Origin of the sequence: Streptomyces sp. NPDC008137, from assembly GCF_042957035.1 — a bacterium.
GTDB lineage: Bacteria > Actinomycetota > Actinomycetes > Streptomycetales > Streptomycetaceae > Streptomyces.
On record NZ_JBIBHN010000004.1, the window covers coordinates 114,361 to 169,909 of the forward strand.

The window sequence follows — 55,549 nt, forward strand, 5'->3', positions numbered from 1 at the left end:
CCGTCCTGTCCGCCGAGGTCACTCCCGACCTGGCCCCCGCCGACTGGACGTTCCGCGTCGACGGCCTGGTGGCCGAGCCCCGCACCTGGGGCTGGGAGGAGGCGCACCGGATGCCGTCGTCGGCGTACGAGGGTGCCATCCACTGCGTGACGAGCTGGTCGAAGTTCGGGGTGCGGTTCTCGGGCGCGTCCCTGGACGCCTTCCTCGATGTGGTCCGGCCCCATGGGTCGGCGACCCATGCCGTCGCCTATGCGCACACCGGCTACACCACGAACCTCCCGCTCGCCGACCTCACCGGCGGGCGCGCCTGGATCGCCTGGGAGTACGACGGCAGGCCGCTCGCCCCCGAGCACGGCGGTCCGGCGCGGCTGCTGGTGCCGCACCTGTACTTCTGGAAGAGCGCCAAGTGGATCGCGGGCCTGCGGATCCTCGACCACGAGGAGCCGGGTTTCTGGGAGGGGAACGGCTATCACGAGCGGGGCAACCCGTGGGAGGAGCAGAGGTACTCCGGTGACTGAGACCTTCGTGCCTCCCACGCGCTTCGCCGTGCCCGGGCGCATCGCCGTGAGCGGGCAGGCCGCCGCCGTGTGGCAGACCGCCACGCTCACGGAGATCCGCCGTGAGACCGCGCGTGCCGCCACCTTCCGGTTCGCCGTACCCGGCTGGCCGGGGCACCTGCCCGGCCAGCACCTGATGGTGCGGCTGACCGCCGAGGACGGCTACACGGCCCAGCGCCACTACTCGATCGCCTCCGCCCCGGACGACTCCGGCCATGTCGAGCTGACCCTGGATCACGTCGACGGGGGCGAGGTCTCGGGCTGGTTCCACACCGTCGCCCGGCCCGGCGACCAGGTCGAGGTACGGGGCCCGGTGAGCGGCTTCTTCGCCTGGCCCGGCGACCGGCCCGCGCTGCTGATCGGCGCCGGCTCCGGTGTCGTACCGCTGATGTCCATGGTCCGGCACCACCGGGCACGGAACCTGACCGTGCCGCTGCGGCTGTTGGTGTCCGCGCGCAGCCCCGAGGAGCTCATCTACGCCCGGGAGTTCGGCGCGGAGACGACACCCGTCTTCACCCGCGCGGCGCCGGAGGGCGTACCGGTGGGACGTATGGCCGCGGCACATGTGGCGCCACTCCTGGCCGAGCATCCGTCCGGTGGGTGGGAGGCCTATGTGTGCGGCTCCAACTCCTTCGCCGAGCATGCTTCGCGGCTGCTCGTGACGGCCGGTCAGCCGGTGGACCGCGTTCGCATCGAGCGTTTCGGCTGATCCCGGGAGCGGAGTGACGGCCCGGCGCCGCCGCCGTGTGCTCCGTACCGGAGCCACGACGAGCGATCGATGCGCGTCGGAGGGGGTACCCGGTCCGTACGCGCAGGCGTGGCATGACGCGGAGGGAGCGGCACCGCCACTGTACGGCCGGCCCGGCCCTCCGGTCGCGGTGACGGTGAGGAGGTCGACATGCGAATCCGGGTGCGCGGCTGGCGCTGGCGGCGCAGTCCGCTGCGGCGCCGGTCCGATGTCGTCGAGGCGTGGACGGTGCTGGTGGTCGCCGTCCTGCTGCTCGTGGGCGCGCCTCTGGCGGGAGTGGCGGCGGCCTCGTGGGCCCATGACGAGGCGACGTCGCTATCGGCGGAGCAGCGCGCCGAGCGGCACCGTGTCCGTGCCGAGGTGGTCGGCGGGAAGGGCGAACCGCTGCCGACGGCGGAGGCCGGCGGACAGCACGCGTTCCGCGCGACCGTGCGCTGGACGGAGCCGGGCGAGGGGACGCGCACGGCGACGGCACGGGTCCCGGCGGGCACCCGGCAGGGCGAGGTCGCGGACGTCTGGTTCGACTCCCGGGGGCGGAACGTTCCCCCGCCGGTGCACGGCACCGCGGTCTGGCAGCACACCGTCACCATCGGCGCATGTGCCGCGGGCGGTGCGGTGCTCGTGGTGCTTCTCGGCCATTTCGCCGTCCGCCGGGTGGCGCTGCGCCGCAGGCTCGCCGAGTGGGACCGGGCGTGGGCCCGTACGGAACCGCAGTGGACGCACCGCCGCGCGTGACGGACCCCGGTGTGCGGCAGCAGGACAAAATGCCTGGCGAGTCCGCCGACCGCCCCCTTAGTGTGATCATCCGCTCTGTCTCCGCAGCTGTTCCTCACCCAAGGCGGTCCTGCATGGCCCTGTTCGACCTTCCTCTCGATGAACTCCGCGAGTACCGCAGCGCCTCCCCCGAGCCCGAGGACTTCGACGCGTTCTGGTCCAAGACGCTCCAGGAGGCCCGTCAGCACGAGCTGGACGCCCGCTTCGAACCGGTCGACACGGGCCTTTCCACCGTGCAGGTGTTCGACGTGACGTTCGCCGGTTTCGGTGGTCACCCGGTCAAGGGCTGGCTGACGCTGCCGGCCGGGGCGGACGGACCGCTGCCGCTGGTCGTGGAGTTCATCGGCTACGGCGGAGGACGCGGACTGCCGCACGAGCACCTGCTGTGGGCGTCCTCGGGCCGGGCGCACTTCGTGATGGACACCCGCGGGCAGGGCAGCGCCTGGGGCGCGGGCGGCGGCACGGCGGATCCGGTGGGCGGCGCGCCGGCCTTCCCGGGCTTCATGACGCGCGGTATCGACGCGCCGGAGAACTACTACTACCGCCGGGTGTTCACGGACGCCGTGCGGGCCGTGGAGGCGGCCCGTTCGCACCCCCTCACCGACGCCACGCGCACGGTGGCCGTCGGCGCCAGCCAGGGCGGCGGCATCACGATCGCGGTGGGGGGCCTGGTCCCCGACCTGGCGGCCATCGCGCCGGACGTGCCGTTCCTGTGCGACTATCCGCGCGCGGCGACACTCACGGACCGGCACCCGTACCGGGAGATCGGCCTGTACCTCAAGACGCACCGCGGTCGCGCCGCGGACGCCCTGCGCACGCTCTCCTACTTCGACGCCGTCCACTTCGCCGCCCGCGGCCGGGCGCCCGCGCTCTTCTCGGCGGCTCTGGAGGACCAGACCTGCCCGCCCTCGACGGTCTTCGCGGCCTTCAACGCCTGGAGCCACCAGGACAAGGAGATCGAGGTGTACGACTTCAACGACCACGAGGGCGGCGGCCCCTTCCAGGAGGCGGCCAAGCTGCGCTGGATGCGCTCCTACATCTGATCCGGCCGTTCACCGCCGACGGGCTTCCACACGGTCCCGACCAGTCGGTACGTTCTTCGCGCCCGGGCCGCTCCACGGCGGCCCGGCCCCGAGACGGTCGGCGGAGGGGCTCATGTCCGAGAACGAGACACAGGTGCGCGGGCGCTGCGACGCGCGGTTCACGGCGGTACGCAGGGCGTTCGAGGAGAACTTCCGGGAGCGGGACGAGCTGGGCGCCGCGGTGGCCGTCACCGTCGGCGGCGCGACGGTGGTGGAGCTGTGGGGCGGCTGGGCCGACGCGGAGCGCTCCCGGCCGTGGGAGCGGGACACGCTCGTCAATGTGTGGTCCACGACCAAGGGCCCGGTGGCGCTGTGCGCGCACATCCTCGCCGACCGGGGGCTGCTGGACCTCGACGCGCCGGTCGCCGAGTACTGGCCCGAGTTCGCGGCGGCGGGCAAGGAGAAGGTCCTCGTACGGCACCTGCTGTCCCACCGGGCCGGTCTGGCCGGGCTGCGCGAACCGCACTCGCTGGAGCAGCTCTGCGACTGGGAGCTGACCACGCAACGGCTCGCGGCGGCACAGCCCTGGTGGGAACCGGGAACCCGGTCCGGCTATCACGCGCTCACCTACGGCCATCTGGTCGGCGAGGTCGTACGGCGGGTCTCGGGGCTGCGCCCCGGGGCTTTCCTGGAGCGCGAGGTGACCGCGCCGCTGGGGATCGACTTCCGTATCGGCCTGCTGACGCAGGACTCCGGCCGGGTGGCCGAGCTGGTCCAGCCGCCGGCGGCGGCGAGCAGTGAACAGGCCGCTGTCTTCGCCCAGTTGGCACCGGCGGCGATCGCGGCGCTGACGAACCCACCGGTGTCCGCCGCCGGGGCCGGGACCCCCGAATGGCGGGCCGCCGAGATTCCCGCGGCGAACGGGCACGGCACCGCGCTCGCGGTCGCCGAGCTCTACGGCGTCTTCGCGGGGCGCGGGTCGTACGGAGACCACCGCGTCCTGTCCCCCGAGGCGGCCGAGCGGGTGCGCGAGGGGCAGGGCAGCTGCCGGGACCTGGTGCTCGGCGCCGGGTTCGAGAACGAGACGGAGGTGGGGCTCGGGCTGTGGCTCAGCGGCTCCAACGGCTCCTACGGGCCCAACCCGCGCGCTTTCGGTCACGACGGCTTCGGCGGCTCCTGCGGGCTGGCCGACCCTGAGGCGGAGGTGTCCCTCGGGTACGTGATGAACCGTATGGGGCCCCATATCGCGGACGACCCGCGGAAGACAGCACTGGTCGACGCCCTGTACAGCGCGCTGTGACGGCGGGCTCGGGCGGTCCGGTTTCGGCCGAACCGCCCGGCCGCCCTTCCGGTCTGGTTTAGACCAATGCTAGATCTGATGGCGCACCGAGCCCGTACCACTACCGCACGTCACCACCAGGAGGCGCGGCACATGGCCCGCACCACCCCGCACGACCACCCTCCGGCCGAGGAAGAACCTCTGTACCGGCGGATCGCCACGCAGGTACTCGGCGAACTGCGCGACGGCACCGTCCCGCCCGGTGAACGACTACCGGGCGAACGGCGGCTGGCCGAGCACTTCGGGGTCAGCCGGGAGACCGTACGACAGGCACTGGAACTGCTGCGCCGGGACGGTCTGGTCACCACCGACCGGCGCGGCAGCCACGCCACGCTGCCCGGTCTGCCGGTGGAGACCCCGGCCTCGCTCGCCTTCCCCGTCGGCGCGGCGGCCGCCACCCCTGGCACGGTCGCCCGCGCCACCGTCACCTGGGAGCCGCCCCCGCCGGACCACGCCGAAGCGCTGGGGCTGGCCCCGGGCCGGCCCACCCTCGTCCACACCTACCGGTCCGCGACCGCCGACGGACGCGGACTGCGGACCGCCGTGACGTCCTTCTCGGCCGTGGCACTCGCGGAAGTGGAAGAGCTGGCCCGCTACCGGAACCGGGCCGACGGCACGGCGACCGCCCATCTGCTCCGGGCCTACGACTGGATGCGCCGGGCCGGTCTGACCCTGCATCACCGCGACGCCATCACCCGCCTCGCGAGCACGCCGTCGGTGCGGGTCACCCGGCAGGTACACGACCAGTACGCGCGCCCGCTGGAGATCACCGACCTGCTCGTGGACGCCCAGAAGGACGCGCTGGTCTACGAGTTCACGCTGCCGGGCCGGGAAGGCTAGACCGGCAGCCGGGCCACGACGAGCCGCACCCGCGGACTGCCGTCCCGTCGCGCTCCGAACTCCGGCAGGGCGTGGAGGTCCACCCGGAAGCCGGCGCGTGCCAGCTCGCGCCGTACGTCCCCGAAGCGGAACGCGCGGTAGTACATGACGAACGGCGGCCGCCACAGCGCGTTGCGCACCCGCATCACGGCGTCGAAGCCGAGCAGCGTCCAGTAGCCGAGCGAGCCCGGGCGGGGCGGGGCGACCAGCGGGAACGCGAAGCAGCCGCCCGGCCGCAGCACCGAGCGGACCTGCGCGAACAGTCCTGGCAGCTCACGCGGCAGAAAGTGCCCGAAGGCCCCGAAGCTGACCACCAGGTCGAAGGCGGGAGCGAAGGGCAGGGCGCGGGCGTCCGCCCTGACCCAGGAGACCGGCGCCCCCTCGGGCCGGACCCGCTCCCGTGCGACGTCGAGCATGCCGGCGCTGAAGTCGACGCCGGTGACCCGCTCCCGGCACACCCCCGCCAGCACGCCGACGCCCGCGCCGGTGCCGCAGCACAGGTCGAGGCCGGTGCCGAAGGGACCCAGGCGCCGCAGTGCCGAACCGACGGCGTCGAGGACCGCTTCGGGTGTCCGGAAGGGGGTGTGGTCGAACTTCGGAGCGAGGAGGTCGTAGCCGCGCTCGACGGAGGACAGCGCCTGGACGGCGAGTTCGCGCAGCGTGGGACCTTCGGGGCTGAACATCGCCTCAGCCTAGGGGAGCTCGCCGCTCGATGACCCTGAGTACGCGTTCACACCAGCGGAGGTTCTCCTCCTCGAAGCCGATGCCGCCCATCAGGGTGAGGTACGGGCCGACGCGGTCGGCCTCCCGCAGGTACTCCTCCTCACTGCGGCCGGCCAGGAGGCGTTCGCGGACGCGCCGGTAGCGGACGAGCCTGCCGCGGGACCAGGCCTCGCGCTCCTCGACGAGCGCGCGGGTGGCCTCGGGGTCCGGCGATCACGGCGGCGATCCCGCGCGCCGTCGCCGGCGTCTTCCAGGACTTCCGCTACGTGCGCGAGATCAACGACACGGACGGCCGTGACCACGCCCTCGTCTTCAGCGCGCGGGTCGGCGACCGGGAGATCAGCGGCTGCCACTTCATCCATGTCGACGAGAACGGGCTGATCGACGAATTCACCGTGATGGTGCGTCCGTTGTCGGGGGCGCAGGCGCTCGCGGCGGCCATGGGCGCACAGTTCGAGCGGATCACCGAGGAGGCGCGAGCACGCTCGGTGTGAGCGACTCGTCTGGTTGGATGGCCTCATGACGTCCGCCGAGCACGACGCGCTGATGCGGGCCAACCAGGCCAACTGGGACGCTCGCACGCCCGTCCATCTCGCCAGCCGCTTCTACGGCCTCGACCAGGACCTCGACCCCGAGCGCTGGTTCGCCCCCTTCGAGTGGGAGGACCTCGGCGAGCTGGCCGGGCGTGACCTGCTGCACCTGCAGTGCCATCTCGGCACGGAGACGATCGCCTTCGCCCGGCGCGGAGCCCGTGTTGTCGGCCTCGACTTCTCCGAGGCGTCGGTGGCGGCGGCGAACGGCATCGCCGCGAAGGCCGGGGCGGACGTGACGTACGTACAGGCGAACGTGTACGACGCCGTCGAAGCCCTGGACGGGCGGCGGTTCGACGTCGTCTACACCGGCAAGGGCGCCCTGTGCTACCTGCCCGACCTGGACCGATGGGCGGAAGTCATCGGCCGGCTGCTGCGGCCCGGCGGCCGGTTGTACATCGTCGAGTTCCATCCCCTGCTCAACTCCCTCGGCCCGAAGCCCGCTCCGGGCGAGGGCCCCGAGCTGCTCCTGCGCCATGACTACCTGAGCGGCGGCGGTCCGGTGCGCCGGGACGCGACCCGCACCTACACGGACGGCCCGGCCGTCGAGGGCGCCACGGACAGTTACGAGTGGATGCACGGAATGGGCGAGGTCGTCAACGCGTTGACCGGAGCGGGACTCACCGTGCGGCGGCTGCGGGAGGGCGACGAACTTCCCTGGCCGCGCTGGCCGCAGATGGTCCGTACGGAGTCCGGCTGGTGGCGGTTGCCCGAGCCGCGGATCCCGCTGCTGTACGGGCTGCTGGCCGGCCGCTGAGGCGGACAAGACGTATTCCACTCCCCCGGCATCGCGTCCGGTGGTAGAGTGCGAACAGCACTCGTGCACGCCCCTTCTCGGGCGCCGGTGCCAGTTCATTTTTTTCTCTTTCTCATTTCACCTTCCAGCACCACCTCGCTGAGCGGGACGTTCTTCGTCGTAGCCACGGTGCTGTGCGGTTCTCACCGCCCGGAGGCGTGCCCAGGGCCCCCTCCCTTCGCGGTTCTCTCCCCTTCCCTTCGCACGTCCCATGCCTTCCGTCCGTGAAAGGACACACCACCATGACCACCACGCTCGACAACCCACCCGTCCAGCTGCAGGCCCAGACCCAGACCGCGACCGGCGTCCTCGACATCGACGCGGCCGGGAAGGGGCGTCTGCGCGACGAGGGCCTCCTGCCCACACCCGCCGACCCCGCGGTCTCCCCCGCGCTGATCCGGCGGTACGGCCTGCGCAAGGGCGACCTCGTCGAGGGCCTGCGCGGCGACCGTCGCGGCCTGACCGACGTCGTACGGGTCGACGGCCGCGAGCCGGGCGAAGTGCGCGGCCGGCGTCACTTCCGGGACCTGACACCGCTGCATCCGCACGAGCGGCTGCGTCTGGAGCACCCGGCCGCCGGACTGACCGGACGGGTCGTCGACCTGATCGCGCCGGTCGGCAAGGGCCAGCGCGGGCTCCTCGTGGCCCCGCCCAAGACCGGCAAGACCGTCATCCTGCAGCAGCTCGCGGCCGCCGTGGCAGGCAACCATCCAGGGAGCCGGCTGATGGTGCTGCTGCTCGACGAGCGACCCGAGGAGGTCACGGACATGCGGCGCGGTGTGCGGGGCGAGGTGTATGCCTCGACCTTCGACCGCAGCGCCAAGCAGCACATCGCGCTCGCCGAACTCGTGATCGAACGGGCCAAGCGGCTCGTCGAGGCCGGTGAGGACGTCGTCGTCCTCCTCGACTCGCTGACCCGGCTGTGCCGGGCCCACAACAACGCGGCCGCGTCCGGTGGCCGCATCCTCACCGGGGGCGTCGACGCGTCCGCACTGACCGGCCCCAAGCGGTTCTTCGGCGCCGCCCGGGCCGCCGAGGAGGGCGGCTCCCTCACGATCCTCGCCACCGCCCTGGTGGAGACCGGCTCGCGGGCCGACGACTTCTACTTCGAAGAGCTGAAGAGCACCGGCAACATGGAGCTGCGCCTGAGCCGCGACCCGGCGTCCCGCCGTGTGTTCCCGGCCGTCGACATCACCCCCTCCGGCACCCGCCGCGAGGAACTTCTGCTGGCCCCGGCCGAGTTGCAGGCCACGCACGGCCTGCGGCAGGTACTGCGGGGCCGGGACGGCCAGGGCGGCCTGGAGACCCTCCTGGAGCGGATGCGCGAGACACCGGACAACGCGACGTTCCTGCGGCGCGTCCAGCCGACCCTGCCCTCGGGCTGACGGACCTTACCCCGGCCACCCCGTTCGGGGACGCCAGCGGTGTGGCATCCGGGTGCTCGCGGACGCTGTTCGGCCCGGTCGTCACCGTGCAGAGCACATCCGTTTCTACGTTAATCATATGATCCTCGGACTCTCTTTCCGGATGGCCGTGTCGGCCGGTGTGCTCTGTGCCGTGGGGCTCCTGGCGGTGGTGCCCGCCGCGGCGGATGTCTCCGGCAGGGCGGAGCCCAGTGCGCCGGCCGGGCCGAGGGCGGCGGCCCCGCACCCCTCGCTGCTGCACCGCCCCGGCACCCATGTCCGCCCTCGTGCCGGGGTGCCCCGTCTCCCGGAGGTCTCCGCCCTGTCGTGGGTGGTGGCCGACGCCCGCAGCGGCGAGGTGCTCGCCGCCCACAACGCGCACCGCAGGCTGCCCCCGGCCAGCACCCTGAAGACCCTGTTCGCCCTCACGGTGCTGCCCGCGCTGCCGGGGCGCGTCCGGCACACGGTCCGTGCGGAGGAACTCCGGGGCATCGGTGCCGGCAGCAGCCTCGTCGGGGTCGCGGAGGGCCGTACCTACCGGGTCGCCGACCTCTGGCGCGGTGTCTTCCTCAACTCCGGCAACGACGCCGTGCACGTCCTGGCCGAGATGAACGGCGGCTGGCGGGCCACGGCCCGGCGGATGCAGGCCGAGGCCCGCTCCCTGGGCGCCCACGACACGCGCGTGCTGTCGCCGGACGGCTACGACACACCGGGCCAGGTGTCGTCGGCGTTCGACCTGGCGATCTTCGGCCGGGTGGGGCTGCGCAACCCGGACTTCGCCCGGTACTGCGCCACGGTCGAGGCCAGATTCCCGGGCGGCGGCGGGTGGTCGTACGCCATCCGCAACACCAACCGGCTGCTGAGCGGCACCCGTGGGGTGAGGCCGTACCGGGGGCTGATCGGCATCAAGAACGGCTACACCAGCAAGGCGGGCAGCACGCTCGTCGCGGCGGCGCGCCGGGGCGGGCGCACCCTCGTCGTGACGGTGATGAACCCTCAGCAGGGCGGCGGGGCCGCCGTCTACGAGGAGGCACGCTCGCTGCTCGACTGGGGGTTCCGGTCAGCCGCGAGGGTCGAACCGGTGGGCTCGCTCGAGACCTCGCGGCGGTCCTCCGCCCGGCCGGGAGCGACGACGCTGCCCGCTGCCGCCGCGGCAGTGCCGGAGGAATCCGCCTCCGCCTGGACCGAGGCGAGCCTGATCGTGGGTGCCGTCGGGCTGGGCGCGGCGGTCGTGGTGCTGGTGCTGCGGCTCCCGGTCCGCCGGTCGGAAGGGAGTTGACCGACCGGCAGCCACAGCAGCAGGCCCAGGGTGATCCAGGCGTAGGTGTTGCTGCCCAGGAACCCGTCGACGCCGGAGGCGTCGTCGAACCACAGCCACACCACGCTGGTGCACAGCACCGCGTACAGGGCGCCCGCGATCCGCGGGTGCCCGGAGCGGACCAGCACGGCGAACGACGGCAGCAGCCACACCAGATGGTGCACCCAGGTGATCGGGCTGACGAGACAGGCGGCGAGGCCGGTCAGGGCGAACGCGGCCGTCCAGTCCTCCGCGGCGACCGCCCGCCGCGCCCGCAGCGACCACACGCCGAGGATCAGCAGCACCGCCACCGCCCACACCGCCCGGTCCGGTTCACCGAGCCGGGCCAGGATGCCCTGCACCGACTGGTTCGAGACATAGCCGAGACGTCCGATGCGGCTGGTGTCCCACAGCGCGTCGGTCCAGTAGAAGCGCGAGGCGTCGGCGTCGCCCCAGGCCGCGAGGGCCGTGGCCCCGAGGGCGACGGCAGTGGCGAGAGCCGCCGCGCGCCACCGCCGGGCCACCAGCAGCAGTCCGATGAACAGTGCGGGCGTGAGCTTGATCGCGGCCGCGAGCCCGATGCCGACGCCCGCCCAGCGTCCGCATCCGCGTCCGCCGGCGAGCAGCGCCGCGTCGGTGAGCACGAGGGCCAGCAGGAGCAGATTGACCTGCCCGAAGCTGAAGGTGTCGCGCAGCGGTTCGAACAGTGCGAGCAGGCAGGCGATCAGGGCCCAGCCGTACCAGCCGTGGCGCCGCCATCCGGGTCCGCTGAGCAGGCGCAGGATCACGGCCAGGGCCGCCAGGTTGAGCAGCAGGGCGGCGGCGATCGCGGTGCGCAGATCCAGGAGGGCCATCGGCAGCATGGCGACCGCGGCGAACGGCGGGTAGGTGAAGCCGTACGCCGTACCGGGCACCCGGTAGTCGTAGATCCGGCCGCCGTGATGAACCCAGGTGTCGATGCTGCCGTAGTAGACGCGCAGGTCGAACCAGTCGCGCAGCAGGGGCACGGTGGCGGTGAAGACGGTGACCACCGTGGCGAGGGCGAGCAGGAGCAGCAGTCGTCCGCGGTCGGTGCGCGGCAGGCCCGGGGTCATGCCGCGCGCCCCGGCGCCGGGGCGAGTTCGGCCTGGTGGGCCTGCCACAGCACGACCACCGCGAGCGCGCCGCCGCAGGCGGCGAGGACGAGTTGCCCCGTGTCCGCCGCGCCGCCGCTGGGCAGGACGCAGAGCGCGAGCACACCGGTCACGGCCACCATGCGGTGGCGTACGGAGGTGCTGGGCGTGGCGGCGGCGACGAGGAACAGGCCCCACAGGGCGTACCAGGGGCGGATCGCCGGGCCGAGGGCGGCCACCGCGGCGAGGCTCAGGCCCAGCGCGTAGACCGGTCGTGGGCGCAGCCGGAGCCATATCAGCACGATCGCGACCACCGCCGCCACGATGCCGAGCGCGTGCCAGGCGGGGATCGCCAGGGGCGCGAGATCGCTGCCCAGGTGTTCCAGCAGGGCACCGGTGGCTCGGCCGAGGAGGGTGGTCAGGGCCCAGTTCTGGGGTGAGACGGGGGTGTTCAGGGCGCCGATCCAGCCGTATCCGGTGCCGGCCGCGGCCGTGGCGGCGACGGTCGTCCCCGCGGCGGCGACGACGGTGGTCAGGACCGCCTTCGCCGGACTGCGGCCCGCGCGGACCTGGAGGACGACTACCGCGGCCAGGCCGAGTAGGGCGGGCGCCTTGACCAGAGCGGCGAGCGTGACGAGGACGGCGCCGAGGACCGGCCACCGGCCGAGGGCCGCCACCAGGCCGACGCCGAGCAGGCCGAGCATGACGGCGTCGTTGTGGGCGCCCGCGACCAGATGCAGCAGGACGAGCGGGTTGAGGGCGCCCAGCCAGAGCGCGGCGGACGGGTCGGTGCCGCTGTGGCGGGCGAGCCGGGGCAGCGCGGCCACCATGAGGGCCACGCCGGCGAGCGCGACGAGCCGCATCCCGAACAGCCCGGCGGGCAGCTCACCTCTCGTCAGTCCGGACAGGGCAGCCGCGACGGCGAGGAACACCGGCCCGTACGGGGCTCCGGTGTGCTGCCAGAGCGGGGCGACCTCGTCGGCGAGCGGGCCGCCGAACCGGGACGGCCCGTGCGCGTAGACGTCCATGTGCGCGTCGACCATCGCCCCCTGGGCGAGGTAGCTGTAGACGTCCCGGCTGAACAGCGGCGGGGCGAGCAGCAACGGTGCCGCCCAGACGGCGAGGACGAGCAGCAGGGCACGGGGAGTGGGCGGCCGCGGCCCGCGCACCAGCCGGCCCAGCAGCGCCCAGGCCGCGATCAGCAGGACGACGCCGAAGTAGACACCGACCAGACCGAGGGCCGCGCCGGCGGAGGCCGGGTGGAGGAGGTCCCGTACGGGCAGGGCGCCGGCCGTCTCACCGCCCGCCGCGAGGAAGGCGGTACCGGCCAGACCGAGTATCTGGCAGCGGCGGAGATCGACGGGGAAAGCCATGGCCAACACTCAGTCAGGGTGTCGACGTCGGGTGGCCGGAAGTTGACGCGGTCTGCTCCGGGAGGAAGCGGCGGCGTGACCGGCCGGTGCCCCTGAGGGGCGCGGGACACCGCCTTCAGAAGACGGAGAGGCCGGTCAGTGTCGTGAATCGGTCGAGTGCCGCCACGCCCGCCACGGAATTGCCCCGTTCGTCCAGGCCCGGGCTCCACACGCACAGCGTGCAGCGGCCCGGGACGACGGCGATGATGCCGCCGCCCACGCCGCTCTTGCCGGGCAGCCCGACGCGGTAGGCGAAGTCGCCCGCCGCGTCGTACGTGCCGCAGGTCAGCATGATCGCGTTGATCTGCTTGGCCTGGCTGCGGGTGAGCAGCCGGGTGCCGTCGGCGCGGACGCCGTGGCGGGCCAGGAAGGTCGTGGCGAGTGCCAGGTCGGCGCAGGACGCGGTGACCGAGCACTGCCGGAAGTACTCGTCGAGCAGGACCGGCACCGGGTTGTCGATGTTGCCGTATGCGGCCATGAAGTGGCCGAGGGCGGCGTTCCGGTCGCCGTGCGCCGTCTCGGAGGCGGCGACCTCCTCGTCGAAGGCCAGGCCGGGGTTGCCGCTCTCCGCCCGGAGGAACGCCAGCAGTTCGCCCGAGGCGTCGCCGGTACGGGTATGCAGCCGGTCGGTGACGACGAGGGCGCCCGCGTTGATGAACGGGTTGCGCGGGATGCCGTTCTCGTACTCCAGCTGGACCAGGGAGTTGAAGGGGTTGCCGGAGGGCTCGCGGCCCACGTGCTCCCACAGGGCGTCGCCCTCGCGGGCCAGGTCGAGGGCGAGGGTGAAGACCTTGGTGAGGGACTGCGCGGAGAACGGCTCCCGCCAGTCCCCCACGCCGTACACCGTGCCGTCGGGTTCGGCGACGGCCATGCCGAACCGGCGCGGGTCGCGGGCCGCGAGCGCCGGGATGTAGTCGGCGGGCCGGCCGCGGCCGGGGGTCCGCTCGATCTCCTCGGCGATGCGCTCCAGGACCGGCTGGAAGGTCGTCGGCGGTGTCATGATCACCATTCTCCCTCGGTGCCGGTCCCGGTGCGCTCGGCAGGCCCTGGGTCAGGCCGTCGGAGCCGGGCCGCTGCCCGCCAGGATTTCCGGACGCAGCAGCCCGGCGAGGGTCTCGGCGGGCAGGAGGCCCTTCTCCAGGACGAGTTCGGCCACGCCCCGGCCGGAGACGAGGGCCTCCTTGGCGATGTCGGTGGCGGCGGTGTAGCCGATGTGCGGGTTGAGGGCGGTGACCAGGCCGATGGAGTTCTCGACGGTGGCGCGCAGCGCCTCGGTGTTGGCGGTGATGCCGGCCACGCAGCGTTCGGCGAGGGTGAGGCAGGCCGCGCGCAGATGGGTGATGGACTCCGACAGGGAGTGCAGGATGATCGGCTCGAAGGCGTTGAGCTGGAGCTGCCCGGCCTCGGCGGCCATGGTGATGGTGACGTCGTTGCCGATCACCTCGAAGGCGACCTGGTTGACGACCTCGGGGATCACCGGGTTGACCTTGCCGGGCATGATCGACGAGCCGGCCTGCACCGGCGGCAGGTTGATCTCGTTGAGACCGGCGCGCGGACCGGAGGACAGCAGCCGCAGGTCGTTGCAGCTCTTGGAGAGCTTGACCGCGATGCGCTTGAGCACGCCCGACATCTGGACGAAGGCGCCGCAGTCCTGGGTCGCCTCGACCAGGTTGGCGGCGGTCACCAGCGGCAGGCCTGTGATGGCGGCGAGGTGGCGCCGGGCCGACTCCGCGTATCCGGCGGGGGCGTTGAGGCCGGTGCCGATCGCCGTGGCGCCGAGGTTGATCTCATGGATCAACTCGACGGCCTCGGCAAGACGGGACCGGTCCTCGTCAATCATGACGGCGTATGCGGAGAACTCCTGGCCGAGCGTCATCGGCACCGCGTCCTGCAACTGTGTACGGCCCATCTTGAGCACGTCGTGGAACTCGACGGCCTTGCCGGCGAACGTGTCCTGAAGGACGGCCATCGCCGAGAGCAGCCCGCGCACCGCGAACACCGTCGCGATCTTGACGGCGGTCGGGTAGACGTCGTTGGTGGACTGGCCGAGGTTGACGTCCTCGTTCGGGTGCAGGTACTGGTACTCGCCCTTGGCGTGGCCCAGCAGTTCCAGCGCCCGGTTCGCCACGACCTCGTTGGCGTTCATGTTGGTGGACGTGCCGGCGCCGCCCTGGACGACGTCGACCACGAACTGGTCGTGCAGCTCTCCGTCGCGTATCTCGCGGCAGGCGGCGACGATGGCGGCGGCCTTCTTCGACTCCAGCAGACCGAGTTCCTCGTTGGCGAGGGCGGCGGCTTCCTTGACGGCGGCCAAGGCCTCGATCAGGTGGGGGTAGGAGGAGATGGGCATACCCGTGATGGGGAAGTTCTCCGTGGCGCGCAGGGTGTGGACACCCCAGTAGGCGTCGGCGGGAACATCACGGTCGCCGAGCAGATCGTGTTCGGAGCGGGTGGCGGCGGCGGTCATGAGAGTTCTTTCTGAGGTGAGGGATGTGCGACTACAGGGGCGCGGGGAACTGCGCGATCAACCACAACCAGCCCGCGGACCGGCTACCACCCGCAGTCCCCCATCGGTTCGGCGCGGTTACACGCACGCCGTGGACGGAACCGGATCCAGTGCACGCACCGGCCGCACACACCCCACCGGTTCACCGCCGCCGAGCAGCGGCTCACCCGCGAACTCTGTGAGCAGCTCCGGGTCGACACCCGCCCGGGCCAACGCGGCGGCGGCCACGGGGATCCGCGCCCGATTCGCACCGTCGGCGATCTTCACCGCCACGGCCCGCCCGTCCGCCAGCGCAGCGACCTGCACGCCCTCGAAGCCGTCCTTCGTGAGCAGCCCGGGCACGGCCCGCATCAGCGCGGCGACGTCCCGGCCGGAGCCGGAGGCCATCTCGGCGTGTTCGCGCATCGCGTCGGCCACCCGGGCCTCGGGCGTGCCGGGAGCCGCGGTGGTGATACGGGCGGTGGCGCGGGCGAGGCCGTGCAGGGAGACGGAGAACAGGGGCGCGCCGCAGCCGTCGACGGTCACCCGGGCGATGCGCTGCCCGGTGAGGTCCTCGACGATCTCGGCGATGGCCTGCTGGAGCGGATGGCCCGGGTCGAGGTAGTCCTCCAGGGACCAGCCGTTGAGCATGCAGGTGTAGAGCATGGCCGCGTGCTTGCCGGAGCAGTTCTGCGCGAGCCGTGAGGGCATCCGGCCCTCACGCACCCACGCGTCCCGCACGACCGGGTCGAACGGCAGGTCCGGGACGTTGCGCAGCTGGCCCTCGGTGAGCCCGGCGAGTTCGAGGATGCGCCGGGAGCCGGCAAGGTGGCGTTCCTCGCCGGAATGGCTGGCCGCGGTCAGCGACAGCAGCTCGCCATCGAGCGGGAGCCCGGCCCGCGCCATGGCCACGGCCTGGAGGGGCTTGAGCGCGGAGCGCGGGTAGAAGGCCGCCTCGATGTCGCCGAGCTGGAGCTGTACCTGTCCGTCGGCGCCGAGGACGACGACGGAGCCGTAGTGGATGCCTTCGACGATGCCACCGCGGATGAGGTGGGCGACGGGGGCGTGGACGGGTTCGCGGACAAGGGGTGCGTCCGCTGGGGAACTGCTGTACATCACTGCCTGTTTCTCGGGGAGCGGCGCGTCGGTCACGCGTCGGTTCCGGTGGTGGACTTGGCGGCGACACGGCCGCGGATACCGAACCATCCGACGACCAGTGCCCCGACGATCAGCGGCAGGCACAGCACGGTAGTGCGTCCCGCGCCGCCGTCGGCGTACATGAGGACCAGGACGGAGGCGAGGAACGCCAGCGTCACGATCTCGGTCCAGGGGGAGCCCGGGAGCCGGTAGTCCGGGCGGGCCAGCTCGCCCTTCTGGGTCTTCTGCCAGAAGAGGAGGTGACAGATCATGATCAGGCCCCAGGTGGCGAGGATGCCGATCGCGGCGAAGTTCAGCACGATCTCGAACGCCTCGGCGGGCACGACGAAGTTGAGGCCGACACCCAGTACACAGATGCCGCTGGTGAGCAGGATGCCGCCGTAGGGGACCTGGCTGCGGCTCATCACGGCGGTGAACCTGGGCGCGGATCCGGCCATGGCCATGGAGCGCAGGATGCGGCCGGTGGAGTAGAGGCCGGAGTTGAGGGAGGACATCGCGGCGGTGAGGACGACGAGGTTCATCACGTCGCCGGCGGCCGGGATGCCGATGTTGCCCAGCACGGTCACGAAGGGGCTCTCGCCGGCGGTGTACTTGTTCCACGGCAGCAGCATCGACAGCAGGACGACCGAGCCGACGTAGAACAGGCCGACGCGCCACATGATCGAGTTGATCGCCTTGGGCATGATCTTCTCGGGGTTCTCGGTCTCACCGGCGGCGACGCCGACCAGCTCGACGGAGGCGTAGGCGAAGACGACGCCCTGGATGATCAGCAGCATGGGCAGCAGGCCGTTGGGGAAGACGCCGCCGCTGTCGCCGATGAGGGACGGGCCGGGGCTGTGGCCGTCGACGGGGTGCTGGGTGACCAGCAGGAAGATGCCGATGCACATGAAGAGGACGAGCGCGCCGACCTTGATGATCGCGAACCAGAACTCCAGCTCACCGAAGATCTTCACCGAGATCAGGTTCACGGTGAGGACGACGGCCAGCGCTATGAGTGCGATCACCCACTGCGGTATGTCGGAGAACATGCCCCAGTAGTGGGTGTAGGTGGCGACGGCGGTGATGTCGGCGATGCCGGTGGTCGCCCAGTTGAGGAAGTACATCCAGCCCGCGGTGTAGGCACCCTTCTCCCCCATGAACTCACGGGCGTACGACACGAAGGCGCCGGAGGAGGGCCGGTACAGCACGAGTTCGCCGAGGGCGCGCACGACGAGGAAGGCGAAGAGGCCGCAGACCGCGTAGGCGATGAAGAGGGAGGGCCCGGCGTCGGCGAGGCGGCCGCCGGCGCCGAGGAAGAGGCCGGTGCCGATGGCTCCGCCGATGGCGATCATGTTGACGTGCCGGGACTTCAGCGACTTGCTGTAGCCCTCGTCTCCGGCGTCGACATGGCCGGAACGTTTCTGCACGCCTTCGTGCAGGGATTGCTCGCTCACGCCTCGGTTCCGCCTTCCATGGGGGTGTCCGTGCGCGGGGGACGCACGATGTCGGTGAGGGTGGTCTCGACGCGGTCGAGGTGGTGGGCCATGGCCTCCACCGCGTCGTTCTCGGAACCGTCGATCAGCGCCTCGACGATGGCCCGGTGCTCACGGTTGGACTGCTCGCGGCGCCCGCCCAACTGGTTGAGGAAGGCGGACTGGCGGGCCAGCGCGTCCCGGATCTCCTCGATGACCCGGCGGAAGACCGGGTTCTGGGCGGCCTCGGCCACGGCGAGATGGAACAGCGTGTCCATGGCGACCCACGCGGTGGTGTCCGTCTCCTTTTCCATCCGGTCCAGGATGTGGGCCAGGTGGTCGAGGTTCTCCGGGGTACGGCGCCGGGCCGCATACCCTGCGACCGGGATCTCGACGTGGCGGCGCACCTCCAGCAGGTCGCTCGCCGAGTAGTCGCCGAAGGTGGGGTCCTCGACGGTACTGGCGACGACGAAGGTGCCCTTTCCGGTCCTGGAAACGGTCAGGCCCATGGTCTGCAGGGCCCGCAGGGCCTCGCGCAGCACGGGCCGGGAGACCTCCAGGGTGCGGCACAGCTCCGCCTCGGAGGGGAGCTTGTCGCCGATGGCGTACTCGCCCCGCTCGATGGCGCCCCGCAGGTGCGCCAGCACCGCTTCCATGGCACTGACGCGACGCAGGGGCTGTCCGGCTGTCCGGCTGTCTGACAGGTTCACGGGAGTGATACTCCGGGCGACGGCAGGCGCTGTCAAGAGGGCGCCCCCAAAGGGGCGCGGGGGAACTGCGCGACGAGCCACGATGGCGCCGCAGACAGACGCCGGCGCCTCTCGGCAGAACTCTCAACTGTGCAGGACACCCGTTCCGAGCAGCCCGAACAGCAGTACTCCCACCACGATCCGGTAGACCACGAACGCGTTGAAGGAGTGCTTCGCGACGAATTTCAGCAGCCAGGCGATGGAGGCGTACGCCACGACGAAGGACACCAGCGTGCCGGCCGCGAGCGGGGCGGCGCCCACCCCCGTGCCCAAGGCGTCCTTGAGCTCGTAGAGGCCGGCACCGGTCAGGGCGGGGATACCCAGGAAGAAGGAGAGCCTGGTGGCGGCGACCCGGTCCAGGTCGAGGATCAGCGCGGTGGACATGGTGGCGCCGGAGCGGGAGAAACCGGGGAAGAGCAGGGCGAGGATCTGGGAGCTGCCGACGAGCATGGCGTCCTTGAAGGAGGTGTCGTCCTCGCCGCGCTTGTGGCGGCCCAGCTGGTCCGCGGCCCACATCACCCCGCTGCCGGCGATCAGCGAGCCGGCCACCACCCACAGTGAGGCGAGCGGGCCCTGGATGAGCGGCTTGGCGGCGAGTCCGACGAGGACGATCGGGATGGTCGCGTAGATGACCCACCAGGCGAATTTGTAGTCGTGGTGGTAGCGCTCCTCGCGGTCGCGCAGGCCCCGCCACCAGGCGGAGAGGATCCGCACGATGTCCTTGAAGAAGTACACGAGCACCGCGGCGATCGCGCCGACCTGGATGACGGCCGAGAACCCGACCACGGCGTGGTCGTCGACGGGGATGCCCATGAGCCCCTCGACGATCTTCAGATGGCCGGTGGAGGAGACGGGCAGGAACTCGGTCACCCCCTCGACGGCTCCGAGGACGACGGCCTGACCGACGCTGATGACGCTCATGGGATCCAGTTCTGCTCGGGGGAAGCGGGAGCGGAGAGGACCGTCTTACTACACGCGGGCGAGAACGGATCTCATCCACGCGGGTCGTCCGCGCGCGGTTCACACACGCGTGAGCGCGGCCCCCGCGACCGCCGCCCCGAGACCGGCCGCCACACTCGCCCCCACATTGACGGCGGCCTGCAGGCGGGCCCCCGTCTCCGCCAGCCGCAGCGTCTCGTAGGAGAACGTCGAGTACGTCGTCAGGGCCCCGCACAGACCGGTGCCGAGCAGCAGCTGGAGGTGCGAGGCGGCACCGGTGAGCAGGCCGAGGACCAGGCAGCCGGAGACGTTCACCATGAGGGTGCCCCAGGGGAAGACGGAGTCGTGCCGGGACTGCACCGCGCGGTCGGTGAGATAGCGCAGCGGAGCGCCGACCATCGCGCCCCCGACGACCAGCAGCCAGTTCACAACGACTTCTTACCCTTCGATTCGGTTTCGCCCGGGAGGTCGTCGCGGCCCAGGTAGCGGATGACCTGGCAGTCGTCGAGGGTGACCAGTCCCTCGGTGACCAGCTCGTCGAGCTGGGGCAGGAAGGTCCGCACGCGCGGCTCGGTGTCGACGATCACGACGGCTACCGGCAGGTCCTCGCTCAGGGACAGCAGCCGCGAGGTGTGGATCAGGGAGGATGCGCCGAAGCCCTCCACGCCGCGGAAGACGCTGGCGCCCGCGAGGCCCGCCGCATGGGCCCGGTGGACGATCTCCGAGTACAGGGGCCGGTGATGCCAGGTGTCGTTCTCGCCGACGAAGACGGTCAGGCGCAGCGCCCTTCCGGTAAGTCTCGTCATGACTGCCTCCGGTTCAGGACACGGCGGGCCCCCCAGGCCGCGAGCCACACCACTGTCAGCGCCGCGAGCGGTGTCGCGGCAAGGTAGACCAGGCCGGTGCCTGCACGGCCGCCGTCGACCAGCTTCTGGATGTCGACGGCGTACGTCGAGAAGGTAGTGAACCCGCCGAGAACGCCGGTGCCGAAGAAGGGGCGCACGAGGCGGTGAGCGGTCCGGATCTCGGTGACGGCCACCATGAACACGCCGATCACGGCGCAGCCGGCGACGTTGACCCAGAAGGTCGTCCAGGGGAAGCCGCCCGGGTGCGCGGGCCACCACAGGGACGCCGCGTACCTGGCGGCCGCCCCCGCTCCCCCGCCGAGCGCCACCACCATGACGACGGGGGCCTGGGCGCGCCAGGCGGGCGGACGCGGGGCGGCGGGCAGGCTGCCGAGGCTTTCCGCATCGGGGGTGATCATGGGCGTACATCTCCTACTCGCCGGGGCCCGGGGTCGTGCGGGCGCGTGCCGTCGCAAGTAGGGACCGTTGGCGGCGTCCTCGCCGCGGTTCTGGTACGGCGGGCCCCACCGCCGCGCCGCGAGCGGTGCCGCGGCCGGGGATCAGACTAACCCCGGATTCGGGACGGGGTCATTTCGAGGCGGGCGGCTCGCAGATCGCCACGCCCGGTTCCCAGAGGCTGCCCAGCACCAGGTGCCCGTCCGCTTCGCACACGCTGGTGACCATGCGGTAGCCGGAGCGGCGGCGGGTGAGGTGGTGGAGGACGCGGCCCTGGTCGTCGAAGGCCAGCACGGCGATCGTGCCGGTGGGGTGGAACGGGGCGTGTACGGCCACGCGGGCGGCGGCGCGGCGCACCGCGGGCGCGCCGCGGTGGAGCAGGTCGAGGGGCGGGACACGGGGTCCGGCCAGCGCGACCCAGACCGGTCCGTCGGGGGCGCCGCGCCAGAGGTTGTCGGGCATGCCCGGGAGGTTCTCGGCGAAGGGCGCGCTGCGTCCGGCCCCGGGACCGGTGAGCCAGTGCCGGACGAGCCGGCGGGCACCGGTCTCGGCGACGACGAGGAAGGACTCGTCGGCGCCGACGGCGATCCCGTTGGCGAACTGCAGGCCGTCCAGCACCACCTCGGGGGTGTCGTCGCCCGGAGCCAGGCGCAGCAGCCGTCCCGTCCCGATGTGCTCGACGATGTCGCCGATCCAGTGCTCCAGGGGGTGGCGGCGGCTGGAGACGGTGAAGTAGACGGTGCCGTCGGAGAGGGACACGGCGTTGCTGCAGAACCGCAGCGGCTCCCCCGCCACCGAGTCGGCGAGGATGCGGACCGTGCCGTCGCCGGTGTCGACGCGCAGCAGGCCCCGTTCGGCGTCGCACACCAGCAGGTCGCCGTCCGGGAGGAGTTCGAGCCCCAGCGGTCTGCCGCCGGTCTCGGCGATCACCTCGGTACGGGCCGTGACCGGGTCGGCCAGACCGTCCAGGCGCAGGATGCGGCCGTCCGCCACGCCGGTCAGTACCCGGCCGCGCGGGTCGGCGACCACGTCCTCGGGGCCGTGGCCCATCGCGATGTAGTGGCGTGGGACGAGTGCCGTGGGACGGTTCATGGTGCGCGCGTCCTTCGCAGTCGGGTGGATGCCGCCGTACCGGGTCGCCTACCAGCCCTTCTCAAACATGCGGGCGACCTCGGCGATCCGTACCTCGTCGCGGTGGTAGTGCACACGGCCCCCGGGCCGGCTGGTGCGCAGCATGCCGGTGGCTTCGAGCAGCCGGAGGTGGGTGACGGCGACCGGGCGGGGCAGCGAGAACTCCTCGGCGACGGCGTCCGCGGTGACCCCGCCCGCGGCGGGTCCGGGTTCCTTCAGCCAGGCCAGGATGCGCAGCCGTGTCTCGTCCGTGGGAGTCCTCAGCATGTCGTGCCCCTGCCTCGCGGCTCTCGCCCTCTCACCGCGTTTCTTCCCACTGTCTCGCAGCCCAAGCCGCCGCGTACGGCAGTCGGCATCGTTGACCGATACCGAACTGCCGTACGTCCTGGCCAAGTTCGGGCTGGTTTCCCAGGCGTCGCCGTCGGCCCCGTGAGGTCAGCGGTGGCGGAACCAGGACATCGACGAGAGTGCCCGGTCGTCGTAGCCGAACAGCGCCTGGTTCTCCCAGCCGTTGCCGGAAGAGGCGTCGGTCGGGTCCCAGCCGTTGCCTCCCACCGCGGTCCAGGTGGCCTCCCAGTAGAAGATGCCGAGGCCCCGGCCGTTCGGGACGGCCTCCACGATGCTCGCCATGTCGTTCATCCACCGGGTCTGGCCGGACACGCTCGCGGGATAGCCGGGGACCAGCTCGCCGGTGAGGTCGATGATGTTCTCGTGCGCGTCCTCGCTGTCCAGGCGGAACGGGTAGGCGGTCTCGGCGACGTACACCGGCTTGCCGTAGCGGGAGGCCGCGTCGTCGAGGGTCGTCTGGAAGTCGGCCAGGGTGCCGTGCCAGTAGCCGTAGTACGACAGGCCGATCGCGTCGAACCTCACGCCGTTGGAGCGCGCGCTGTCGAACCACCAGCGGGTGCCCTCCAGATCACCGCCCTCGGCGAGGTGCAGGGCGACCGTGGTGGACGAGTTGACCGCCTTGACGGCGTCGTAGCCGGAGTTGAGCAGACCGGACAGCTGCGTCCAGTTGGAGGTGGAGCCCTCGGTCCACAGCATGCCGCCGTTGATCTCATTGCCCACCTGGACCATGTCGGCGGTGGTGCCCTGCGCCTTCAAGGCGTTCAACACGTCGTACGTGTGGTTGTACACGTCCGTCCTGAGTTGACCGTACGAGTGGCCGGCCCAGGCGGCGGGCTTGTCCTGGCGGCCGGGGTCGGCCCAGAAGTCCGAGTAGTGGAAGTCGACCAGCAGCTTCATGCCCTGCGCCTTGACGCGCTTGGCCATGGCCAGGACTCGTGCCTTGTTGTTGTAGCCGTCGGCCGGGTTCACCCACACCTTGAGGCGCGCGTAGTTCATGCCGGCCGACTTGAGGACGGCAAGGGCGTCGCCGGCCGTTCCGGAGCCGGTGCGGTAGACGCCGCCCTTGGCCTCGCTCTTAGCCAGGGACGAGATGTCGGCGCCTTTGATCGAGGTACCGGACGTGCCCGAGGTGAAGGTCAGGTCGTCAACATTGATCCAGTTGCCGGCGTTCGCGTCACTGTTGATGCTGATGGTGCATTGGTTGCCGGTCACCTTGACCGGCACGACGATCCGGATCCATCCACTGGCCGAGACCGGCAGATCGGTGCGCTGTTCGGCGCCGCCGCAGTTCTTCAGCGCTATGTACGCGGACTTCTGTCCGCCGCCGGAGCGGACCCAGGCCGTGAGCTTGTAGCTGCCGTTGGTGAGTCCGGACAGGTACTGATAGGTCTCCGCCTTGTAGGCGGTGGAGGCCCAGTGGCTCAGGCGGTGGCTGCCGCCGTGGCCGCCGGACTCGACGAACGAGGCGCCGGTGTCGCCGTACTCGGACCAGCCGCTCGGCGTGGCGGCGCCCGAACCGTCGCTCTCGAAGCCTCCGTTGGTGAGGGTGCTCGCGGCGTGGGCGGTCTGCGCGGGCAGGGCGCTGAGGGCGAGTCCTGCGGCGAGCGGCAGCAGCAGGGCTCTGAGCGTGCGTCTGGGATGGAACATCGTCGTCCGTCGTCCCTTCGACGTCGGGGATGGGCGTGCCCCTCACCAGGAGGGCCGGTGAGGAACCCCTCCGCCCGCGGCTCGTGCGGCTCGCACGGGCGGAGGGAGTCGGTTCAGCCGTCGAGCCGGACGACCCGGACGGATCCGGCCGGGACGGCCAGGCGGCCCGCGGCGCGTTCTCCGGTCAGCAGCTCGGTGCCCGGGGTCTCCAGGGGCACCTTGGTGTCCGAGCCGGTGTGGTTGACGGCGAACAGGTAGGTGCCCGACTCGCCGGTGCGGCGCACCACTTCGACGTCCCGGGGCAGGTCGGCGCGCGGGGCGAGGCGCGCGTCCTCGATCGCCATGCCGAGCAGCGTGTCGAGGCCGTCGGTGCCGAGCCGGGTGGAGACGTACCAGGCGGTGCCCTCGCCGAGGCTGTGCCGGGTGACGGCCGGGTGGCCCGCGGTGAGGCCGTCGGCGTAGGTGCAGACGGTCTCGGCTCCGCGCGGCACCACGAACTCGGTCCATACGTCGGCGCCCAGTTCGGATCCGTCGGGGCCGGTGACGCGGACCCGTTCGCCGGGCAGCAGCGGCGAGAACTCCTCGACCGTGAGGCCGAGGACGTCCCGGAGCGGGCCCGGGTAGGCGCCCTCGTGGACGGCGTCGTGCTCGTCGACGATGCCGGAGAAGTACGAGACGACCAGCGTGCCGCCGTTCTCGACGTAGGCCTTGAGGTTGTTCCCGGCCGTCTCCGTCATGAGGTACAGGGCCGGTACGACGACAAGGGGATACCTCGACAAGTCGGCTTCCGGGTGGGCGAAGTCGACGGTGAGGTGGCGGTCGTAGAGGGTCTCGTAGAAGGCGTCGGCGCGCTCGCGGGCGTCGTGGTCCTCGCTGGGGCGCCAGTCGAGGTTCTGGGCCCACCAGGAGTGCCAGTCCCACAGCACGGCCACGTCGGCGACGGTGCGGGTGCCGCGCACGGCGGCCAGCGCGTCGACCGCGGATCCCAGTTCGGTGACCTCACGCCAGACGCGGGTGTCGGTGCCGCCGTGCGGGAGCATCGCCGAGTGGAACTTCTCGGCGCCGCGCCGGGACTGCCGCCACTGGAAGAACATGGCTCCGTCGGAGCCGCGCGCCACATGGGCGAGGGAGTTACGGGCCATCTGGCCCGGGGCCTTGGCGGGGTTGCGGGGCTGCCAGTTGACGCCCGAGGTGGAGTGCTCCAGGAGCAGCCAGGGGGCACCGCCCGCGACGGAGCGGGTGAGGTCGGCGGCCATCGCGAGATTGACGTGGGTGCGTCGGCCGTCGGTGATCAGGTAGTGGTCGTTGGTGACGATGTCGACCTCGCGGCCCCAGGCCCAGTAGTCGACGGAGTCGCACTGGCTCAGGGCCGTCATGAAGTTGGTGGTGACCGGGACGCCCGGTGAGAGGCGGTGCAGGATGTCCCGCTCCGCCACGAAGTTCTCGCGCATGGTGGCGTCGGCGAACCGCTTGTAGTCCAACGCCTGGCCCGGATTGACGGACGTCGGGGTGAGCCGGGGCGGGTTGATCTGCTCGAGGTCCGTGTAGCGCTGGCCCCAGAAGGCCGTGCCCCAGGCCTCGTTGACGGCGTCGACCGTGCCGTACGTCGTCGCGAGCCAGCGGCGGAAGTGCGCGGCGCAGGCGTCGCAGTAGCAGGCCGAGACGGGGACGCCGTACTCGTTGTGCACGTGCCACATGGCCAGGGCCGGGTGGTCGCGGTAGCGCTCGGCGAGCTCGGTGGTGATGGCCGCGGCGGCCGAGCGGTAGTCGGCGTTGCTGTGGCAGATCGCGGCGCGGGAGCCGAACTCGTGGCGCACGCCCTCCGGTGTCACCGGCAGGGCCTCGGGGTGGGCGCGGTAGAACCAGACCGGCGGGCAGACGGTGGGCGTGCCGAGGTCGACGCGGATGCCGTTCTCGTGCAGCAGGTCGAGCACGCGGTCGAGCCAGCCGAAGTCGTACACGCCGGGCGACGGCTCCAGCAACGCCCAGGAGAAGATCCCGACGCTCACCATCGTGACGCCGGCCTCCCGCATCAGCCGGACGTCCTCCCGCCAGACGCTCTCCGGCCACTGCTCGGGGTTGTAGTCCCCGCCGAAGGCGAGCCTGGTGAGGCCCCTGGGGGTGGTCTCCGGCATGGACTCCGGCATGGATGGTCTCCCGGTCGATCGATCAATTGGGAACGTGCACACATGATGACGCCGTGCGGAGCCCCAACATAACCGCACAGCAACAACCATTGACAAGTGTCCGGGATGTTTCTCTACTGTGAACGCTCACAGAAGCATGGCAGGTCCTCGCAGCAGGCGAGGACCCCAGGTCAGGGGAGAGATCCATGCCGTACACGAAGCGCCGCCGCCTCGTGAGAACCGCCGTCGCCGTCGCGCTCGGCGCCACCACACTCGCCGCCTGCGGCACGGAAGACGCGGACAGCGGGACCGAGTCGGGCCCGGCGTCGCTGACGTACTGGACGTGGACGCCCGGCATGGACAAGGTCGTGGACCTGTGGAACAAGGGCCCGGGCAAGAAGGACCGGATCACCGTCACGGTGAAGAAGCAGGCGTCCGGCGACACGCTGGTCACCAAGATCCTCACCGCGCACAAGGCGGGCAAGGCGCCCGACCTGGTGCAGGCGGAGTATCAGGCGCTGCCCACCCTGGTCAGCAATGACGCGCTCGCGGACATAGCGAAGGACGTGGACGACGCGAAGGGCAGCTTCGCCGACGGCGTCTGGCAGCAGACGACGCTGGGCACGGACGCGGTCTACGCGGTCCCGCAGGACATCGGGCCGATGATGTTCTACTACCGCGAGGACCTGTTCAAGCAGTACGGCCTGACGGTACCGACGACCTGGGACGAGTTCGCCGAGACCGCCCGCAAGCTCAAGGAGGCGGCTCCCGACAAGGACCTGACCACCTTCTCCGCCAACGACTCCGGCCTCTTCGCGGGCCTCGCGCAGCAGGCGGGCGCCAAGTGGTGGACGACCTCCGGCGACCGGTGGAAGGTCTCCATCGACGACGCGGCGACGCAGAAGGTCGCGAAGTTCTGGGGCGGCCTGGTCGAGGAGGGCGCCGTCGACAACCAGCCGATGTACACGCCGGCCTGGAACAAGGCGCTCAATACCGGCAAGCAGATCGCCTGGGTCAGCGCCGTGTGGGCTCCGGGCACTCTCACCACCGCGGCCCCCGACACCAAGGGCAAGTGGGCCATGGCCCCGCTCCCCCAGTGGTCCGCGAGCGAGACCCGCACCGGCAGCTGGGGCGGCTCCTCCACTGCCGTGACCACGGACTCCAAGCACCAGGCGGCCGCCGCGAAGTTCGCCACCTGGCTGAACACCGACAGAGACGCCCTCAACGCGCTGGCGAAGGAGAGCGGCATCTACCCGGCCGCCACGAACGCCCAGACCAGCGGCGCCTTCCTCAAGCCGCCGGCCTACTTCTCCAACCAGGCCGACTTCTACAGCAAGGCCGCCGACATCGCGGAGACCACGGCGCCGTCCGCCTGGGGCCCCAACGTGAACGTCGCCTACACCACCTTCAAGGACGCCTTCGGCGCCGCCGCGAAGAACAAGTCCGACTTCGGCGCGGCCCTGAAGAAGATGCAGGACGACACCGTCGCCGACATGAAGAAGCAGGGCTTCGGGGTCGCTCGGTGAAAAGCACGGCACGCCCGCAGTCGTACGGGGTCAAGGGCGCCCCGTACGCCTTCCTCCTCCCCGCGGTACTCCTCTTCACCCTGTTCTTCGCGCTCCCCATCGGCTACGCGATCTGGCTCAGCCTCCACAAGGTGAAGGTCTCCGGCCTGGGCCTCGGCTCAGGGGCCCGTAAGGAGGTCTGGGCCGGTCTGGAGAACTACACCGACGCCCTCACCGACAGCGAGCTGCTGCACGGGACGCTGCGGGTCCTCGGGTACGGCTGCATCGTCGTACCGGTGATGCTCGGCCTCGCCCTGCTGTTCGCGCTGATGCTCGACTCCGAGAAGGTGCGGCTGGCACCCTTCACCCGGCTCGCGATCTTCCTGCCGTACGCCATCCCCGGTGTGGTGGCGGCGCTGCTGTGGGGCTTCCTGTACCTGCCGGACGTGAGCCCGTTCTACTTCGTGCTCGACAGACTGGGCATGCCGCAGCCGGATCTGCTGGACGGCGGGCCGCTGTATCTCGCCCTCTCCAACATCGCGGTGTGGGGCGGCACCGGCTTCAACATGATCGTCATCTACACCTCGCTCCGGGCGATCCCGGCGGAGGTGTACGAGGCGGCGAAGCTGGACGGCGCCACGCCCGCGCAGATCGCGCTACGGATCAAGATCCCGATGGTGGCGCCCTCGCTGGTGCTGACCTTCTTCTTCTCGATCATCGCCACGCTCCAGGTCTTCAACGAGCCGACCACTCTCAAACCGCTCACCAACTCCGTGTCCACGACGTGGAGTCCGCTGATGAAGGTGTACCGGGACGCGTTCGGCGAGGGCGACATCCACAGCGCCGCCGCGCAGGCCGTGATCATCGCCTTCGCCACGCTCCTGCTGTCCTTCGGCTTCCTGCGAGCCGCGAACCGTCGCCAGAAGCAGGAGGCCACTCGATGAGTTCCCTTGCCGTCCCGAAGGCCGAGCCGATGTCCGGCAGCACGCCCGGCACCGTCCACGGCCGCCCGCCGCTGCGCCGCCGGATCGCCCTGATCCCGACGGTCACCCTGCTCCTGGGCGCGGTCTACTGTCTGCTGCCGGTGGCCTGGGTGGTCATCGCGGCCACCAAGTCCGGCGGTGAGCTGTTCTCCACGTTCACGTTCCTGCCGGGCTCGGGGTTCGCCGAGAATCTCCGGGACCTGAGCGCCTACCGCGACGGCGTGTACTGGGCGTGGGTGGGCAACTCCGCCCTGTACGCCGGCCTGGGCGCCCTGCTGTCGGCATGTGTCTCGGCGTTCAGCGGCTACGCGCTGGCGACCTACCGCTTCCGGGGCCGCGAGGCGATCTTCAGCGTGCTGCTCGCGGGTGTCCTGATGCCGCCGGTGATCCTGGCCATCCCGCAGTACCTGCTGCTGGCGAAGGCCGACCTCACGGACTCGTTCCTGGGCGTCCTGCTGCCGCAGGTCCTCTCGCCGTACGGGGTCTATCTCGCGCGGATCTACGCCGCCGCCGCGGTGCCCGCCGACGTGGTCGAGGCCGGGCGGATGGACGGGGCGAGCGAGTGGCGGATCTTCACTCGGATCGCGCTGCCGATGATGGTCCCCGGCATGGTGACGGTGTTCCTGTTCCAGTTCGTGGCGATCTGGAACAACTTCCTGCTGCCGTACATCATGCTCAGCGACGACGAGAAGTTCCCGATCACGCTCGGTCTGTACACGTTGCTGGAGCAGGGGGCCAACACCCCTGCGCTGTACACGCTGGTGATCACAGGCGCGTTCCTGGCGGTGCTCCCGCTGATCGCCCTCTTCCTGGTCATCCAGCGCTTCTGGAGTCTGGATCTGCTGTCCGGAGCCGTAAAGTCATGACCATGAACGCTGCGGGAGGCAGGCGCAGGCCGCCCACGATCCACGATGTGGCGCGCGAGGCGGGGGTCTCGCGCGGCACCGTCTCGCGGGTGCTCAACGGAGGCCACTACGTCAGCCCTGCCGCCCAGGAGGCAGTCAACGCGGCCATCCGCAGGACGGGTTACGTCGTCAACCGGCACGCCCGCTCCCTGATCACCGGGCGGTCCGACTCGATCGGCTTCCTGCTCACGGAGCCGCAGGAGCGGTTCTTCGAGGACCCCAACTTCAATGTCCTGCTGCGCGGCTGCACCCAGGCGCTCGCCGCGCACGACATCCCGCTGCTGCTGATGCTGGCCGGCACCGAGGACGAGCGGCGGCGCATCACCCGGTACATCACCGCCGGGCATGTCGACGGGGTGCTGCTGGTCTCCAGCCACTCCGGCGATCCCGTCGCCGAGCAGCTGCGCGGGGCCGGGGTGCCGCTGGTGGCGTGCGGGAAGCCGATCGGGCTGGCCTCCAAGGTGAGCTACGTGGCCGCCGACGACCGCGACGGCGCCCGTGACATGGTGCGTCACCTTCTCTCGCTCGGGCGGCAGCGGGTGGGCATGGTGACCGGTCCGCTGGACACGCCGGGCGGTGTCGAGCGCCTCGCCGGCTACCGGGAGGTGCTCGCGGACGCGGGCCTGGCGTACGACGAGCGGCTCGTCGTCTCCGGCGACTACAGCCGGGCCAGCGGCGAGGCGGGGGCCGAACGGCTGCTGGGGCAGGCCCCGGACGTGGACGCGGTGTTCGTCGCCTCGGACCTCATGGCACAGGGCGTGCTGGCGGCACTCCAGCGGGCGGGGCGCCGCGTGCCGCAGGACGTCGCGGTCGGCGGCTTCGACGACTCACCGGCGGCGCTGGGCGCCGTCCCCGAGCTGACGACGATCCGGCAGCCGTGGGACCGCATCAGCGCCGAGATGGTGCGGGTGCTGCTCGCGCAGATCGGGGGCGAGGATCCGGCGGCGGTGATCCTGCCGACGGAGTTGGTGAAGCGGGAGTCGACATAGGCGCCGGCCTCAGACAGCCGTGCCAACGAGGCCGCTCCATGCACAGTCATTGAACCTCGGACCGGTGTACCGTTCGGTCATGGCAGCGAAAACGGCTGGTACGCGGCTCGAGGAACGGTGGCGGGACATCCTGTCGGCGCACGCGCGCACGATGTGCGAGATCGACCGCGCGCTCCATCCGCACGGCCTCGGCGCCTCCGATTTCGAGGTCCTGGACATGCTCGTGACCGCCGCGCCCGAGGAGGGCGAGCAGTGCAGGGTGCAGAACCTGGTCGGGCGGGTCCATCTGAGCCAGAGCGCGCTGTCGCGGCTGATCGCCCGGCTGGAGAAGGACGGTCTGGTGACACGCACCGTGTGCGTGGAGGACCGGCGCGGCGTGTGGGTCTCCCTGACCGCCAGGGGCCGTGACCTGCACGCCGAGGTGCTGCCGCTGCAGCGGGCGGCGCTGGCCCGGACGCTGGGCGCGTAAGCCGCTGCCCAGGCCCGGACCGGACCGGTCGCCCTACGGACGTGCCAGCAGGGTGCGGACTCCCTCCGAGGTGAGCGTCAGGCGGTGCTCCGAGCTGCCGTCGATGGTGAGCGACAGGTCGTCGGCCGGCCACTGCGCGGCGAGGGCGCCCAGCGGCACCATGCGGTAGCGGGAGACGAACGGCAGCAGCCCGGCCATCTCCACCTCGGAGGTGAACACGGGCACGACCGGTTCGCCGCCCGGCTGCTCCAGCACCGGCAGCGCCACCGCCGAGGGGTTGGCGGCGTCGGCGTCGTTCGCGTCGTCGGGCACGGGGATGAGCACGTCGCTGTCGGCGAGCGCGTTCAGAGCCGCCGCGTCCTCGGTGTTCTCGGCGAGGACGTCCAGAGCCCGCTGGGCGGGCGTGGGCGTGGGGTTGTTTGCGGGTGTCTCCATGGCAGATTCCCTGATAGCGGCGGTCTTGCGGCCCACCCGGGACATGATCCGCCCCGGGCGCGGTCCTGCTCGCGTACCCGATCGTGGACGGGGCAATCCTGGTGGATCACCGAGGTTCAGGGGATCAACGGTGCCGATCACTGCTCGGGGCGTCGAAGGAGGCCGGAAGGCGTGAGGGGCCGGCAGGGCAGCTCCTGCTCGCGCACCCCGCCGGTTCCGTCCGGTTCCACGCGGTACACCCCTGTTCCCGGCGCCCGGGTGACGGCTTCCGTGAGCACACCGTCCGTGAAGAGCGCTCCGGCCCCGTCCTCCACCGCCCAGCCCGCCGGCAGGTTCCCCGCCGCCACGGCCGCACGGTACAAGAGGCGCCGGCCCGGTTCGCTGTCGTAGTGCGGACAGACGGAGCCGGGCAGCAGCCCCAGGCCGTCGGGGAGGTACGTCAGCGGCCCGAAGGAGTCGGTGTGCGAGCCCTCGGCCCAACAGTTGGCACCGGCGCTGATGCCGCACAGCAGCGTGCCCTGCTCGTACGCCTCCCGCAGCAGCCGGTCCACTCCGTGGGTGCGCCAGACCGCGAGCAGGTTGGCGGTGTTGCCGCCGCCCACGTACACGACGTCCTGGGCGAGCAGGAAGGAGCGCAGAGCGTCGTCGTCCAGCTCCCGGCGGAACAGGTGCAGGACGGAGGGGTCGCAGTCAGGGCGGGACCGGAACGCCGTACTGAACTGTTCGACGTATGCCTGCGCGTCTCCGCTGGCGGTGGGCACGAAACACACCTTGGGGCGGGACACGCGCGCCTGAGCCAGCACCCAGTCGTCGAGCAGACCGTCGCTATCGGTGGAGAAGCCGCCCCCGAGGAGGGCGAGACGGTGTGGGGATTGGACGCCCACTACGGTGCCTTTCTGGATGAAGTCGGGCGCGCGGGTCAGGCCGTGGGACCGCTGTGCAGAACGGCCAGCGTCCCCCGGGTGCGGGTGCCGTCCGGCAGTTGCCAGGAGCCGGTGAGGCGGCCGGTCGCTCCCCGCGCGGGAGTCGACGGCGTGTCCGGGGCGGGCTGCGGGACCCGGTTCAGACGGAGGGTCGCGCCCTGGGAGGTGGTCAGCAGGGTGCCGTCCCGGTCGTCGCTGACAGTGAAGTCCGTGGGGAGGGGCCCATCGCCGGTGTAGGAGGCGGTGACCTCACGGTCTGGGGCGTCGCTGATGTTCTGGTCCTGAGCCTGCACCCGTCCCTCGATCAAGGCCGCCAACTGGCCGACCATCACGGGGTCGTGGCAGCCGTCGTAGGCCCAGCGCCGCCCGAGCACCCCGTGCTCCATGGTGCCGACGAGGGCGTGCTCCGCACCGTCGAGCGGGGCGCCGCGATAGGTGAGCGGCACCAGGTAGCCGGCCGGGCGAGGGCCGGAGGCGTCGGTGACGACGAGGAACTCGATCCCGACCTCGCCTCGCGGATCGTCCAGCCGGAACCCACCGGCCTTGACCAGCTTCGGCCCGGCCGTGCCGGCGCGGTACCAGGGGCGGGTGGGCAGCCAGGAGGTGAGGAGCTCCAGCTTGGTCGGTGTCAGCGTGGTGTGGTGGATGACGGCCATGCCGGTCCCCTCCCCCTCGGGTCGATGCGAGCCGTAGGGCACACACCATAGGTCCGAGCGGATCCGAGGATGTTGACGCCTGTGATGTTACCGGTAACATCACTTCTGCTCCAGCCGTACGCGACTGTGTCCTCCGCCCACCCACCCCGATGGGCCGTCCTCCGGAGTCCGCGTGAACGACCAGCCGACCGCACAGCTCGCTCCCAGCCCCTCTCCCGCCTCGGCCTCTCCGGTCTTCAGCAGAGCCGCCGTCGTGGCGTCCTGCGCCGGCTTCGTTCTCATCGGGGCGTTGCAGGCGCTGTACGGGCCCGCGATCCCGGCGTTCCGTGAGGAGTTCGGGCTGTCGCCGTCCGTCGCGGGGCTGGGGCTGAGCGCGCACTTCGTCGGTGGTGTGGCCGGGGTGCTGCTGTTCGACCGGCTCTACGGGCGGGCCGGGAACCGGCTCATCCTCGGCAGTTCCTATCTGCTGATGGCCGTCGGCGCGGCGGGCTTCGCGCTGGCGCCCGGCTGGACCGTCGCCCTCGCGGCTGCCCTGCTCGCGGGTCTCGGTTTCGGTGGCGTCGACTACGGCCTCAACCAGCTGTTCGCCGTGGGCTTCGGCCACCGTTCGACCGCGATGCTGAACATCCTCAACGCTCACTTCGGCATCGGCGCCGTCCTCGGCCCCGCCCTGATCGGTGTGGTCGGCTCGGAGCACTACCCGGCCGTCTTCCTGTGCTTCGCCCTCGCCAATCTGCCCCTGCTGCTGTGTCTGAGGGGAGTCCGGAACGACGTTCCCCTGCCGGGCGGGGCCGAGGACGGCGGTCGTGGGCAGGTTCTGGGCCGCAGTCTCGGCTCCGTGCTCGCCGTCTTCGTCGCGCTCTACGTCCTGCACGTCGGCGTCGAGGCCGGTGTCGGCGGCTGGGAGCCGACACATCTGGAGACCGTCGGCTACGGCGCTGGCGTCGCGGCAACCGCCACCTCGGTGTACTGGCTGATGATGACCGCCGGGCGCTTTCTGGTCGCCCCGCTCGCGCTGCGGTTCTCCGCCCAGGCCATCATCACCGTCTCCTGCGCGGGCATGACGGTGTGTCTGCTGGCCGCGTCCGTGCCCGCGCTGGCCCCGTACGCGTACGCCGGTGTCGGTCTGTTCATCGCGCCGGTCTTCCCCACCGGGCTGCCCTGGCTGAACCGGGCCGCACCGCGCGCCCGGCGGGCCGGTGCCGTGGTCATCGCGGCCTCCATGGCCGGCGGTGTCGCCGCCGGGCCGGCGCTGGGCAAGGCCATCGAGTGGTCCGGGATCCGGGCGGTGCCGCTCCTGCTGTGCGGTGTGTCGGCGCTGTGCCTGGCCGCCACGCTCTGGCTCGTCCGCGCGACCCGGTCCCGCTGACCACCCCGACCTCGAACACCTCGAACATCTCGAAGGGAAGGCTCCGCATGCCCGCTCTGACGACGACGTCCGACGGATTCCTGCTGCACGGCGAGCCGTTCCGGATCCTCTCCGGCGCGCTGCACTACTTCCGTGTCCACCCCGACCTGTGGGCGGACCGGTTGCGCAAGGCCCGGCTGATGGGCCTCAACACGGTGGAGACGTACCTTCCGTGGAACCACCACCAGCCGGATCCAGACGGGCCCCTCGTGCTCGACGGTCTCCTCGACCTGCCCCGGTTCCTGCGGCTCGCCCGGGACGAGGGGCTGCGTGTGCTGCTGCGTCCCGGTCCCTTCATCTGCGCCGAGTGGGACGGAGGCGGCCTGCCCGACTGGCTCACCTCGGACACCGACATCCGGCTGCGGAGCAGCGATCCGCGCTTCACCGGAGCCGTCGACCGCTACCTCGACCTGCTGCTGCCCGCGCTCCGCCCCTACATGGCCGCGGCGGGTGGTCCCGTCATAGCGGTGCAGGTGGAGAACGAGTACGGCGCCTACGGTGACGACAGCGCGTATCTGAAGCACCTGGCCGACGCGTTCCGCTCCCGGGGCGTCGAGGAGCTGCTGTTCACCTGCGACCAGGCCGACCCGGAACATCTGGCCGCCGGAAGCCTGCCCGGCGTCCTGGTGGCCAGCACCTTCGGCAGCCGCGTCGAGCGGTGTCTCGGGAGGCTGCGCGAGCACCGGAACGAAGGGCCCCTGTTCTGCGCGGAGTTCTGGATCGGCTGGTTCGACCACTGGGGCGGTCCGCACCATGTGCGGGACGCGGCCGACGCCGCCGCGGACCTGGACCGGCTGCTCTCCGCCGGGGCGTCCGTGAACATCTACATGTTCCACGGCGGCACCAACTTCGGCTTCGCCAACGGGGCCAACCACAAACACGCCTACACCCCGACCATCACGTCCTACGACTACGACGCCGCGCTGACCGAGTGCGGCGATCCGGGTCCGAAGTACCACGCCTTCCGCGAGGTCATCGCCCGTCATGCCGGCGTTCCCGACGAACCTGCCCCGGTCCCCGGGCCCAAACTCCCGCCCACTGATGTGGAGTTGGACGGCGTGGCACCTCTGCTTCCGCTCGTCGGTACGCTCACCGCGTCCGTGCGCGCCGACGACTTGGTGACCATGGACGAGCTCGGGCAACGCACCGGCTACGCGCTCTACCGCACCACCCTTCCCGCTGCCGCTGACGGCCTGCTGCACTTCTCCGGCGGTGTCGGCGACCGTGCCCAAGTCTTCGTCGACGGCGCCCCGGTCGGTGTACTGGAGCGTGAACGACACGACGAGACACTGCCCGTGCGTGTCCCCCGCTGCGGCGCGACGCTGGAGGTCCTCGTCGAGAACATGGGCGGCGTCAACTACGGGCCCCGCATCGGCGCGCCCAAGGGGCTGCTCGGGCCCGTCTCCTTCAGCGGCACCGGTCTGCGGGGCTGGGACTGCCACCCCTTGGCGCTGGACGACCTGAGCGCGGTGCCGTTCGCGCCGGGCGGGGACGCCGCGGTCACCGTGCCGGCCTTCCACCGCGGCACCTTCGAGGTCGACACGCCCGCCGACGCCTTCCTGGCCCTGCCCGGCTGGACGAAGGGCCAGGCGTGGGTCAACGGCTTCCACCTCGGCCGCTACTGGAACCGCGGTCCGCAGCACACCCTGTACGTCCCCGCCCCCGTGCTGCGGCCGGGCGCCAACGAGCTGGTCCTGCTGGAGCTGCACGGCACCACCGCCACCCGCGCCCAGCTCACCGACACGCCCGACCTCGGCCCGGAGAACACCTGGTGACCCGGCACCGACTGCGTGTTCCCGTGCCCTCCGCTCCCCCGCTCACCGGCCATCTGCCCTTCGCGGACGCGCCGGGCGTGCCCGGACCGATCGAGGTCACAAGCCGCTGGCTCGCCCGTGGCGGCCGCCCCTGGTTCCCGGTCTCCGGCGAGTTCCACTACTCCCGCTACCCGCACGGCGAGTGGGAGGAGGAGCTGCTGAAGATGAAGGCCGGCGGGGTGACCGCCGTCGCCTCCTACGTCATCTGGATCCACCACGAGGAGATCGAGGGCCGGGTCCGCTTCGACGGCGACCGCGACCTCCGGCGCTTCGCCGGGCTGTGCGCCCGCCACGGCCTGGACTTCGTCCCGCGCATCGGCCCCTGGTCACACGCCGAGGTGCGCAACGGCGGCCTGCCCGACTGGCTGCTCGCCCGCCCCTGCACGCCGCGTACCGACGACCCGGCCTATCTGGCGCCCGTACGCACCTGGTTCGCGGCCGTCGCTGAGCAACTGCGCGGCCTGGACCGGGCGCACGGCGGCCCGATCCTGGCGATCCAGATCGAGAACGAGCTCTACGACCAGCCCGGCCACCTGCGCACGCTCAAGCGCCTCGCCCAGGAGGCGGGGCTGAGCGCGCCGCTGTGGACATCGACCGCCTGGGGCGGGGTGCGACTCCCGGGCGAGGAGCTGCTTCCGCTGTACGGCGGGTATCCCGAGGCTTTCTGGACGGAGGCGGACGGCGGCTGGCCCGACACCTGCCGCAAGCACTTCTTCTTCACCCACGAGCGCGACGACGAGGGCATCGGAGCGGATCTGCGGCCCACGGTGGTACGTGGTACCGCTCCTGCTCCGGCGGACCGATTCCCCTGGGCCACCTGTGAGTTGGGCGGTGGCATGGCGATGGCCTACCACCGGCGACCCCGTGTCGAGGCCGCCGACGTGGGCGCGCTCGGGCTGACCAAGATCGGCTGCGGTTCGGTGTGGCAGGGGTACTACATGTTCCACGGCGGCACGAACCCGCCGGGAGAGCTGACCACCCTTCAGGAGTCGCACGCCACCGGCTACCCCAACGACCTGCCGGTCCTGAGCTACGACTTCCAGGCCCCGCTCGGCGAGTACGGCCAGGTGCGGCCCTCGTACCACGAACTGCGGCTCCAGCACCTGCTGCTGGCCGAACTCGGGCACCGGATCGCGCCCATGGAGTCGGTGCTGCCCGAGCGGCTGCCGGCCGGGCAGCACGACCGTGACACCCTGCGCTGGGCCGTCCGCTCCGACGGCACCTCGGGCTTCCTGTTCGTGACCAACCATCAGCCGCACGAGCCGCTGCCGGACCACCCGGAGACGACGTTCAGGATCGACTTCCCGGACGCGCCATCGCTGACACTGCCGAGCGGCCCCGTCACCGTGCCCTCCGGCGCCTTCTTCTGCTGGCCGCTGCGGCTGGACGTGGCCGGGCTGCGGCTGGAGTGGGCCTCAGCACAGCCGGTGTGCACGGTCGAGGCGGACAGCCGTACGGTCCTGGTGCTGGCCGCGACCGACGGTATCGCGCCCGAACTCGCCCTGGACGCGGACACGGTGGCGTCCGTCACCGTGCCGGCCGGGGACGGAGAGGTCACGCCCGTCGACAGCCGGATCCTGGTCACCGGTCTGCGGCCGGGCACCGACGCCCTGGTCGAGGTGGACGCGGCCGACGGCTCCCGCGTCGGTCTGCTGGTCCTGGACGCGGCGACGGCCCGTACCGCTTACCGGGGTGTCGCGTGGGGCGCCGAGCGGCTGGTGCTCTGCGGTAACGGGATCGTCTTCGACGGTGACGAGGTACGGCTGCACAGCCCGGCCGCCGAGCCGTCGTTCGCGGTGCTGCCCGCGCCCGATTCCGCCCTGGTGGTGCAGGGGAATCGGCTGCGGGAGCAAGCGGACGGGGTGTGCAGGCGCTACACGCTCGAGGCCGGGGCCCTCGGTCCCACCGCCGCGCACGTCGCCCTGGTCAGGCCCGCCGGTCCGGCCCCGGAGCCCGTGACCGGTGTGCAGGGCCGGGCGAGCACGCCCGCCGACAAGCACGTGGACACCGTGGCCGCCGAGTACCGGGTCGACGTACCGGAGGAACTGCTGCGGGCGCCCGCCGGTGTGCTGCTGCGGCTGCACTGGACCGGTGATCTGGCACGGGCGTACGTGGGGGACGTCCTGGTCGCCGACCAGTTCTGCTCGGGGCTGGTCTGGGACATCGGCCTGGACCGGTTGCCCGCCGAGGAGCTGCGTGCCCGGGGGCTACGGCTGAAGGTGCTGCCGCTGGCCGCCGACGCGCCGGTGCATGTGCCGGGGCAGGTGGGTGATGCCTGGCGGGCGGCCGGGGTGGGACATGCCGAGTGGGTGGTCACGCGCGCGTGGGCGGTCCGGACCGGCTGATGCCGCTGCGGGCACCGCGCCGCCTATGCTGGGCTCCTGCCGGGCGGGTTCAGGGCCGCCTCACCCGACGTCGAGGAATCACCCCCATGACACCGAGCGCCACCGACGGCCCGGTTCCCAAGGGCCGCAGCAGGCGCAATTTCGCGGGGACGCGGCCGGTGATGGCCGATGTGGCCCGGCTGGCCGGCGTCTCCAAGCAGACCGTGTCCCGCGTGCTCAACGACCACCCGGCCGTCCGCCCCGAGACGCGCGAGGCGGTGCTGGAGGCCATGCGCACACTCGGCTACCGGCCCAGCCGCAGCGCGCGGTCCCTGGCCAGCGGCAGGACCCGGATGCTCGGGGTGATCTCCTTCGACGCCGCGCGGTACGGGCCGGCCTCCATCCTGACCGCGATCAACACCGCGGCCCAGGAGGCCGGTTACCTCGTCAGCTCCATCGCCCTGGACACGGCCGACCACGGGAGAGTCGTCGAGGCCGTGAACCGGCTGTCGGCCGAGGGCGCGGACGGCGTCATCGCGATCGCCCCGCAGCAGTGGGTGGGCCGGGCACTGGCGGAGACCGACCTCGGCACTCCGCTGGTGGTGCTGGAGAGTCCCCTCGACGACGACACCCCCCTGGTCACCGGCGACTCCCGCACCGGCGCACGCAAGGCCACCGAGCATCTCCTGGGCCTCGGGCACGCCACCGTCTGGCATATCGCGGGCCCGACCGGCTGGACCTCCGCCGACCACCGGCTGGCGAGCTGGCAGGAGACGCTCCAGGCGGCCGGTGCCGATGTCCCGGACCCCCTCGTCGGGGACTGGGGCGCCGACTCCGGCTACGAACTGGGCCGCCGACTGGCCCGGCGCCCGGAGGTGACGGCGGTGTTCGCCTCCAACGACCAGATGGCACTGGGCCTGCTGCACGCCCTGCACGAGTCCGGGCGGTCCGTCCCCGGGGAGGTCAGTGTCGTCGGCTACGACGACATCCCCGAGGCCGCGCATCTGCTGCCCCCGCTGACCACCGTCCGCACCGACTTCGCCGAGATCGGCACCCGGTCCCTGCGTCTGCTCCTGGACCGCATCGACGGCCCGGGCGAGCGGCCCCGCGTGGACAGCCTCGTCCCCGTGGACCTCGTCGTGCGCGCGAGCAGCGGCCCGCCCCCGGTGCGCTGACGGGCTCAGGCACTCCCCTCGGCGGCGGCCTTCCGCCAGGCCGACTCCCTCAGCAGCCGCAGGCCGTTCAGTCCGACGAGAACCGTGGAGCCCTCGTGGCCCGCGACACCCAGAGGCAGCGGCAGGTCGCCTGCCAGGTCCCAGACGACGAGGCCGGCGATGAACACCCCGGCGATCACGAGGTTCTGGACGACCAGCCTGCGGGCGCGGCGGGAGAGGGCGACGGTGGCGGGGACGGCGGCGAGTTCGTCGCGCACGATCACGGCGTCGGCGGTCTCCAGCGCGAGGTCGGAGCCCGCCCTGCCCATGGCGACCCCGGTGTGGGCGGCGGCCAGGGCGGGTGCGTCGTTGACGCCGTCCCCGACGACCAGCACCTTGCGGCCCGCGTTCTCCATCTCCTGGACGGCGGCCAGCTTGTCCTGTGGCAGCAGCCCGGCTCGCACGTCGTCGATGCCGGTCTCGGCGGCGAGGCGCGCGGCGGCCCGGGGGTTGTCGCCGGTGAGGAGTGCCGGGGCGGTGCCGGTGAGCGTGGTGAGGGCGGCGACCGTGGCGGCGGCGTCCGGACGCGGCCGGTCGGCGATGCCGAGCAGTCCGGCGGGGGTGCCGTCCACGACCAGCAGGACGGCGGTACGGCCGGACTCCTCCAGTTCGGCGATACCTTCGGAGGAGTCGTCCGTCAGCCGGGACGGAGCACCGACCGCGACCGTACGGCCGTCGACGACGGCGGTCACTCCCACGCCCGGCGCGGAGCTGAAGTCCTCCGCTTCGGGCAGGTCGAGGCCGCGCTCTCGGGCCGCGTCGACGACCGCCCGGGCCAGCGGATGCTCGCTGGGCCGCTCGGCGGCCGCCGCGAGGGTCAGCAACCCGTCCTCGTCCAAGCCGGATCCCGGCAGCGGCAGGACGTCGGTGACGCGCGGGCTGCCTTCGGTCAGGGTGCCGGTCTTGTCCAGCGCGACCGCGTCCACCTGGCCGATCCGCTCCATCACCACGGCCGACTTCACCAGCACACCGTGCCGGCCGGCGTTGGCGATGGCCGACAGCAGGGGCGGCATGGTGGCCAGCACGACCGCGCACGGCGAGGCCACGATCATGAACGTCATGGCGCGCAGCAGCGCGTCGGTGAGCGGCTCGCCGAAGGCGAGCGGCACCAGGAAGACGGCCAGGGTCGCGGCCACCATGCCCAGCGAATAGCGCTGCTCGACCTTCTCGATGAACAGCTGCGTGGGCGCCTTGGTCTCGGACGCCTCCTGCACCATCCGGACGATCCTGGCGATCACCGAGTCGGACGCGTCGCGCCCGACCCGGACCCGCAGGGCGCCGGTGCCGTTGAGGGTGCCCGCGAAGACCTCGTCGCCCGGTTCCTTCGGCACGGGGAGCGGCTCGCCGGTGATGGTCGCCTGGTCCACCTCGCTCGCCCCGTCCAGCACCCGGCCGTCGGCGCCGACGCGCTCTCCGGGGCGGACGAGAACGGTGTCGCCGACCGTCAGCTCCTCGACGGGGACGACCTCTTCGCCGCAATCGGAAGGGAGCCGGGTGGCCGTGGCGGGGGCCAGGTCGAGCAGGCCGCGGACGGAGTCGGCGGTGCGGGCGGTGGCCAGCGCCTCCAGGGCGCCGGAGGTGGCGAAGATGACGATGAGCAGGGCGCCGTCCATGACCTGCCCGATCGCGGCCGCGCCCAGTGCGGCGACCACCATCAGCAGGTCGACGTCGAGGGTGCGGTCCTTGAGCGCCTTCAGCCCCTCCCAGCCCGGCTCCCAGCCGCCCGTGACGTACGCCGCCGCGTACAGCGGGCCCCAGGCCCAGGCGGGGGCGCCGGTCAGCTGGAGCGGCAGCGCGAGCAGGAAGAAGGCGGTGGCCGCCGCGGCCCAGCGCGCCTCGGGGAGCGCGAGGACACGGGTGCGGCGCCGTGGCACGGTCCCGGTATGTGCGGGTTCCGCCTCCTGGACCGGTCGCGGCGTGAGGGTGGAAGTCAACAGGGGTCCTTCTGGCGGGGACGCTTGGGCCCCTCACCATACAGGAATACATGAAGACCCCTTCATGCCTTCATGTGCATCGAAACGGCAGCCGCGAACGCGCGTCAGCGCAGCTTGTCCTTGGCCTTGTAGTAGGCGCCGCCGAACGGCAGGAACCAGGCGGTGCCGTTGTAGAAGGGCACCGGGACCTTCGGGAAGCCGAGGCCGCGCAGCGGGTTGGCCTCCGGGCGGCCGTCCATCATCTCGGCGACCGCGCGGCCCATGTAGGTCGCCATCTGGACCCCGTGGCCGCAGTACCCCATCGAGTAGTACAGGCCGTCGGTCTCGCCCGCGTGCGGGAGGCGGTCCCAGGAGAAGCCGACCATGCCGCCCCAGACATAGTCGATCCGCACCCCCGCTAGCTGCGGGAAGATCTCGGTCATCTCCCGCTTCAGGATGTCTCCGCTCTTGACGTCGGAGGCCGGGTTGGAGGGGGCGAAGCGGGCCCGGCCGCCGAAGGCGAGTCGGTGGTCCGGTGTGAGGCGGATGTAGTGGCCGATGTTCTTGGAGTCGACCACCAGACGGCCGTTCGGGATGAGCGACTTGGCGCGCTCCTCGCCGAGCGGCTCGGTGACGATGATGAAGCTGCCGACGTTGATGAGCCGTTTGCGGAACCACGGCATCGCCTTGTCGGTGTAGGCGTCGGTCGCGGCCATCACCTGCTTGGCCCGGATGGTGCCGTGCAGCGTCTCGACCACGAAGCCGCCGCCTGGGAGGCGGGTGAGGCCGGTGGCGGCGTTGCGTTCGTGGATCTCCGCGCCGGCCCGTTCGGCGGCCTCGGCGAGTCCGTGGACGTACTTGCCGACGTGCAGGGCGGCGCTCAGCGGGTCGAGCAGGGCGCCGTGGTAGTAGTCCGAGTTGAGCTCCGACTTCAGCTCGGCGGGGGTCAGGAGCCGGGTCTCGTGGCCGAAGTTGTCGGCCAGGTCGCGCTGGGTGGCCCGCATGGAGTCGAAGTGCTGCGGTTTGAAGGCGACTCCGAGGCGGCCGGCGCGGTGGAAGTCGCAGTCGATCCGCTCGGCCTTCGTGATCTCCTCGACCACGTCGACCGCCTCGCGGAAGGCGTCGTACAGCTCGCGGGCGCGCTCCTGGCCGTAGCGTTTGCGGGCCTCACCGACGCCGATGGTGAGGCCCTGGGTGCACATGCTGCCGTTGCGTCCGGAGGCGCCCGAGCCGATCTTGTCCCTCTCGACGAGGACGACCCGGGCGCCCTTGCGGGCGGCGTGGTAGGCGGTGGACAGGCCGGTGAGGCCGCCGCCGATCACCACCACGTCCGCCTCGTCGGGCAGGTCCTTTCCGGAGCGGTCGGGCAGGGCGGGGGCGGTGTCGAGCCAGTAGGGGATCTGCTTCATGGCGTGCGTCCTCACATCCGTTGGTCGGGTCAGCAGCCGAGCAGCTTCGGCAGGCCCGTCATGTCGGGCAGCTCGTCGTAGGGCTGGTAGTCGGCGCTGCCGGGGCGGCCGAAGCGGTTGATCCATACCCGGCGCTTCAGGCCGAGGTCGCGGGTCGGGATGTGGTCGTACTCCCAGCCCTGGGCGGTGTGGATGACCTGGGAGGGCTCGACGCCCATGGTCTTGAAGGCGTGCTCGAAGGTCTGCCGGTCCGGCTTGTACGCGCCGGCCTGCTGGGCGGTGATGACGTGGTCGAACTCGACGCCGATGTTCTCGACGTTCCGCGCGATCAGGTCGTCGTCGGTGTTGGAGATGATCGCGATCTCGTACCTGGTCTTCAGGGCGCGCAGGGCGTCCGGGACCTCCGGGAACGGGCCGAAGGTGGGGACGGCCTCCACGAGGGCGTCACCGTCGGAGGTGCGGTACTCCAGGCCGTGCAGCCGCATGGCGTTGCGCAGACTGGAGTGCAGGACCTCGTGGTAGGGGCGGTAGGCCTCCAGGACGGCCTGGAAGCGCATGACGCGGAAGTCGTCGAGGAACTCGTCGACGTCCAGGTTGTCCAGGTCCAGCCGGTCCTGAAGGACCTTCAGGGTGGTGGGGCCGAGCTGGAAGTCGACCAGGGTGCCGTAGGCGTCGAAGGTGACGATCTCTCGCATGGTGTTCAGCCTCGTTTCGCGGGTTCGGTAGGTGGGAGGGGCGTCAGACGACGCGTTCGCCGGGCGTGACGATCGCGTCGAGTGCGGCCAGGTCGGCGGCACCGGGGATCCAGTCGGCCGCCGCCGCGTTGGCGGTGACCTGCGCGGGGGTCATGGCGCCGCAGATGACCGAGCCGACCGCGGGCAGCGCGGCCAGTCCGCCCACGGCGACCTGGAGCAGGGTCAGGCCGCGTTCGGCGCCGTACGCGGTGAGTGCCTCGACCTTGTCCAGGGCCGCGCCGGTGAGCCAGCCCTGCCGCCAGGACAGCCGGCTGCCGGGCGGGGGCTCCTCGCCGCGCCGGTACTTGCCGCTGAGCAGGCCGTTGGCCAGCGGGTAGTAGGGCAGCAGCCCCAGGCCGTGGCGCAGGCAGGCGGGGATCAGATCGGCCTCCGCGCTCCGGTCGAGCAGGTGGTAGCGGGCCTGCGTCGACACGAACGCGGCGGTGAGTTCCTCGGCCTGGAGGTTGGAGCAGCCGAGGTACCGGATCTTGCCCTCGTCCACGAGTTCGCGCAGGGCGGCGACGGTCTCCTCCAGCGGAGTGAGGCCGTCGGGCTCGTGGTACTGGTACAGGTCGATCCGGTCGGTGCCGAGCCGCCGGAGCGAGGACTCGACGGCGTACCGGATGTAGGGGCGGGCGCCCCGCCGGCCGTACAGGTCGGCGTCGGGGCCCATCTCCATGCCGAACTTGGTGGCGAGGACGACGTCGTCGCGGCGGCCCTTGAGGGCGGCGCCGAGCAGGCGTTCGCCGTCGCCGCGTTCGCCGCCCCGCTCACCGAACCCGCCGTACATGTCGGCGGTGTCGAACAGGGTGATCCCGGCGTCGAGGGCGGCGTGGACGACGGCGTTCGTGCCCTCCTCGTCGAGGCGGGAGCCGAAGTTGTTGCCGCCGACGCCCACCACCGAGACGACCGGGCCCTGTTCACCGAGCGTGCGATACCTCATGACCGGTCCCCGAATCCGATGCAGACGTTCTTCGTCTGGGTGTAGCTCGCCAGCGCCTCCAGGCCCTTCTCCCGGCCCCAGCCGCTGTGCTTGTAGCCGCCGAAGGGCAGCTCGATGCCGCTGCCGGCACTGGTGACGTTGACGTAGACCTGACCGGCCCGGATGCCCTCGGCCAGGCGCATCGCCTGGTCCAGGTCGCGGCTCCAGACATAGGAGGACAGGCCGTACGGGCTGTCGTTGGCGATCCGCAGGGCCTCGTCGGCGTCGTCGAAGTCGATGACGGTGACGACGGGGCCGAAGATCTCCTCGCGGGCGCACCGGGCCTGGTTGGTCAGGCCGGTGAGGACGGTCGGCTCGATGTAGTAGCCGTCGGCGAGTTCGGGGGCGGCAGGTGCTCCGCCGCCGACCCGGGCCACGGCACCTTCCCGCCGGGCCAGTTCCAGGTAGCCCAGGACGCGGTCGCGCTGCCGGGCGGCGACCAGCGGGCCGATGTCCGGGTCCGTGAGGCCCGGTCCGACGCGCAGGCCGGCGATCTTCTCGACCAGCCGGTCCAGGAACTCCTCGGCGCCGCGCTGGAGCAGCAGCCGGGTGCCGGCCGAGCACATCTGGCCGGCGTTGCTGAACGACCAGCCCAGGATCGCGCTCAGCGCCAGGTCGAAGTCGGCGTCGGCGAAGACGACGAACGGCGACTTGCCGCCCAGTTCGGTGACGGAGGGCACCACGTTGGCGGCGGCGGCCTGGGCGACCTTGATGCCGGTGGGCACCGAGCCGGTGAAGGTGACCTGGTCGATGCCGGGGTGCCCGGCGAGGGCCGCGCCGGTCTCGGCGTCGCCGGGTACGACGTTCAGCACGCCCGGCGGCAGCCCGCACTCCAGCGCGATGCGCCCCACCTCCAGCGGGGTGAGCGGCGCCTCCGGGGAGGGCTTGAGCACCACGGTGCAGCCTGCCGCGAGAGCCGGGGCGGAACCGCGGGCCGTGTTCTGGAGGGGGTAGTTGAACGGGATGATCTGGCCGGAGACTCCGATGGGCTCGCGGACGGTGTAGTCGATCAGGCCGGGTCCGAGGGGGATCGTGGAGCCGCCGAGCTTGTCGGCGATGCCCGCGTAGAACTCGAAGTAGCGGGCGGCGGACTCGACGTCCGCCCTGGCCTGGCGGAGGGGCTTGCCGACGTCCTGGCACTCCAGGCGCGCCAGCCGCTCGCCCTCTCCGCGTATCGCGTCCGCGATCCGGGTCAGCAGCCTGCCCCGGTCCGCGGCCCGCATCCGGGCCCACTCGGGTGCGGAGAAGGCCGCGCGGGCCGCCGCCACGGCCTGGTCCACATCCGCCGCTCCGGCCAGCGCCACCTGGGTGAGGGCCGTGCCGTCCGCCGGGTCGAGGACGGTGAAGGCGCGCCCGTCGGCGGCGGGGATCCGCTTGCCGTCGACCAGCAGCAACTGGGGATCGCCGCTCATGGCCTGATCTCTCCCTGCACCTCGCCGAAGATGACGACCTCGTCGCCGGGCCGGACGGTGCGGATCCGGCGCACCCAGAGCACGATGCCGTCCTGCGGGGCGCGGACCTCCTCCAGCGTGTTGCCGTAGTGGTCGACGATGTGGGCGATCAGGTCGCCTTCCTTGCACGTCTCGCCGGGTGCGGCGTGGCCGAGGAAGAAGCCGCCGGCGGCGGAGCGGGCGAAGGTGCCGGAGACGGCGAGGTAGTCGTCCCGCAGCTCGGCCCCGCCGTCGGTCATGTTCAGCTGCCGCATGATGTTGAGGACGGAGTCGATGTGCAGCTGGACGTTCTCCTCGCGGTAGGTGCCGCCGCCCGCCTCGATGGTGATGGCCGGCTTGCCCGCCGCGAGGGTGGGATGGCGGACCGTGCCGCCCCACTTGCCGCCCTTCCAGATCAGCCGGTGCCCGGCGGCCAGGCCGATGCCGGTGGCCAGTTCCTCGTAGCCGCCCTGGACGATGGTGAGCGGGGCGATCTCGCCGAAGGTGCCGCCGGTGTGCAGGTCGACCAGGGCGTCGATGGCCGGGACGACCTGCTCGACGAAGGTGGCGGCCAGGCGCAGTGAGTAGGAGCCGTCCGCGTCGCCGGGGAAGATGCGGTTGAGGTTGAGGTGGTCGAGGCCGCTGGTGCGGGCCGCCGCCTCGAAGGCGGGGGTGTTCATGCAGGGGATGCCGACGAGCGTGCCGCGCAGGCCCACCGGGTCGACCTCGGCGAGGACGCGGCGGATGGCCTCCTGGCCGTCGTACTCGTCGCCGTGCACACCGGCGTCCACGCACAGGACCGGGCCGTCCTCGGTGCCGTTGACGACGATCAGCGGGATGCCGAGCTCCACGCCGTAGGTGCTGGTGCCGACGGGGATCAGACCCTGGGCGCGCTCGCCGGGGGCGACGGTCAGGGGGCCGATGGAGTACATGTGGTTCCTTTCCAGAACGTGTGTCAGATCCAGAACATGCGTCAGAGGCGGGCGGAGGCCTCGTCGAGGGTGGCCGCGATGATGTCGGCGACACGGTCCAGGAGTTCGCGGTCGCTGATCAGCGGGGGCGCGATCTGGACCAGTGGGGCGGCGCGGTTGTAGACGCGGGCGAGCAGCCCGGCCTCGCGCAGCCGGCGCGGGATCAGGTCGGCGACGAGTGCGGTGCGGGCGGTGTCGCTGAAGCGGCCTTCGTCGAGGTCGCCGGTGAGTTCGACGGCGTAGAAGAAGCCGGCACCGCGGACGTCGCCGACGATCGGCAGCCCGGCCAGGGATTCCATGCGCCGGGCCAGACGCGCCTGGTGGCCGCGGACGTTGTCCAGGATCCGGTCCCGCTCCATGATCTCCAGGCTGCGCAGGGCGATGGCCGCGCTCAGCGGGTGGCCGGCGAAGGTGTAGCCGTGGTTGAGGACCGCGCCGGGCCGGTTGATGACCTCGGTGACACGGTCGCTGACGAGCGTCGCTCCCATCGGGGCGTAGCCGGCGGTGATGCCCTTGGCGACGGTGACGATGTCGGGGCGGGCCCCGTACAGGTCGCCGCCGAACCACTCGCCCAGCCGTCCGAAGGCCGTGATGACCTCGTCGGCGACGAGCAGGAACCCGTACCGGTCGGCCAGGGCGCGCAGGCCCGGCCAGTAGCCCTCGGGCGGGGTGATGCAGCCGCCCCGGTTCTGCACGGGCTCGGCGATCAGCATGGCGATGCTGTCCGGGCCCTCGGCCAGGATCGCGGCCTCGAGCTCGGCGAGCAGGCGGGAGGTGAACGTCTCGTCGTCCGTGCGCTCGGGGGCCACGGGCGCGAGGCCGGAGCGGTTGGTGTTGGACACGAACCGGGTCTCGATCGCGCCCGGCCCGTACGGTTCCCGCAGACCGGGGTCGTCGGTGAGCGACAGGGCCCCGAGGGTCAGGCCGTGGTAGGCGCCGCGGCGGGCGATGGCCTTGGTGCGGCCCGCTTCGCCGCGCAGGGCGTGGTAGCGGCGGGCGATCTTCCAGGCGGTCTCGACGGCTTCGGCGCCGCCGCCGGAGAAGAAGGTGTGCTCGATGTCGACGGGGGCGATGCGCGCCAGGCGCTCGGACAGCTCGATGGCCGTGGGGTGCGCGGAGGAGGACCACAGGGGGCTGAAGCACAGCTCGCGCAGTTGACGGTCGGCGGCCTCGGCGAACTCGGGGGCGTAGGAGTAGCCGAGCTGGCAGCAGTACAGGCCGGAGAGGCCGTCGATGTAGCGCTTGCCGTCCGCGTCGTCGACGTAGGGGCCCTCGCCGCGCCGGACGACGAAGAGGTTCTCGCCGGAGCGGCCGAGCGAGCCGTTGGGGGTCATGTTGAGGAGCAGGTGTCTGGCCGCGGTGGCGGAGAGGTCGCCGGCCGGGGCCTGGGTGCTGGTGGTCATCGGGTCTCACTTCCGGCGGGGAGGCTCACGGCGGATTCCGTGGGCAGCAGGCCCGCCTGCTTGCCCGGGCCGCCCAGCCGTCGCACGGCGGCGACCAGGGCGAGGGCGACGACGGCGACCGCGATGAGGATCGCGCTGATGGCGGTCACCGACGGGTCGACGTTGTACTGGAGGACGTTGAACACCTGGACGGGCAGCGTCACGGTGTCCACGGAGGACAGGAACTGCGAGATGAAGAACTCGTCGAAACTGGTGATGAAGGAGAAGATCGCGGCGGCGATCATGCCCGGCGCGGCGAGCGGGAGGGTGATGCGGCGCCAGACGGTCAGCCGGCTCGCGCCCATGCTGGCGGCCGCGTCCTCCAGGCGTTCGTCGATGCCCTTCAGCGTGGCCATGAGGATCATCACCGCGATGGGCGAGGCCAGCACGGTGTGGCCGAAGGCGATGGCGATCGGGCTGCCGAGCATCGCGGCCGGCTCGAAGAGCAGGAACAGGCCGAGGGCGATGACCACCTGGGGGATCACCAGCGGGGCGAGGACCAGGCCGTAGACCGCGGAGCGCAGCGGCAGGTCGCTGCGGACCAGGGCGGTGGCCGCCGTGATGCCGAGGACGAGGGAGAAAACGGTCGTCAGGGAGGCGACCAGGACGCTCAGCGAGAGCGCGGCCGGCCATTTGCTGCCGTCGGCGAACAACTGCTCGTACCAGCCGAGGGTCCAGGCCTCCGGCGGGAAGGAGCCGAAGGCGTCCTTCCCGAAGGAGGTGACGACGATGACGATGATCGGCATGGCCAGGAACAGCAGGATCAGTGTGGACAGGACGGCCAGGGCGATGCGTCCGGCGAGGGTGGCACGCAGTTCGATCATGACGCCGTCCCCCGGTTCCGGTAGGCCTCGCCCGCCGACTTCAGCAGCCGCAGCAGGATCAGCCCGGCGAAGGTGAAGAGCAGCAGGATGATGCCGAGCGCCGAGGCGCCGTTCCACTGGTTCTGCTTCATGACCTGCTCGTCGATGAGCGAGGCGACCATGGTCTGCTTCTCGCCGCCCATCAGGGCGGGCGTGAGGTAGTAGCCGAGGCAGAGGATGAAGCACAGGACGCCGGCGTTGACCAGGCCGGGTGCCACCAGGGGCACGTAGACGCGGCGGAAGATGGTGATCTTTCCGGCGCCCATGCTGGCCGCGGCGGCCAGCAGCCGGCGGTCGATGCCCTTCATGACGGCGTACAGCAGCAGCACGGTGTACGGCAGCATCACGGCGGTGGTGCCGATGACGACGCCGATCTCGTTGTAGAGCAACTGGAAGGGGGCGCCGGGGAAGTGCGTGTCGGTCAGGGCGTTGTTCACCACGCCGTTGTCACCGAGCAGGATGATCCAGCCGTAGGTGCGCACCAAGGCACTGATGAAGTGCGGGACGACCACCACGAGCATCGCGAGGCCCGCCCACAGGGGCTTGAGCCGGCAGATCGCGGAGGCCAGCACGAAGCCGACGACCAGGCTGATCAGTGAGGTCTCGGCGGAGATCCGCAGGGTGGTGAGCAGGATCTCCAGGTTGGCGCCGCGGAAGGCGTCGGCGTACCAGTGGAGGGTGAAGCCGCCGGCCTGATCCTCGATGCTCAGCATCAGGGTGCTGAAGATCGGATAGACGAAGAGGATCAGCAGGTAGAGGACGACGGGCGCGGCGTTGAGCAGTCCGAAACGGGTGCGGCGGTCGGACAGCACGCGGGCCGGTCGTTTCTTACGGGGCACCGGGGCCGCGGGGCGGGATGCGGGAGCGAGTACGGCCACGGTCTTCACCCCCCGCTTTCCGTGTCGGGGAAGACGCTGACGTTCGCGGGGTCCGCGGTGAGGCCGACGCGCTCGCCGAATGAGGGAGCGCGTCCGGCGGGCAGTTCGAGCCGTACGAGTTCGGTGTCGGCGCCGCCCATGGGACGGACGGTGACGCGTACGAGCGTCCCGACATAGGTGACCGTCTCGACGGTCCCGGTACAGAACCCCTGGTCGGGCGGGCACAGGACGAGCCGGCCGGGCTGGACCGCCGCGCGCACCCGCGCTCCGTCCGGGACGGCCTGCGGCCGGGCCGTGATCAGGCCGCCCGAGTCGAGCCGGACGGTGACGCGCTCCCCCGTCCGCGCCTCCAGGTGGCCCGGGAGGAAGTTGGCGGCGCCGAGGAAGTCGGCGACGAACGGGGTGCGCGGGCGTTCGAAGAGTTCCCGCGGGGTGTCGAACTGGTCGATCCGTCCGTCCCGCATGACCGCGATGCGGTCGGAGAGGACCAGGGCCTCTTCCTGATCGTGCGTCACGTAGATGACGGTCAGGCCTAGTTCCTGCTGGATGCGTTTGATCTCGGTCTGGAGCTGGTCGCGCAGTTTCTTGTCGAGGGCGCCCAGCGGTTCGTCCATCAGGATGACCGGGGGCCGGTAGACCAGGGCCCGGCACAGCGCGACGCGCTGTTGCTGGCCGCCGGACAGTTCGCGCGGCCGGCGGCGGGCCATGGCCGACAGGCCGGCCATCTCCAGGGTCTCGCCGACCCGGCGGCGCTGGTCCGCCTTGGACACGCCGCGCAGGGTCAGCGGGAAGGCGACGTTGTCCCACACCGTCATGTGCGGGAAGAGCAGGTACTGCTGGAAGACGAAGCCCAGTCCGCGTTTCTGCGGGGCAAGGCGGGTGACGTCACGGCCGCCGACGACGATGCTGCCGGAGTCGGGCTCGCAGAACCCGGCGATCATCATCAGGGTGGTGGTCTTGCCGGAGCCGGACGCTCCCAGGAAGGTGACGAACTCCCCCGCCGCGATCTCCATGGAGACCTCGTCGACAGCGGTGACGCCACCGTAGGTCTTGCGAAGTCGCGTGACGGACAGGGGCTTTCCGGTGCCGGTCGGCATCGACGGGGCGGCGAGCGAGGGTTCGGGCATCACGTTCAGGTCAGGCATGCGTCCACTCCTGCCAGCGCTTGGACACGGCGTCCTGGTTCTTGATCCACCACTCGACGTCCAGGTCGAAGCCGCTCTTCAGGTGCTCGGGCGAGCTGCCCAGGTTGGCGGCCGTGGCGGGCTTGAGCTTCTTGTAGGCGGCGGGCACCGAGGGGGCCATGGGGTAGATCTCGGCGTAGGCGGCCTGCACCTCGGGGCGCAGCGAGAAGTCGATGAGCCGGTAGGCGGCGTCCAGGTTGGCGGCTCCCTTGGGGATGCCGAGCCCGTTGCTCTGGCGGCGGGCGCCGTTCCACTGGTAGGCGAGGGGTGCGCCGCCCTTGATCAGGGCGTCCAGGCGGCCGTGCCAGACGCTGGAGGCGTCGACCTCCTTGCGGCCCAGCAGCACGCCGGGCAGGGCGCCGGTGTCCCAGAACTTCCGGACGTGGGACTTGATCTCGCCGAGGACCTTGAAGGCACGGTCGACGTCGAGGGGGTAGAGCTTGTCGAGGGGCACGCCGTCGGCGAGGAGGGCGAATTCCAGCTCGGGCAGGTCGGCGTCGAGGGCCTGGAGGGCGCGGTTGCCGGGGAACGCCTCGGTGTCCCAGAAGTCGACCCAGGAGGAAGGTTTCTTCCCTCCGAAGGCGTCCGTGCGGTACGCCATCACGCTGGCCCAGTAGTTCTTGCCGACCGCGTTGGGGGTGACGAGGTTCTTCGCGACGCCGGCCTTCTTGAAGTTCTTCAGCCGGTCGTAGTCCAGGGCCTGGGTGCCGCCCTCCTGCTGGAAGAGCACGAAGTCGGCCATCGAGTCGTCGATGACGTCGAACTCGGGGCGGCCCTGCTTGATCTGGGCGAGCATCTGGGCGTACTCGATGTTCACCACCTTGACCTGGATGCCGGTCTCCTTGGTGAACGGCTCGTAGATCGCCTGCTGGTTGGCGTCGCCGTAGGAACCGCCGCTGTTGCGGACGACGAGCGTCTTGGAGCTCTTGCCGCCGCTGCCGACGGAACGGCTGGTGCCGGTGCCGCAGGCGCTGAGGGTGCCGGCGGCCGCGATGCCTGCGGCGGCTCCGCCGACGCCGCGCAGGAACGCTCTGCGGTCGATCCGGGCGCCACGCGGCTGAGCCGCAAGTCGATTCGGCACGGGGGCCTCCTGGGGGTGCTGTTCGGGATGGGGAGCGTGGGGGTGTGGCGTGCTCTGGGGTCTCGTCCTGTGGGGTGCGGGCGTACGTCAGGGGGTGGGATCAGGGGGCCGGGTCCCGGGGAGCGGGCGCGGCGATGGCGGCGAGTTCGGCGCCGGGGGCGACGGTCAGTCCGTGCATCGCGTAGAAGACGCGTCCGGAGGCGGGGGTGTGGATCTTGTGCTCCCGGCCGTCGGCCGGGTCGATGACGTGGCCGATGACCTGGCCCTCGGTCACGTCGTCGCCGAGGGAGAACTCGGGGTACCAGAGGCCGGTGGCGTCGGACGTGATGCCCGCGACCCAGACCCATTCGCGGACGGCGGTGCCGTTCCGGCCCTCGGTCTCCAGGGCGCCGAGCCGGGCCAGCACTCCGTACAGGCCGTCGACCAGGCGCCGGGCGACGGCCTGGTCCCGTTCGCCGAGCTTGCCCGTCTCGACGAGGATCGCCGGGATGCCCTGGCGGGCGGCGGCCGCGTGGCTGTTGCCGCCCTCGGCGTTCAGCCCGAGGATGACGTCCTCGATGCCGGCCGAGCGGGCCATGTCGGCGGTCCTGGCGTCGAGTTCGGGGGTCCCGGTGAGGCGGTAGCCGACGAAGTCGCGCAGGACCTCGTCGATGCCGCCGGAGTGCAGGTCGATGTACGCTTCCGCGCCGTCCAGCAGCTGCGCGAAGATCCAGGCGGCGAGCCGCTCCGTTGGGCTGCCCTCGGGATCGCCGGGGAAGACGCGGTTGATGTTGACGCCGTCGACCGGGGAGACGCCGAGCCGGCCCTGGTACACGGCCGGGGGGTTGGCGACCGGGCAGAGGACGATCTGGCCGCGCACCTGGCCGGGCTCCAGCAGGGCCGCGAGCCGGGTGGCGGCGTCGATGCCGGTGAACTCGCCGCCGTGCACGCCCGCCGTGATGACGACGCGGGGGCCGGGCCGGGCACCGTTGACCAGGGTCAGCGGGATGTCGACGGTGAGAGTGCCGAGGTCGGCGGGGACGGTGCCGCGGGTCTTGGTGCCGGGCTCGGCACTCAGGGAGCCGACGGTCAGTTGCTCGGTCATGGTCGTCAGGCCTCCGTGCGGTCCTGGGTGGAGATGAAGTCGATGGGCCGGGACGAGGTGCCGTCCAGCGCCAGGTCCGCCGCGATGTCGCCGAAGGCGGGCGAGAGCTTGAAGCCGTGGCCGGAGAAGCCGGCGAGCAGGACCAGGTTCTCCGCGCCGGGCAGGGGGCCTACGAGCGGGCGGCTGCTCTCGGTGTAGCCCTCCATGTAGACGGAGAGACGGACCGGGTCGGGATTCAGGTCCGGCATGTAGCGGCCCATCAGCTCCGTGAAGATCTCCAGCTCTTCGGGCGCCACCGTGCGGTCGAGGCGGTTCGGGTCGCCGGCCGGGCGGTGCAGGGCGCGGGACAGGCCCAGCTTCACGGAGACGCCGTCCGGGGAGGGCAGTCCGTAGCAGTGGGTGGGGGCGGTGCGGATGAACGCCGGGCGCTCCTCGCCGAACCAGGCGTCGGTGGTGGGCACGTACCAGGCGCTGAGCAGCCGGCGGACGTCCACCTCCCACGGCAGGTCGGGCAGCAGGTCGTTCACCCACGGGCCGGGGCTGACCACGGCCGCGTCGAACCGCTCGTGGCCGGCGTCGGTGCGGACCTCCACCCCGTTGCCGGTGGGCACGATCTCGCGGACGGTGGTGTAGCGGTGGATGCGGGCGCCCAGCTCCTCCGCGCGGCGGGCGGCGGTCTGGACGGTCAGCTCGGGCCGGATGAAGCCCGCGCGCCGGTCGAGCACGGCGGCGTCGCCGTCCTCGATCCGGAACTGCCCGAAGCGCTTGGCGAGCGCGTCGGCGTCGAGCACCTCGTGGTCGAGGCCGTGCTCGGCGATCGACTGCAGGACGGTGGCCATCTGCTGGTGCGCGGTGGGCCCCATCAGCAGGCATCCGGTCAGACGGCGCAGCTCGCGGCCGGTCTCCCGCTGGAGCGTCTCCCACAGGGCGTCGGCGTGCTGGAGCAGCGGCACGTAGCGGGAGTCCTCGAAGTGGGCGCTGCGGAAGATCCGGGTCTCGCCGCCGGCGGCACTGCGGTCGTGGCCCGGGGCGAAACGGTCGAAGCCGACGACCTCGGCTCCGCGGGCGGCCAGGCGCCAGGCGGCCTGAGCGCCCATCGTTCCGACGCCGACGACGGCGACGCGCTTCTTGGCAGACACGAGGGGGTTCCTTTCGTCTCCCGGGGCGCGGATGCTGTACGCCCGGTATACGGACTCTGGAATTCCGGAAGGGACGGCGTTAGGCGATGGGCCCAAGGGCCATGGCTCGCACTGTCCGGGGGGAGGGGGCTTCAGGTTGCTTCTTCGCCAACCTGCTGTGCCACATTGTGGAACGGTGTGCTAGAATCTGGCACGAGAATGGCAGTGGCGAGGAGGGGAGTCAAGGGGTGTACGCAAGGGATTCCGCGAGTTAACGGGGGAAATCAGATGGAAATGAAGAGCGTGACCAGGTCTTTGCGAATCCTGGAAGCGGTCGCGCAGCACCAGCCAGTGACGGTGGGGGAACTGACCAAGCTCTTCGGGCTGCCCAAGTCGACCGTGCAGCGCACGCTGGTCACTCTGAACGAGGCCGGGTGGCTGCGGGCGAACCGCAAGGACACCACGCGCTGGGAGATCGGCGCCCGCGTGCTCGCGGTGCGGCCGGCGGCGCTTCAGGGATCGAGTCTCTTCGCGGCCGCGCGGGAGCCCATGATCCGGCTGCGGGACGCGCTGAACGAGACGATCCACCTGTCGGTGCCGGACGCGCTGCAGTGCATGGTGGTCGTGGACCGGGTGGACTGCCACCACGCGGTGCGGACGTTCCACGCGATCGGCGACACCTCGCCGCTGCACGCCACCGCCACGGGACGTACGGTCCTGGCCCACCTGCCGCCCGCCGACGTCGAGGAACTGGTGGAGCGGGGGCTGGAGAGCTACAGCGACGCGACGCTCGTCGATCCGGCCGAGCTGCGCGCCGAGCTGAAGCGGGTGCGCACCGACGGCTACGC

The 55,549-nt window shown here is 71.6% G+C and carries 50 protein-coding genes and 3 pseudogenes (2 of these 53 running past the window's edge); 20 read left to right on the forward strand and 33 right to left on the reverse strand.

What is annotated here, in order from left to right; translation table 11 throughout:
- From ACFZBT_RS08670 to ACFZBT_RS08695, 6 genes are all read left to right on the forward strand, one after another.
- Window positions 1-518, forward strand: the 3' portion of a protein-coding gene (locus ACFZBT_RS08670) for a molybdopterin-dependent oxidoreductase (RefSeq protein ID WP_391100128.1). Its footprint begins 88 nt before the window's first position; the window shows 518 of its 606 coding nt (coding positions 89-606); its start codon lies off the left edge, out of view; its stop codon occupies window positions 516-518.
- Entirely contained in the window at window positions 511-1,266 is a 756-nt protein-coding gene (locus tag ACFZBT_RS08675) for an FAD-binding oxidoreductase (protein ID WP_391100130.1), read from the forward strand. Before ACFZBT_RS08670 ends, ACFZBT_RS08675 begins: the two co-directional genes overlap by 8 nt.
- Before the next feature lie 189 nt (window positions 1,267-1,455).
- A complete protein-coding gene (locus tag ACFZBT_RS08680) occupies window positions 1,456-2,040 on the forward strand; it encodes a hypothetical protein (RefSeq protein ID WP_391100133.1) in 585 nt (194 codons plus the stop codon).
- Window positions 2,041-2,153: 113 nt separating this feature from the next.
- Window positions 2,154-3,122 carry an acetylxylan esterase gene (locus ACFZBT_RS08685; RefSeq protein ID WP_391100134.1) on the forward strand — a complete coding sequence of 323 codons (969 nt, stop codon included), beginning with the start codon at window positions 2,154-2,156 and terminating at the stop codon, window positions 3,120-3,122.
- 112 nt (window positions 3,123-3,234) lie between these two features.
- Window positions 3,235-4,401, forward strand: coding sequence for a serine hydrolase (locus ACFZBT_RS08690; RefSeq protein ID WP_391100137.1), 1,167 nt, complete (start codon window positions 3,235-3,237; stop codon window positions 4,399-4,401).
- 132 nt (window positions 4,402-4,533) lie between these two features.
- Window positions 4,534-5,280, forward strand: a complete 747-nt coding sequence (locus ACFZBT_RS08695) for a GntR family transcriptional regulator (protein ID WP_391100140.1) — start codon at window positions 4,534-4,536, stop codon at window positions 5,278-5,280.
- Here the strand turns inward: ACFZBT_RS08695 and ACFZBT_RS08700 are convergent.
- Complete coding sequence (locus tag ACFZBT_RS08700) at window positions 5,277-6,002, reverse strand: methyltransferase domain-containing protein (protein WP_391100142.1); 726 nt, start codon at window positions 6,000-6,002, stop codon at window positions 5,277-5,279. The genes ACFZBT_RS08695 and ACFZBT_RS08700 overlap by 4 nt on opposite strands.
- 4 nt (window positions 6,003-6,006) lie before the next feature.
- Window positions 6,007-6,249: pseudogene (locus ACFZBT_RS08705) on the reverse strand (PadR family transcriptional regulator); the annotation flags it as partial.
- On the opposite strand from ACFZBT_RS08705, the pseudogene ACFZBT_RS08710 reads away from it, so the two are divergent.
- From ACFZBT_RS08710 to ACFZBT_RS08725, 4 genes and pseudogenes are all read left to right on the forward strand, one after another.
- Window positions 6,246-6,536 (forward strand): annotated as a pseudogene (locus ACFZBT_RS08710) (nuclear transport factor 2 family protein); the annotation flags it as partial. The pseudogenes ACFZBT_RS08705 and ACFZBT_RS08710 sit on opposite strands and share 4 nt — an antisense overlap.
- A 25-nt stretch (window positions 6,537-6,561) precedes the next feature.
- Entirely contained in the window at window positions 6,562-7,389 is an 828-nt protein-coding gene (locus ACFZBT_RS08715; protein WP_391100144.1) for a methyltransferase, read from the forward strand.
- Window positions 7,390-7,670: 281 nt separating this feature from the next.
- A complete protein-coding gene (rho, locus tag ACFZBT_RS08720) occupies window positions 7,671-8,813 on the forward strand; it encodes a transcription termination factor Rho (RefSeq protein ID WP_391100146.1) in 1,143 nt (380 codons plus the stop codon).
- Between the two features lie 142 nt (window positions 8,814-8,955).
- A pseudogene (locus ACFZBT_RS08725) lies at window positions 8,956-9,768 on the forward strand (D-alanyl-D-alanine carboxypeptidase family protein); the annotation flags it as partial.
- A gap of 83 nt (window positions 9,769-9,851) precedes the next feature.
- Here the strand turns inward: ACFZBT_RS08725 and ACFZBT_RS08730 are convergent.
- The 15 genes from ACFZBT_RS08730 to ACFZBT_RS08800 all read right to left on the reverse strand — a co-directional run bounded on the left by ACFZBT_RS08730 (window position 9,852) and on the right by ACFZBT_RS08800 (window position 25,996).
- Window positions 9,852-11,222, reverse strand: a complete 1,371-nt coding sequence (locus ACFZBT_RS08730; protein WP_391100149.1) for a glycosyltransferase 87 family protein — start codon at window positions 11,220-11,222, stop codon at window positions 9,852-9,854.
- Window positions 11,219-12,613, reverse strand: a complete 1,395-nt coding sequence (mptB, locus tag ACFZBT_RS08735; RefSeq protein ID WP_391100152.1) for a polyprenol phosphomannose-dependent alpha 1,6 mannosyltransferase MptB — start codon at window positions 12,611-12,613, stop codon at window positions 11,219-11,221. Before mptB ends, ACFZBT_RS08730 begins: the two co-directional genes overlap by 4 nt.
- 115 nt (window positions 12,614-12,728) lie before the next feature.
- Complete coding sequence (locus ACFZBT_RS08740) at window positions 12,729-13,661, reverse strand: glutaminase (RefSeq protein ID WP_391100155.1); 933 nt, start codon at window positions 13,659-13,661, stop codon at window positions 12,729-12,731.
- A 42-nt stretch (window positions 13,662-13,703) separates the two neighbouring features.
- A complete protein-coding gene (gene aspA, locus ACFZBT_RS08745; protein WP_391100157.1) occupies window positions 13,704-15,119 on the reverse strand; it encodes an aspartate ammonia-lyase in 1,416 nt (471 codons plus the stop codon).
- A gap of 117 nt (window positions 15,120-15,236) precedes the next feature.
- The gene (locus ACFZBT_RS08750; RefSeq protein ID WP_391100714.1) at window positions 15,237-16,253 is read right to left on the reverse strand and encodes an asparaginase; all 1,017 of its coding nucleotides are present in this window, start codon (window positions 16,251-16,253) and stop codon (window positions 15,237-15,239) included.
- A gap of 32 nt (window positions 16,254-16,285) precedes the next feature.
- Window positions 16,286-17,728 (reverse strand): amino acid permease, encoded by a 1,443-nt coding sequence (locus tag ACFZBT_RS08755; protein WP_391100159.1) that lies wholly within the window; start codon window positions 17,726-17,728, stop codon window positions 16,286-16,288.
- The gene (locus tag ACFZBT_RS08760) at window positions 17,725-18,402 is read right to left on the reverse strand and encodes an FCD domain-containing protein (RefSeq protein WP_391100716.1); all 678 of its coding nucleotides are present in this window, start codon (window positions 18,400-18,402) and stop codon (window positions 17,725-17,727) included. The genes ACFZBT_RS08755 and ACFZBT_RS08760 overlap by 4 nt, the downstream gene beginning before the upstream one ends.
- 177 nt (window positions 18,403-18,579) lie before the next feature.
- The gene (locus ACFZBT_RS08765; RefSeq protein ID WP_391100161.1) at window positions 18,580-19,416 is read right to left on the reverse strand and encodes an undecaprenyl-diphosphate phosphatase; all 837 of its coding nucleotides are present in this window, start codon (window positions 19,414-19,416) and stop codon (window positions 18,580-18,582) included.
- Window positions 19,417-19,515: 99 nt separating this feature from the next.
- Entirely contained in the window at window positions 19,516-19,863 is a 348-nt protein-coding gene (locus ACFZBT_RS08770) for a CrcB family protein (RefSeq protein WP_391100164.1), read from the reverse strand.
- The gene (locus ACFZBT_RS08775) at window positions 19,860-20,240 is read right to left on the reverse strand and encodes a DUF190 domain-containing protein (RefSeq protein ID WP_391100166.1); all 381 of its coding nucleotides are present in this window, start codon (window positions 20,238-20,240) and stop codon (window positions 19,860-19,862) included. The genes ACFZBT_RS08770 and ACFZBT_RS08775 overlap by 4 nt, the downstream gene beginning before the upstream one ends.
- On the reverse strand, window positions 20,237-20,698 hold the full coding sequence (crcB, locus tag ACFZBT_RS08780; RefSeq protein ID WP_391100168.1) for a fluoride efflux transporter CrcB: 462 nt from the start codon (window positions 20,696-20,698) through the stop codon (window positions 20,237-20,239). The genes ACFZBT_RS08775 and crcB overlap by 4 nt, the downstream gene beginning before the upstream one ends.
- A gap of 169 nt (window positions 20,699-20,867) precedes the next feature.
- Window positions 20,868-21,827 carry an SMP-30/gluconolactonase/LRE family protein gene (locus ACFZBT_RS08785; RefSeq protein ID WP_391100171.1) on the reverse strand — a complete coding sequence of 320 codons (960 nt, stop codon included), beginning with the start codon at window positions 21,825-21,827 and terminating at the stop codon, window positions 20,868-20,870.
- A gap of 48 nt (window positions 21,828-21,875) precedes the next feature.
- A complete protein-coding gene (locus ACFZBT_RS08790; RefSeq protein ID WP_391100173.1) occupies window positions 21,876-22,133 on the reverse strand; it encodes a helix-turn-helix domain-containing protein in 258 nt (85 codons plus the stop codon).
- Window positions 22,134-22,301: 168 nt separating this feature from the next.
- The gene (locus tag ACFZBT_RS08795; protein ID WP_391100176.1) at window positions 22,302-23,861 is read right to left on the reverse strand and encodes a glycosyl hydrolase 53 family protein; all 1,560 of its coding nucleotides are present in this window, start codon (window positions 23,859-23,861) and stop codon (window positions 22,302-22,304) included.
- Window positions 23,862-23,974: 113 nt separating this feature from the next.
- Window positions 23,975-25,996, reverse strand: a complete 2,022-nt coding sequence (locus ACFZBT_RS08800; RefSeq protein ID WP_391100718.1) for a beta-galactosidase — start codon at window positions 25,994-25,996, stop codon at window positions 23,975-23,977.
- A 197-nt stretch (window positions 25,997-26,193) separates the two neighbouring features.
- On the opposite strand from ACFZBT_RS08800, the gene ACFZBT_RS08805 reads away from it, so the two are divergent.
- The 5 genes from ACFZBT_RS08805 (at window position 26,194) to ACFZBT_RS08825 (ending at window position 30,838) form a co-directional block, all read left to right on the forward strand.
- Window positions 26,194-27,513: an extracellular solute-binding protein gene (locus ACFZBT_RS08805; protein ID WP_391100178.1), complete on the forward strand. Its 1,320-nt coding sequence runs from the start codon at window positions 26,194-26,196 to the stop codon at window positions 27,511-27,513.
- Window positions 27,510-28,436, forward strand: a complete 927-nt coding sequence (locus tag ACFZBT_RS08810) for an ABC transporter permease subunit (protein ID WP_391100181.1) — start codon at window positions 27,510-27,512, stop codon at window positions 28,434-28,436. The genes ACFZBT_RS08805 and ACFZBT_RS08810 overlap by 4 nt, the downstream gene beginning before the upstream one ends.
- Window positions 28,433-29,341: an ABC transporter permease subunit gene (locus ACFZBT_RS08815; protein ID WP_391100183.1), complete on the forward strand. Its 909-nt coding sequence runs from the start codon at window positions 28,433-28,435 to the stop codon at window positions 29,339-29,341. Before ACFZBT_RS08810 ends, ACFZBT_RS08815 begins: the two co-directional genes overlap by 4 nt.
- Window positions 29,338-30,369 carry a substrate-binding domain-containing protein gene (locus tag ACFZBT_RS08820; protein ID WP_391100185.1) on the forward strand — a complete coding sequence of 344 codons (1,032 nt, stop codon included), beginning with the start codon at window positions 29,338-29,340 and terminating at the stop codon, window positions 30,367-30,369. Before ACFZBT_RS08815 ends, ACFZBT_RS08820 begins: the two co-directional genes overlap by 4 nt.
- Before the next feature lie 79 nt (window positions 30,370-30,448).
- A complete protein-coding gene (locus ACFZBT_RS08825; RefSeq protein ID WP_391100188.1) occupies window positions 30,449-30,838 on the forward strand; it encodes a MarR family transcriptional regulator in 390 nt (129 codons plus the stop codon).
- A 33-nt stretch (window positions 30,839-30,871) separates the two neighbouring features.
- Here ACFZBT_RS08825 and ACFZBT_RS08830 read toward each other — a convergent pair whose 3' ends face one another.
- From ACFZBT_RS08830 to ACFZBT_RS08840, 3 genes are all read right to left on the reverse strand, one after another.
- Window positions 30,872-31,273, reverse strand: coding sequence for an SseB family protein (locus tag ACFZBT_RS08830; protein ID WP_184595591.1), 402 nt, complete (start codon window positions 31,271-31,273; stop codon window positions 30,872-30,874).
- A gap of 137 nt (window positions 31,274-31,410) precedes the next feature.
- The gene (locus ACFZBT_RS08835; protein ID WP_391100193.1) at window positions 31,411-32,157 is read right to left on the reverse strand and encodes a Type 1 glutamine amidotransferase-like domain-containing protein; all 747 of its coding nucleotides are present in this window, start codon (window positions 32,155-32,157) and stop codon (window positions 31,411-31,413) included.
- A 35-nt stretch (window positions 32,158-32,192) separates the two neighbouring features.
- Entirely contained in the window at window positions 32,193-32,852 is a 660-nt protein-coding gene (locus ACFZBT_RS08840) for a 1,4-alpha-glucan branching protein (RefSeq protein WP_391100195.1), read from the reverse strand.
- A 172-nt stretch (window positions 32,853-33,024) separates the two neighbouring features.
- On the opposite strand from ACFZBT_RS08840, the gene ACFZBT_RS08845 reads away from it, so the two are divergent.
- The 4 genes from ACFZBT_RS08845 (at window position 33,025) to ACFZBT_RS08860 (ending at window position 39,573) form a co-directional block, all read left to right on the forward strand.
- Window positions 33,025-34,221: an MFS transporter gene (locus ACFZBT_RS08845; RefSeq protein WP_391100197.1), complete on the forward strand. Its 1,197-nt coding sequence runs from the start codon at window positions 33,025-33,027 to the stop codon at window positions 34,219-34,221.
- Window positions 34,222-34,268: 47 nt separating this feature from the next.
- Window positions 34,269-36,035, forward strand: coding sequence for a beta-galactosidase (locus ACFZBT_RS08850; RefSeq protein ID WP_391100199.1), 1,767 nt, complete (start codon window positions 34,269-34,271; stop codon window positions 36,033-36,035).
- Window positions 36,032-38,419 (forward strand): beta-galactosidase, encoded by a 2,388-nt coding sequence (locus ACFZBT_RS08855; RefSeq protein ID WP_391100201.1) that lies wholly within the window; start codon window positions 36,032-36,034, stop codon window positions 38,417-38,419. Before ACFZBT_RS08850 ends, ACFZBT_RS08855 begins: the two co-directional genes overlap by 4 nt.
- Window positions 38,420-38,505: 86 nt before the next feature.
- Window positions 38,506-39,573: a substrate-binding domain-containing protein gene (locus tag ACFZBT_RS08860; RefSeq protein ID WP_391100203.1), complete on the forward strand. Its 1,068-nt coding sequence runs from the start codon at window positions 38,506-38,508 to the stop codon at window positions 39,571-39,573.
- A gap of 5 nt (window positions 39,574-39,578) precedes the next feature.
- On the opposite strand, the gene ACFZBT_RS08865 is transcribed toward ACFZBT_RS08860, so the two are convergent.
- From ACFZBT_RS08865 to solA, 13 genes are all read right to left on the reverse strand, one after another.
- Complete coding sequence (locus ACFZBT_RS08865) at window positions 39,579-41,546, reverse strand: heavy metal translocating P-type ATPase (RefSeq protein ID WP_391100205.1); 1,968 nt, start codon at window positions 41,544-41,546, stop codon at window positions 39,579-39,581.
- Between the two features lie 104 nt (window positions 41,547-41,650).
- Window positions 41,651-42,934 (reverse strand): FAD-dependent oxidoreductase, encoded by a 1,284-nt coding sequence (locus ACFZBT_RS08870; RefSeq protein ID WP_391100207.1) that lies wholly within the window; start codon window positions 42,932-42,934, stop codon window positions 41,651-41,653.
- 29 nt (window positions 42,935-42,963) lie between these two features.
- Window positions 42,964-43,629, reverse strand: a complete 666-nt coding sequence (locus tag ACFZBT_RS08875; RefSeq protein ID WP_391100209.1) for a haloacid dehalogenase type II — start codon at window positions 43,627-43,629, stop codon at window positions 42,964-42,966.
- A gap of 43 nt (window positions 43,630-43,672) precedes the next feature.
- Entirely contained in the window at window positions 43,673-44,611 is a 939-nt protein-coding gene (locus tag ACFZBT_RS08880) for an aldo/keto reductase (protein WP_391100211.1), read from the reverse strand.
- Window positions 44,608-46,062: an aldehyde dehydrogenase family protein gene (locus ACFZBT_RS08885; RefSeq protein ID WP_391100213.1), complete on the reverse strand. Its 1,455-nt coding sequence runs from the start codon at window positions 46,060-46,062 to the stop codon at window positions 44,608-44,610. The genes ACFZBT_RS08880 and ACFZBT_RS08885 overlap by 4 nt, the downstream gene beginning before the upstream one ends.
- Window positions 46,059-47,012, reverse strand: coding sequence for a succinylglutamate desuccinylase/aspartoacylase family protein (locus ACFZBT_RS08890; RefSeq protein ID WP_391100215.1), 954 nt, complete (start codon window positions 47,010-47,012; stop codon window positions 46,059-46,061). The genes ACFZBT_RS08885 and ACFZBT_RS08890 overlap by 4 nt, the downstream gene beginning before the upstream one ends.
- A gap of 41 nt (window positions 47,013-47,053) precedes the next feature.
- The gene (locus tag ACFZBT_RS08895) at window positions 47,054-48,454 is read right to left on the reverse strand and encodes an aminotransferase class III-fold pyridoxal phosphate-dependent enzyme (protein ID WP_391100217.1); all 1,401 of its coding nucleotides are present in this window, start codon (window positions 48,452-48,454) and stop codon (window positions 47,054-47,056) included.
- Window positions 48,451-49,317 (reverse strand): ABC transporter permease subunit, encoded by an 867-nt coding sequence (locus ACFZBT_RS08900; RefSeq protein WP_391100220.1) that lies wholly within the window; start codon window positions 49,315-49,317, stop codon window positions 48,451-48,453. The genes ACFZBT_RS08895 and ACFZBT_RS08900 overlap by 4 nt, the downstream gene beginning before the upstream one ends.
- Window positions 49,314-50,234: an ABC transporter permease subunit gene (locus ACFZBT_RS08905; protein ID WP_391100223.1), complete on the reverse strand. Its 921-nt coding sequence runs from the start codon at window positions 50,232-50,234 to the stop codon at window positions 49,314-49,316. Before ACFZBT_RS08905 ends, ACFZBT_RS08900 begins: the two co-directional genes overlap by 4 nt.
- 5 nt (window positions 50,235-50,239) lie before the next feature.
- On the reverse strand, window positions 50,240-51,379 hold the full coding sequence (locus ACFZBT_RS08910; protein WP_391100225.1) for an ATP-binding cassette domain-containing protein: 1,140 nt from the start codon (window positions 51,377-51,379) through the stop codon (window positions 50,240-50,242).
- The gene (locus ACFZBT_RS08915) at window positions 51,372-52,499 is read right to left on the reverse strand and encodes an extracellular solute-binding protein (protein WP_391100227.1); all 1,128 of its coding nucleotides are present in this window, start codon (window positions 52,497-52,499) and stop codon (window positions 51,372-51,374) included. Before ACFZBT_RS08915 ends, ACFZBT_RS08910 begins: the two co-directional genes overlap by 8 nt.
- 100 nt (window positions 52,500-52,599) lie before the next feature.
- Complete coding sequence (locus ACFZBT_RS08920) at window positions 52,600-53,583, reverse strand: succinylglutamate desuccinylase/aspartoacylase family protein (protein WP_391100229.1); 984 nt, start codon at window positions 53,581-53,583, stop codon at window positions 52,600-52,602.
- A 5-nt stretch (window positions 53,584-53,588) separates the two neighbouring features.
- A complete protein-coding gene (solA, locus tag ACFZBT_RS08925) occupies window positions 53,589-54,722 on the reverse strand; it encodes an N-methyl-L-tryptophan oxidase (RefSeq protein ID WP_391100232.1) in 1,134 nt (377 codons plus the stop codon).
- Window positions 54,723-54,995: 273 nt separating this feature from the next.
- Between solA and ACFZBT_RS08930 the strand changes: the two genes are divergently transcribed.
- On the forward strand, window positions 54,996-55,549 hold the 5' portion of the coding sequence (locus tag ACFZBT_RS08930; protein ID WP_189725453.1) for an IclR family transcriptional regulator. The gene runs 193 nt beyond the window's last position; 554 of the gene's 747 nt are visible here — the first part of the coding sequence; its start codon is at window positions 54,996-54,998; its stop codon lies beyond the right edge, outside the window.

What these genes read in the sequence shown, in the direction of transcription:
- ACFZBT_RS08695 (WP_391100140.1), top strand. Translation starts at nt 4,534, where the DNA reads ATGGCCCGCACCACCCCGCACGACCACCCTCCGGCCGAGGAAGAACCT.
- ACFZBT_RS08805 (WP_391100178.1), top strand. Translation starts at nt 26,194, where the DNA reads ATGCCGTACACGAAGCGCCGCCGCCTCGTGAGAACCGCCGTCGCCGTC.
- ACFZBT_RS08880 (WP_391100211.1), bottom strand. Translation starts at nt 44,611, where the DNA reads ATGAGGTATCGCACGCTCGGTGAACAGGGCCCGGTCGTCTCGGTGGTG.
- ACFZBT_RS08750 (WP_391100714.1), bottom strand. Translation starts at nt 16,253, where the DNA reads ATGTACAGCAGTTCCCCAGCGGACGCACCCCTTGTCCGCGAACCCGTC.
- ACFZBT_RS08680 (WP_391100133.1), top strand. Translation starts at nt 1,456, where the DNA reads ATGCGAATCCGGGTGCGCGGCTGGCGCTGGCGGCGCAGTCCGCTGCGG.
- ACFZBT_RS08870 (WP_391100207.1), bottom strand. Translation starts at nt 42,934, where the DNA reads ATGAAGCAGATCCCCTACTGGCTCGACACCGCCCCCGCCCTGCCCGAC.
- ACFZBT_RS08840 (WP_391100195.1), bottom strand. Translation starts at nt 32,852, where the DNA reads ATGGCCGTCATCCACCACACCACGCTGACACCGACCAAGCTGGAGCTC.
- ACFZBT_RS08715 (WP_391100144.1), top strand. Translation starts at nt 6,562, where the DNA reads ATGACGTCCGCCGAGCACGACGCGCTGATGCGGGCCAACCAGGCCAAC.
- ACFZBT_RS08785 (WP_391100171.1), bottom strand. Translation starts at nt 21,827, where the DNA reads ATGAACCGTCCCACGGCACTCGTCCCACGCCACTACATCGCGATGGGC.
- ACFZBT_RS08690 (WP_391100137.1), top strand. Translation starts at nt 3,235, where the DNA reads ATGTCCGAGAACGAGACACAGGTGCGCGGGCGCTGCGACGCGCGGTTC.
- ACFZBT_RS08890 (WP_391100215.1), bottom strand. Translation starts at nt 47,012, where the DNA reads ATGTACTCCATCGGCCCCCTGACCGTCGCCCCCGGCGAGCGCGCCCAG.
- crcB (WP_391100168.1), bottom strand. Translation starts at nt 20,698, where the DNA reads ATGATCACCCCCGATGCGGAAAGCCTCGGCAGCCTGCCCGCCGCCCCG.
- ACFZBT_RS08850 (WP_391100199.1), top strand. Translation starts at nt 34,269, where the DNA reads ATGCCCGCTCTGACGACGACGTCCGACGGATTCCTGCTGCACGGCGAG.
- ACFZBT_RS08790 (WP_391100173.1), bottom strand. Translation starts at nt 22,133, where the DNA reads ATGCTGAGGACTCCCACGGACGAGACACGGCTGCGCATCCTGGCCTGG.
- ACFZBT_RS08885 (WP_391100213.1), bottom strand. Translation starts at nt 46,062, where the DNA reads ATGAGCGGCGATCCCCAGTTGCTGCTGGTCGACGGCAAGCGGATCCCC.
- ACFZBT_RS08795 (WP_391100176.1), bottom strand. Translation starts at nt 23,861, where the DNA reads ATGTTCCATCCCAGACGCACGCTCAGAGCCCTGCTGCTGCCGCTCGCC.
- ACFZBT_RS08800 (WP_391100718.1), bottom strand. Translation starts at nt 25,996, where the DNA reads ATGCCGGAGACCACCCCCAGGGGCCTCACCAGGCTCGCCTTCGGCGGG.
- ACFZBT_RS08830 (WP_184595591.1), bottom strand. Translation starts at nt 31,273, where the DNA reads ATGGAGACACCCGCAAACAACCCCACGCCCACGCCCGCCCAGCGGGCT.
- ACFZBT_RS08920 (WP_391100229.1), bottom strand. Translation starts at nt 53,583, where the DNA reads ATGACCGAGCAACTGACCGTCGGCTCCCTGAGTGCCGAGCCCGGCACC.
- ACFZBT_RS08700 (WP_391100142.1), bottom strand. Translation starts at nt 6,002, where the DNA reads ATGTTCAGCCCCGAAGGTCCCACGCTGCGCGAACTCGCCGTCCAGGCG.
- ACFZBT_RS08875 (WP_391100209.1), bottom strand. Translation starts at nt 43,629, where the DNA reads ATGCGAGAGATCGTCACCTTCGACGCCTACGGCACCCTGGTCGACTTC.
- ACFZBT_RS08685 (WP_391100134.1), top strand. Translation starts at nt 2,154, where the DNA reads ATGGCCCTGTTCGACCTTCCTCTCGATGAACTCCGCGAGTACCGCAGC.
- ACFZBT_RS08910 (WP_391100225.1), bottom strand. Translation starts at nt 51,379, where the DNA reads ATGCCTGACCTGAACGTGATGCCCGAACCCTCGCTCGCCGCCCCGTCG.
- rho (WP_391100146.1), top strand. Translation starts at nt 7,671, where the DNA reads ATGACCACCACGCTCGACAACCCACCCGTCCAGCTGCAGGCCCAGACC.
- ACFZBT_RS08775 (WP_391100166.1), bottom strand. Translation starts at nt 20,240, where the DNA reads ATGACGAGACTTACCGGAAGGGCGCTGCGCCTGACCGTCTTCGTCGGC.
- ACFZBT_RS08815 (WP_391100183.1), top strand. Translation starts at nt 28,433, where the DNA reads ATGAGTTCCCTTGCCGTCCCGAAGGCCGAGCCGATGTCCGGCAGCACG.
- ACFZBT_RS08765 (WP_391100161.1), bottom strand. Translation starts at nt 19,416, where the DNA reads ATGAGCGTCATCAGCGTCGGTCAGGCCGTCGTCCTCGGAGCCGTCGAG.
- ACFZBT_RS08860 (WP_391100203.1), top strand. Translation starts at nt 38,506, where the DNA reads ATGACACCGAGCGCCACCGACGGCCCGGTTCCCAAGGGCCGCAGCAGG.
- ACFZBT_RS08730 (WP_391100149.1), bottom strand. Translation starts at nt 11,222, where the DNA reads ATGACCCCGGGCCTGCCGCGCACCGACCGCGGACGACTGCTGCTCCTG.
- aspA (WP_391100157.1), bottom strand. Translation starts at nt 15,119, where the DNA reads ATGACCGCCGCCGCCACCCGCTCCGAACACGATCTGCTCGGCGACCGT.
- ACFZBT_RS08740 (WP_391100155.1), bottom strand. Translation starts at nt 13,661, where the DNA reads ATGGTGATCATGACACCGCCGACGACCTTCCAGCCGGTCCTGGAGCGC.
- ACFZBT_RS08895 (WP_391100217.1), bottom strand. Translation starts at nt 48,454, where the DNA reads ATGACCACCAGCACCCAGGCCCCGGCCGGCGACCTCTCCGCCACCGCG.
- ACFZBT_RS08760 (WP_391100716.1), bottom strand. Translation starts at nt 18,402, where the DNA reads ATGGAAGCGGTGCTGGCGCACCTGCGGGGCGCCATCGAGCGGGGCGAG.
- ACFZBT_RS08820 (WP_391100185.1), top strand. Translation starts at nt 29,338, where the DNA reads ATGACCATGAACGCTGCGGGAGGCAGGCGCAGGCCGCCCACGATCCAC.
- ACFZBT_RS08825 (WP_391100188.1), top strand. Translation starts at nt 30,449, where the DNA reads ATGGCAGCGAAAACGGCTGGTACGCGGCTCGAGGAACGGTGGCGGGAC.
- mptB (WP_391100152.1), bottom strand. Translation starts at nt 12,613, where the DNA reads ATGGCTTTCCCCGTCGATCTCCGCCGCTGCCAGATACTCGGTCTGGCC.
- ACFZBT_RS08900 (WP_391100220.1), bottom strand. Translation starts at nt 49,317, where the DNA reads ATGATCGAACTGCGTGCCACCCTCGCCGGACGCATCGCCCTGGCCGTC.